This is a genomic window from Candidatus Tisiphia endosymbiont of Nedyus quadrimaculatus (assembly GCF_964059235.1).
Classification (GTDB): Bacteria; Pseudomonadota; Alphaproteobacteria; order Rickettsiales; family Rickettsiaceae; genus Tisiphia.
Genome location: NZ_OZ060452.1, coordinates 1,557,128 through 1,614,798, shown reverse-complemented (window position 1 = coordinate 1,614,798; position 57,671 = coordinate 1,557,128). Strand labels below are relative to the sequence as shown.

Here is a 57,671-nt window from a genome sequence, read left to right as displayed (position 1 = left end):
AGCCGATGTCATATCACAAATTTCGCGTATTACTTTGCCACCCGGTCCTATGACGTCTCTAATTTTATCTTTATCAATTTTAAAACTTTGAATACAAGGTGCATACTGGCTAATATGGTTATTGGTTTTATTAATAGTCTTATCCATTTCTTGTAAAATGTGAACAAGACCAAGCTTTGCTTGAACTAAAGCATGTTTCATTATTTCAAACGTTACTCCAGATATTTTTATATCCATTTGTAGTGCGGTTATGCCGTGTTTGCCACCAGCTACTTTAAAATCCATATCTCCAAGATTATCTTCATCCCCCATAATATCGGATAACACTACAAACTTATCACCTTCTTTTATCAAACCCATAGCAATACCTGCTATAGGAGTTGTGATGGCTACTCCAGCATCCATCAGAGCCATTGAACTACCACAAATAGTAGCCATAGATGACGAGCCATTACAGGAGGTAATTTCTGACACTACTCTAATAGAATAAGGGAATTGTTCTTTAGTTGGCAATATGCGGTTAATGGCTCTCCACGCTAGTTTACTATGCCCTATTTCTCTACGACCAGGAGCTCTTACTGGAGTTGCTTCGCCCACTGAATAAGGAGGGAAAATATAGTTAAGCATAAAACGTTCTTTATATTCCCCGTCTAAACTATCAACAATTTGTTCATCTTGACCAGTACCTAGTGTTGTAACTACTAAACTTTGTGTTTCTCCTCTAGTAAACAAGCTTGAACCATGTGTTTTTGGCAACAAAGCCACTTCACAAGCTATGTTTCTTATATCTTCCGGTTTTCTACCATCGATACGGATATTATTCTTTAATACGTTTTTCCGTAATATTTCTGATTCTACTTCTTTAAGAGCGAACTCAATCTGAGCATTAGTAAGATTATTATTAGCAATATCTTCGGCAAAATGTCGCTTAATTATATCAGAAACATGTTTTACCGCTAAGACCCTTTCTTGTTTTAATTTGATAGAAAAAGCATGCTGAATATCTTCTGATGCGATACTTCTAATTTGTTCCTTTAAGCTAGTAGGGAATAAATCGGTAAGCTGTAATTTAGGTTTCCCAGCACTTTTTACTAAGTCATTAATCAATTCAATTACAGGCTGTAATGCCTTGTGACCGAACTCAATAGCTTCCAACATTTTTTCTTCGGACAATAGATCAGCTTCAGATTCAACCATCATAACTGACGTCTTAGTTCCTGCCACTACTAAGTCTAGCTTACTAGTTTTTAATTGGCTAAATGAAGGGTTTAATATGAATTGATCATTTATCAAACCAACTCTGCTAGCTGCTACTATATCTTGATAGGGTGCACTAGACAAAGCCAATGCAGCCGATGCTCCGATAATTGCTAATATATCTGTATTACATTCAGGATCATATGAAAGAACAGTACAGATTACTTGCGTTTCATTAAGAAAGGCTGGGTGGAATAATGGTCTAATCGGCCTGTCGATCAAGCGTGAGACTAATACTTCTTTTTCTGACCCTTTACCTTCTCTTTTAAAAAATCCTCCTGGTATTTTACCAGCAGCAAATGCCATTTCTTTGTAGTGTACAGTAAGAGGAAAGAATCCTATCCCTTCTTTTGCTTCTTTGCTACTCACGGCAGTACATAATAAGACACTTCCTCCCATTTTTACCATAACTGCTCCATCAGCTTGACGAGCAATTTTACCAGTAGTTAATTCTAGTAGTTTCCCACCTAATTCTATCGTTTTAGTTATTTCTTCCAACATTCTTATTCCTTATTTAATGAACAAAAAACCCGGCTAAAATTTTAATTTTTTGACCGGGCTTTATTTTACTTTCTTATTCCTAGTTTATTAATCAACGACAAATATCTGCTTAGACTTTGCTTCTTGATATAATCCAACAATCGACGCCTACGACCAACTAACATCAATAATCCTCTTCTCGAAGAAAAATCTTTGTGATTAGTTTTAAAATGCCCTGTTAAGTTATTGATTCTTTCGGTTAGAATTGCACATTGCACTTCACTAGAACCAGTATCGTTTTCTTTAGTAGCATATTCTGTAATTAATTGCTGCTTACGCTGTGCTGTAATCGACATCATTAATCTCCATGTTTATTTTTATTAGGTTAAATACTCGAAAAGAATTAAAGCAATTTTCACTCAAGCTACCAATTGCTAAAAGAGAGCCATGATATTGAATCCAAATTAATTCAATATTTTCAGGATAATCAAAATAGCATTTCTGACCATGAATGATTTTCTTAGCTTGGTCAGTAGTAGCATCAAGCACCAGGATGTCGTCCAGTACTACTTCAATCTTTATAGCTTTTTCTGCAAGAAACTGTTTCATTTCTTGCTTTTGTATATCAAGTTCTGTTAATTTAATAGCATTGCATGCTGTAAATATTCCAACTTTAGTACGCTGTAATTCTACCACAAATCCTAAACTTTGCAAGGATAAAGCAATATCTTCTGCTAGCGTCCTTACATAAGTCCCTTTAGAGCATTCAACCTTATAAGTAGCTTGATTATTTCGGTGATTGAAATTAAGACATTCTAAATTATATATTTCAATATTTCGAGGAGTTAATTCTACTGCCAAATCTTCTCGTGCTAATTTATAAGATCTAATACCGTTAACTTTTATAGCAGAAAAGGCAGGAGGACGTTGTTTTATTGTACCTATGAATTTTTTACATATATTCTGGCAATCAATTGAATTGGGAATATCATCAGTAACCTTTATTATTTTACCTGAAGCATCTGCTGTATCAGTTTGCCTACCAAACTGCACCGTAAAAATGTAAGTTTTCTTTGTATCTACTAGAACTCGTATTAATTTTGTTGCTTCACCAATTGCCAAAGGTAATACACCTTCAGCTTCAACATCCAAAGTCCCACAATGACCAACTTTAGCACCTAAAAGGCTTTTCTTAATGATAGAAACAAGCTTTGCTGAGCTTATACCTTTAGGTTTATAAATATTAAGCCAGCAATTATTAAGGTGAAACGTCATTTGTCCGGTTATTTACGAATACTGTTAGCATAAGAGTAATTTAAATCTTAGCATAACCCTATCCTATGAAAAAAACACTATTTTTCTTACAAAATACGCTTTAAACATTACAGATAATATTATACTCAAATTTTGGATTAAGAGGAGATAAAAAGTTGAGAGGAAGGAGTTTTACTAGACAAATTGATATTTAAGAAATTATAATAATTGCATTATTGTAAAAAACCCGTTGCAAACGGTTTAACATTGTGTTATATTACTCCTTCGTTACATACCATGAGGTAAATAATATGGCAAAACAAAATACAATAGAAACTGAAGCCACTAGTTTATTGGTGAATAGAGAGTTTTCTCAATACACCCTTATCAAGAATATAGCAAAATTTTTAGCATACCAATTAAATGAGGGATTGGGCAAAAATTTTTTAACAGAAGCCCAGCTAGAAGATCCCCAAAGTATATGGCCTAGTCGTATTAATACGACAAACTTGTTAAAACAAGAACAAGATTATATAAACTATAAAATAAAATTTATTCATTATTTTAATGTGGCAAAAGGTATATGTTATGGCTTATCATCTATGTGGCTCTTTGGTAAAGGAATATCTAAAGACATAAACAACGAAACATTAACTCATGATGATACCAATAAAATATGGATTAATGATGATAAATATATTTATAATATAAACGAATTATTAAAAAAGCCATACACAACACTAGATGATCAACAAAAATTAAATATTGATGTATTTATTCAAAATTTACTTGCTAGTCATCACACTATTGAAAAGAGAGAAAACAACAACTATTCATGGGATTTTAGTCAATTGGAAGATATAAGTACAATAAAGACTCAAACCCTTCGTTCCGATAGTAAAGCACCACATTTACAAAATATGGCTTTACTTGAGTATTATACTACAGGGGAAGGGGTACAAAAGAAAATACATGAAATAAAAAAAATATTTTCATATAATTATAAACATCTTATAAAAGAAGCTTTTAGACAAAAGATTGAAGAGTTAATACAACCTCAAAAACTAATTTCTCTTAACACTTTTAGTGATCAACATGCAACTGCTTTATATTTAGATGCAAATAAAATATTACATTTTTTTGATCCAAATTCAGGTGAAATATCTTATCAAAGCTTTGATTCATTTGTAGATAACTTTTGGAAGCAATTATGTGTATTTACTACAGCAAAGCTAAACATAGAAATATTTAGCTTAAATCCTAATGAAGAAGATTGGAAATATTATAAAGATAAACAACAATTTCATTTTACTTCCGAACAGTTATCCAAAATAATTTGTGAAGAATGCAACAATGATTATTTTGTCAACCAGTTCTTAAAGAACAACATTAGCACTAGTAATATTGAGAAATTAATAAATGATCCTATACTGAATGACAAAGTAAAAAATGTTTTATTACAATTAAAAACAGAAATGCAGGAGAACAATGATGAGAGTATAAACTCTATTATCAAAAATACTAGTGAGTATATGAATATTGCTCATGATATAAATATTGTTCGTGATATAAATATTGATATAGCATTAAATCTAAAATTCTTAAAATTTGAGCAAGGTCAAGAGGTTATTCATGCTTTAGATTTAAAAGGCTATGAAGAAGAAAAAGTATTAAGCAACGTTATTGGTGATACTCCTGATATAATCTGAAAATCCAAATTTCGGATTAAGAGAAAATAAGAAGTTAAGAGGAAGAAAATTTATTTTAATGAATCCTTAAGCGGCACAAAATTTGATCAACTAGAAATCAAGAGAGTGAGGGAAAAGACTTGGGAGAATTGAGTTATGAGATATCTTCTAATACCATTTCCCAAAACTAAATTAGCACTAGGAGTACAAGTGTCGAGCACCGGAGCGTACACTAGTACGTGAGGAACGAAGATCGCGAAGTACGACGACGTGATGATTAGTTTTCGGAATTGGTATAACAGGGCATTTAAACATTGCAGCTTATCTAGCCATATTATATAATAGCTATACTCTTCTGCTTTGAAGAATTGTTTTTTGAAAATATCATGGATTCGCATGCGTAACTATACTATTATGTACGTTCCGCTTGCTCACCATTCATTTTCAAATCCAATTCTCCAAATCATTTGAGTATATATTAGAAATTGTTTCGGTATTTATGAACAAATGGATCTATTATTTTGGTACTAACGGCGGGGAAGGCAATGCCCAAATGAAAGACATACTTGGTAGTAAAGGAGCTGGTCTTGCTGAGATGTCTAACTTAAATTTACCTATTCCCGATGGTTTTACTATTACTACAGAACTTTGTAATTATTTTTATAAAAATAATTACAATTTGCCTGAAAATTTTAATAAGGACTTAGCGGTAGCTGTTAAAAATTTAGAAAATACTACTGGTAAGATTTTTGGGGATCATAAAAATCCACTACTACTATCCGTCCGTTCAGGCTCAAGAGCTTCTATGCCCGGCATGATGGATACTATACTTAATCTTGGGTATAATGATCAAGTTTGCGATGTGCTATCCAGTACTGGAAATGAAATTTTTGCTCTTGACAGCTACCGAAGATTCTTAGAAATGTACGGATCAACAGCATTATCCGTTTCAAACGGATTATTTAAGAATGCATTTGAAATGCATAAGAGCAAATGTAATATTTATCAAGAGAACGAAATTACTGGGGATTTCCTAAGAATAATAGTTGAAGAATTTAAAAAGATACTCTTTAATCATTGTGGTAAATCGTTTTTTGATCCATATACACAACTAGAAGAATCAATAAAAGCCGTATTAAAATCTTGGACAAGTGATAGGGCAATAACTTATAGAAAGCTACATAATATACCCAATGATTGGGGCACAGCAATTAATGTACAGTCAATGGTTTTTGGTAATCAAAACAATAATTCTGCAACAGGCGTAGTATTCTCACGTTGCCCTGCAACTGGTGAAAATAAACTTTTTGGCGAATATCTAGTAAACGCCCAAGGTGAAGATGTAGTGTCAGGGACAAGAACTCCAAGCCCTATTATGTCAAACGATCATAATCTTGATTGCTCAATGCAAACAGTTATGCCACAAATATTTGATCAATTACAGGGAATTTGTAAGAAGTTAGAACTACATTACTTGGATATACAAGATATAGAATTTACCGTGGAAAATGGTAAATTCTATATCTTGCAAACACGTACTGCTAAAAGAACAGCTTTAGCCAGTATTAAAATTGCCACGGATATGGTACAAGAAGGACTGATTACTAAACAACAAGCAATAATGCGTGTAGATCCGGAATCGCTAACTCAGCTTTTGCATACGGCTATTGATTATAGCAATACTCTAAGCCCCATTGCTAAGGGACTACCAGCATCTCCTGGGGCTGCTACTGGTATAGTAGTTTTTTCTCCATATGATGCCGAAAAAATGTCGCATCACCATAAAGTAATTTTGGTACGCCATGATACTAGTCCTGAAGATATAAATGGCATGTATGTTTCAGCCGGTATTCTTACAGCTAGAGGTGGAATGACATCACATGCGGCTGTAGTCGCTAGAGGATTAGGAAAACCATGTGTTTGCGGGGCAAGTGATGTGGTAATAGATGAAAAAAAACAGCTCTTTAAAATAGGGGAAACTATCATTAATTATGGTGACTTAATAACTATAGATGGTGGAACAGGAAAAATTTTTTTAGGGGAAGTACCACTTATTCAGCCTAGTTTTACTAAGGAATTTCAAACAATTCTAGATTGGGCAGATGAATTTGCTACTTTAAAAGTTAGAGCCAATGCTGAAACTATTTTAGATGCTGGTGTTTCCATGAAATTTGGGGCATGTGGAATTGGACTATGTAGAACAGAACATATGTTTTTTGACCCTGATAAAATTCCATTAGTACGAGAAATGATAATTGCTCCTGATATAGAACGGAGAAAACTTGCGATAAATAAATTATTGCCCTTGCAAATTCGAGATTTTAAGGCATTATTTCGAATTATGCATGGTAAAGCCGTAAATATAAGACTGCTTGACCCTCCTTTACATGAATTTTTGCCAACAACAGAGATTGATAAAAGAAACTTAGCAGATGTTATGAATCTACCTTTAGCTGTTGTGGAACAACGTTTGCACGCATTATATGAAGTGAACCCCATGCTTGGACATAGAGGATGTCGCCTAGGTATTTCTTATCCTGAGATTTATCAAATGCAAATAATGGCAATTTTTACTGCTATCAGAGAATTACAAATTGAAGAAAATATAAATATTGTTCTAGAGTTAATGATTCCTTTAATCAGTGACGTTAATGAGCTAAAAGCTTTAAAGATACATATACAAGATGTGATCATTGACATGGAGAATACTAACCAATGTAAGTTTGATTTTATTCTTGGTACTATGATCGAGTTACCAAGAGCTGCTTTAAAAGCTGGAGAAATTGCCAAGCAGGTAGATTACTTTAGCTTTGGTACCAACGATTTAACACAAACAACTTACGGCATTTCTAGAGATGATGTAGCGTCATTTTTTCCAGACTATTTGGAAAAAAAAAATCTTTGCATTTGATCCTTTTAGTAAATTGGATGAGGAAGGGGTTGGTGAGTTAATAGAAATTGCTATAAAACGTGGGCTAAAAAACAACCCTACATTAAAACTTGGCGTATGCGGAGAACATGCGGGCAATCCTGATTCTATAGAGTTTTTTCATAAAATTGGTTTACATTATATATCCTGTTCACCATACCGTATTCCTATCGCAAGGATTGCTGCAGCTCAAGCGGAAATAAAGGCGGAGCTAGCTAACCTCAAGCACTGATGTAAGACATCGGTTTAATAGCCTAAGGTGTCATCCCTGCCCCTTCGGATGTCACCCCTGCGTAGGCAGGGGTCTAAAGAAATTTAACAAACCCTCTTGGTCTATTTTTCTAGATCCCAGCTTTCGCTGGGATGACATAATGGCGGTGACATCACCCCTAATGGCGATAATTACTTGAACCTACTATTAATTTATTACATCAATACTCGAGGTTAGCTAGGATATATATATGACGTCCTATAAACCTAGAAATGTGGGTAAAAATATCCCGGTAAATCTATATTAATTATTATTTCTTTACCAAATATTTTCTCTGGTAAGATTATTCTTTTGGCATGTAATAACATTTCCTTGGATAAAGCTATTGCTTCTTGAGTACCATATTTTGTGTCACCTATTATGGGACAACCCAGCATTTTCGCATGAAATCGAAGTTGATGCATCCTGCCAGTAAGAGGAGTGAACTCAACCAGCATCAAACCATTAATAGACCTCTTGCATAATTCTACTTCTTCTGGTAATTTGTGCGTCGCTCCGGTACTCGAATCCTCACGTACGCTTAAGTACGCTGCGGTTCTGCGTTCCGTGGCTCCTGCAAATTCCCTAGCAGAAGCGAATTCTGCAAGAGGTCTATTTAAGTTTTTCAGTAATTTATAGCGAGTTATGGCTAACTTGCCATGTTCTTCATCATTTTGTACAGTCTCATACGCCCCTCCCCTATTCTTCCCTATCATACCACTAATTTCTCCTTCATGTTGCGGAAGGTTACCTAAAACTACGGCAATATAGGTTTTCTGAATATTCTTTTCCTTAAAGGCTTTCACTAATTTTATACTACTCGCATAATTTTTAGCGATTAGTAATATACCTGAAGTATCTTTATCTAACCTATGTACTAGTTTAAAATCTGCCCCTTGGCTATTTAAATATTGTAATGCATCATCTATAGATAGGCTTATTTTACTACCACCTTGGGTTGCAAGACCTGCTGGCTTATTAATTGCTATAAGCCACTCATCCTGATAAACTAAGTAATCCTTCATTAACTTACCGGCTAGTATAACTGCCGAACTCGAAAAAACCCTATCAGTAGCTTTTTGAGGTTCTAAATTTAAACTATCCTCTATAAAAATTTGATCCCCAGCATTTACTCGCAAATTTGCCGCTACCTTACAAGAATTAACCATTATCTGTTTAAACCTTAAGGCACGCTCAACCATCCCTTGGGTAAGGCTAGGATATAATTTCTTCAAGTAACGATCCAACCTACAAGGTAGTTCTATATCTACATTTAATATTGCCACTAGCTACTCTTTAACAAAAAATACCCCCATAATATACATGATAATAGTATAATAGCAAAAATCTGATGCACTAAGGCCATTAATATAGGTACTGAATATAAAATGGTAATTATGCCAGCTAACATTTGTAATATCAGTACACCAACAATATAATAAGCAACTTTGTTTAATTTAGGATGCTTGGTTTTTATTAGACTCAACACCAACAAACCAACACTAGTACAAACAATATATGCTCCAATTCTATGGATAAACTGAACAAAAACAGCATCACTTAAACTATCTCTACTCAGTAGTTTAAAAGCTATTTCTTGAGGTATAAAACTATTCCCCATTAACGGAAAGCTATTATATACAAGCCCTGCATCAAGACCTGCAACTAGACCACCTAAAAAAATCTGTATATAAACTATAATAATAGTTAATATACAAAAGAATTTTGCTAAATTTAAACTTATTGTCCGTTCAACTAGTAAAATATCAAAACTATTTTTCATCAGCTGATAGAACAGTAAATTATAGATAATAACTGCAATAACCAAATGACAAGCTAAACGGAAATGACTGACATATGGCTGCAAAATTAGACCACTTTTCACCATATACCAACCCATAAATCCTTGGACTGCAAATAATAACAATATCGCCAAATATACAGGCAGTAACCTTGTATCAATCCGTCCACGTATAAAAAAATACAGTAATGGTACTAGATACAACAAACCTGCTACTCTGCCAGCAAAACGGTGAATAAATTCAAGCCAAAAAATAAATTTAAACTCTGAGATAGTCATATTAGTATTTTTTTGCTTATATTCGACATATTGTTGATATTTAGCAAATTCATCCTGCCAGTCAGCATTACCCAGCGGGGGAACGACACCTGAGACCGGTTTCCATTCAACAATTGATAAACCAGCATCAGTAAGCCTAGTGAGACCTCCTAAAAAAATCATAAATATTACCATGCAGCAGCATACAGCCAACCAACGCTTTACTAATATGTGTGACATTAGACCCGCTACCTTTAATATCTATAATATAGCATAATATAACAGATTTTTATCGTCCACTAATACTCTTTTTCATTATGGGGAGGCATTGTTGCGTGGATTAAAAACACCAACGTAAGTAATGGACTTACGTTGGTGTTTTTACCTACTATTCCCCTCGTGACAACAAAAAACGATTTGTTTTCTTTGTGAGTAAAGGTATCGGCACGCTGATGCTCATCATCAGTTAGAATGTTATATAAATTCTCTTCTTGATAAATATAATTATTTAAATCAATACTCCATATATGTATTTCTTGAAGATTAGCATTTATTGACTTCATAACCCGCCTAGTTTTTGGAGATAACAAAATTTTGATTATATTATTTTTTATATGAAATTAGTATATATTTTGTATGTTACGTTGGAGTAGCCGTAAAAATGACTGCTGTTTTAGTGCAAAAAACAATATAATACAAAGAATCCTAAGAGCCAAAAATTGTATACGTGACATTATGTTTATATGATACTGCACATAATAATTAATCATTAAAATATTTAGATTGTAAGTAACCTCAGTTCGATATAAGAATTAATAATTCTTATATCGAACTGAGGTTACATTAGCATAAATATTGAGAAAAATATGGAAAATTTTAAGTTAGCCTTAGCTAAGAATAACGGTAGCTTTTTTGAGTATGATATTATCTGCAACAATGAGTTAGCAAGATTAAGGCCATTAAAAACAGAGGATATGGCGGCTTTTGCTCGATTCATTTCTGATTACGCGGTTTGGAAATATTTTGCTATCAAAATGCACCAATTACAAGATATGAACGACTACATTGATGACGCTGTACAACAAAGAAAGCTGGGCTTGCGATATCATTTTGCTATTGAAGATCAAAAAACAGGTGAGATTGTTGGATCAACAGCTTTTGGGAATTATTCTCCAAAAGACAGCAGGATAGAAATAGGTTGGAGTTGGGTAGAAACATCGTTCCAAGGCAGTGGTATTAATAAAAATGCAAAGTTTCTTTTGTTAAATTTTGCATTTAATTACTTGAATATGGAAAGAGTGGAATTTAAAACAGATGTGCTCAATGTAAGGGCTAGCGGTGCACTTATTAAAATTGGTGCAACGGAAGAAGGCGTATTACGAAGTCACACTCTCATGCCAGATGAGAGACGCCGAGATACAGTATACTATAGTATACTTAAAGATGAGTGGGAGACAAAAATATGGTCAAAAAACTTTTCTGATCACTCTAGTGACGTTCAAATGTTAATGGAATCTTGTAATTCAGTAGACTTCTTTCGAAACTAGACAATGATGTAGAATGGTGTTATAAATATCTGATTTGAAGTAATAATGAAATTCGATCAGATTAAAGAGTTAGAGGATGAAAAATTTCGTCGATTAACAGGAGTAAAGAAGGGAACATTCTCAAAGATGGTGGATATTTTGAGGCAAGCTGATGGTCTTAGAATACCTTAGAGAATACCGTACTTATTTCCATATAGGTCAGAACTATGGGATTAGGGTGTGTCATCAATTGAGCCAAATTACCATGGAAGCCATATAAACAGCTCCCAAAAAGTTCTGAGATGTTTTGTCATATCGTGTTGCAATAGCTCTATATTGCTTCAATTTTGCAAAAAAGTTCTCAATCAAATGCCTAGCTTTATAGAGGTCCTTATCATACTTAGCTGGATTCACACGATTCTTCTTTGGGGGAATCACAGCTATACATCCCTTATCTTTCAGCTTATCTCGCATACGTGCATCGGCATCATAAGCCTTATCAGCAAGTACAGCATCCGCTTTCGTCAATTCATTCATCAAAACATCAGATCCTTGCAAATCATGAGCTTGACCCGGGGTAAGATGGAATCCCGTTGGATTCCCTAGAGCGTCACATGTGGCATGGATTTTAGTACTCAGCCCCCCTTTACCTCGTCCAATTGCTTGGTCATCATCTAACTCTTTTTTTTAGCACCAGCACTATGTTGATGACTCCTAACAATGGTTGAATCAATCATGGCATACTCGTTATCAGCATCTTCAGCCAGCATCTCAAAAACCTTTTTGTAAATTGTAATCAGCTATTGACCCCCTATTGTAATAAACTATTGCCCCCCCTAACCACATAAAAAAATTAGTTAATTTACGTCAGTTCGGGATAAGATATAGATGAAATAGTAATAGATAAAAGGATTGTCAAAAAGGAGTGCCTGCAGTATTTATATTTTTAAACAAAAAAACAAACTACAGGCATGAAAAAAGATATCACAGAATTATATAGTTTTATAGATGATTTTTGTAAAATTTATTTGGAGTATGAACAGAGAAAGTTATTATAGTGAAACACATTGAATTAGGTGAGTTTATATGATATAAATAAGAGAAAAAATGTCAACAAGCCCATATAGTCAAGATTTAAGAGAAAAAGTAATAAATTATATAGAAAAAGGTAATAGTCAAATATCTGCTGCTAAGATATTTGATATACACAAGAATACAATTAGTCGTTGGAAGGTAAGGAAGAAAAAAGAAGGAACAATATTAGCAAAAGCGAGATTAGGATTTAAAAGTAAAGTTGACAAGCAACAATTAGAAGATTTTGTTAAAAATAATTCAAATATTACGCTAAAATATCTTGGTAAAAGATTTGGGATTACAGGCACTCAAGTTGGAAGAATATTAAAGAAGTTAGGCTATAGTTATAAAAAAAACCCTTCAGCTATTTGGAAGCAAGTGCAGAGAAACGATCTGAATAACGTTAGCATCCGTAATGGAAGTCAATAAAAAAATAGTAACTTAACATAAATTTTCATTCCAGGAAGAATTATTTTTTACAATAGAGTGCATAAAAGCTAGTAATTTGCACATAACAGCAACAAGAGCAACTTTTGCTGGTTTATGTTTAACGTTAATTCGGGATAAGGGGCTCTGTCCAAAAAACTGTGTAAATTCGAAAAAATAGGTCATTAAATTTTGTTAAGCCTATCCTCAAATTTAATCATCAAATGAGCCATAGCTTCATTCCAGTTTGGAATGGGCATAGTCCATTTTTTGGTCATATAGTCAATTGTCAAATATAAACTTTTAAAAACAGCATTATCATTAGGAAAAACCCGCTTATTATTTGTTACTTTACGCAATTGACTATTGACAGATTCAACTGAATTAGTTGTATAAATTACCTTTCTAATTGACTCAGGATACCCTAGAAAAATCATTAGATTGTCCCAATTATTATACCATGATTTGGCAATTTGTGGATATTGTTTATTCCATTTTTCTTCAAAAGATACTAAAGCTAAATGGGCTTGTTCTTCCGTTACTGCAGTATATATCGGCTTTAAATCGCTAGACAGTTGCTTCCTATCTTTATACGACACATATTTTAAACTATTTCTAATCTGATGTACAATACACAATTGATGTTCTGTTTTTGGATAAACTGCTTCTATTGCCTCAGACATACCAGTAAGATTATCGCTACAGGCAATCAGTATATCTTTTAGCCCTCTATTTTTCATTTCGGTAAAATTACCGAGCCAAAATTTTGCCCCTTCATTTTCACTGATCCATAATCCCAATATATCTTTTTTACCAGATAAATCAATTCCTAATGCAACATATACTGCCTTATTGATTATCCTTTTATCTTGCCTGACTTTTACTACTAAACAATCAAAAAATACTATCGGATATATCTCTTCTAATGGTCGACTCTGCCAAGCTTTAACCTCATCCATTACATCATCAGTAATTTGGCTGATTAAGCCTTCACTTATTTCAACACTGTATAACTCCTGTAACTGAATCTTAATATCAGATATACTCATGCCTTTAGCATATAATGATAGTACTTTATCGTCAAAACCATCAAAACGTTTCTGGCGTTTTGGTAGTATTGCGGGTTCAAAGGTATTATGCCTATCCCTTGGTACTTCTATTTCTACAGCTCCATGTTCGGAGATCAGTTTTTTGCTAGTTATACCATTACGAGCATTATCATTATCTGCACAACTGTATTTATCATAGCCTAGATGATTATTCATTTCTGACTGCAGTGCCTTCTCTATTAAACGTTTGGTCAATTCTTTTAATAAACCTCCTTCTTTCAGTATTGTACTTACATCTGTATCATTATCTATTAATAAATCTACTGCTTGCTTTATTGATTCATTAGTTTTTTTATTCATGTAATTTCCTTTTTTGTTATACTTTTATATATAACCTATTTCGAAATTTACACAGTTTTTTGGACAGAGCCAAATAACTCCTTTTTGGAGTAATGACCATTTACTTTCTCTAGTTTCTCAAAATAACAAATACTATAATAAAAAAGTAATCCTAGAGGTAACATAATCATCAAAATACCATAATACTCAAAAGCTTTTGTTACATATACCATACCCAAAGATGTTGTCACATATACCAATATTTTTGATATTGCATGGAGGAAACTTGAGTAAGTAAATCGTTTAAAAATAGGAAAATGTTTATACAGTACTGAAGCTGCTGGGTCTAAGCATACACTGGTACTAATAAAAAGTAATTGTAATAAAAATAGTTCTTGTGGGGTACTAACATTTGATAAAAAATAAAGACATATTGGGATAGATATCAAAAATATAATTACTCTAACTTTTAAAATTTTAAGAGGGTGTACTTTCATAGTTAATAGAATTAAAGATACAACAACTACCCAATTAAATAACGCTACAAAAAAATTATTTTGTATTACCTGCTCTCCTGTATAACCAAATTTAGCTTTAAATATATTGCCGCAATATATGTAAATTAAGAAAAATAGGGCTGGCCACATAGATAAAATACATAAATACGACAAAGAAGTTTTATAACTAACTTTTTCTTTATAAGCAGGGCTATGTTCTAATATTTTTGGATCTTGAACCATTACTTTTATAGCATTTTGAATTCTCCGTTTGGCATCTGCAAAATCCGGTGCTTCCCTAAGACGTGTTCTTGCAGATGCCCCTACTAACGCAATTATTGCACCAATCCAAAAAGCAATACGCCAATCCAAAAAAAATGCTGTACAAAACCAAGCAAAACCTAGAGCAAATAAACCTCCAGTAAGAGTACACACTGAAACTATTCCTACAGCTACATATTGCATCGGTGGTTTTACCATTTCAGTAACATATAGTTCTGCCCCTGTTACTTCTCCAAGTGAAGAAAGACCTTGAACTATACGACAAATTACCATAATACAAGAAGCCGTAATACCGATTTGGTTATAAGTTGGCAGAGTAGCCATTACAATACAGGAAAAGGACATCATAGTTGTTGTGATCACTATTGTTTTTTTACGACCTAAATTATCTCCTATATAACCAAAAATCATTGCACCAAAAGGTCGTAAAACGTAAAGAGAGCAAAACGATAAAGCTGTAAGAAGAGAGGCAGTGAAAGGATCAGTTTTTGGAAAAAACAACTCATTGATTATTACACCCATGTGAACGAAAAGCATCAGATCAAAATATTCCAAAAAAGTCCCAATCGATAATAACCCTACTGCTTCTTTTTGTTCTTTCGTTAGGCTTCTTTGTTCCTGCTGATATCCTATCATTATATTAACCTTATATTTAGTGTTTATAAATATTGATGATTTGGTTGAACGATAGCAAGAAAAAATAACACAGAAAATTGAAATAATAAATCTTGGTTGTAACAATATCACATTTCTATAAATAAATTAGAATGGGGAAAAAGAAATATTTGGTAAAAATATAGGCTTAAGATCAAAGAGATGTTGACTTCAAAACTGCATCGCATCCTAATAAATTATTAAAAATAATCTTTGCAGAGAAAATAGTTAAAAAATAATAATATTTATAATTAAAAAATACTTGACTATTATTTTAGAATTGATTCTAATTAAAATTATAGCAACGTAAATCAACCTAATAGCATGGCAAAATATAAAATGGCTGATGATTTTGATGATGGGGATAAGGGAATAAAAGAAGAGGTGGCAGGTTCATCTCAACTTGAGAATATTATTAATAATATCAAATCCCAGCTGCATACTACTAACGCGGCTGAATTAGCAAGACTTAATAGTGCTATAAGCAGTTTGTTAGCTAGTGATCTTCCAGCAAAAATACTAAAAAGTTTAGAAGCTTTACAAGCTGCTGTTGCCAAAGAAGAGCAGCGTGCTGAACAAAATATTACTTACAGGCAAGAAGCGGAAGATAGAGACGCCAAAACTAAGTTGCAAGAACAAATAGAGTTTTTAGAAATGGAAGCTGAAAGGCTAGAAGCTAAACAGTCAGCACAATTTCACCAAGAAAGCATAAAATTAAAAGAACAACATACAGAGTTTAACAAAAATGCTGATACACATTTAACCGCAAGGAAAAACTGGACAAATCAGTTGCACGATGTGGTTAAAGATCTTAAAGATGGCAAAGATGTAGAAAGTGAACTGCAACAACTGGTAAAGAGCGAAGATCAGATTAAAAAACAAAATACAGAATATAAAAATTTACTTGAACATCGTGATAAAACACATGAACATTACGATGGAGTAATGAAGCACAATGAAAAATTAAAAGCAGAGAAGGTAAGGTTAGAAAAAGAAGCTGAAAAAGAAAAACAAAAATCGAAAGAAATCCATTCACCAAGTGTGTTTGAAGAAGTAACGCAAAAAATAAAAGATCAGGATAAGAAAATTACGAATTTTGCCCCTGTTGTGGAACAAGCTCAAAAGCAGAAAGATGAGGTGGATGCTAAGATTCAGAAGATAGAGAACCACAAAGATGTTGAGAAGGTACTAGACGATATTGATAAGTTATCTAAGCAATTTCAACAAACAGATCCTGATAAATATAAGAAGTTAAATAAATTTACTACTTTGCTTAAAAATCAAGAAGATGCTATTGTTAATGATGGAGTGGTTAATGATACATTACTTCGTAGTGAATTTACCGATAAAACTAAAAATGCAGAAAATTTAGAACCTGAAATAGCAGGAACTAACCTACCATCTTCTCCCTCTAAGCTAACTGAAATAGCAAATGATAAAACACCACAAGATTCTAAAACTATTGACCAAGAACAAGATAAAACGCCACCAACCAATCTTAATAAAACTCTTAAAGACGAATCACGTAAGCTTGGGAATAAAATGATACACAAATTAGGATATGATGACCAAGTGACAGTAATGAATCAACTATCAGAAAAACACTTAGATCAGCATATTATTAAGGGATTATCTGAGGCAAATTCTGTTCCTCCAAAACCTGTGCCAACTCCTAATCCCAAATTTACTACTCTACACAAGGATAACAAACAAAGGTAATCATTAAATAATAGGTAAATTATGGCAAAATCAACAGACTTATCAAAAAATTATATAGACTCAAAAAAGACTGTATTACGTACTAGTAATAATTTATATGAATATGCTTCTGAACAATTTGATAAGGTAGAGGGTGTAAAAGAACATCTTGGTTTAGTACCTCAAGTGATTAGTGGATATAAGGCCGTTGCTACATGTTGGTCTGAATCCTTACTTTTTGGAAAAGCAGAATCTGCTGCTGGACTTGCTTATCTTTATCGCGAAGGTTTAGGAGTAGAAAAGAGTGAATATAAGGACAAACTTTACGTATCTATTGGAGCTAAGTTAGGTGATCCTTCTTGCAAAGAATTACTGCCTCAACGAGATCATAAAGATGTTGATTCGGAAGCTAAAAAATGGCTTGAGGCTATTAAAGTCATTACCACAAAATATCCTAATAAGGATGCAGAAATTTCTGTGTCTGCTTCAGTTTGGGCTGATAAACAATTAGAATCGTATTGTCAACAATTTCACTCACATCAGGGAGCATCTTCTTCCCATCTTAATGATTCGTACGAAACTTGTCCTGATATGTCTGACTCGGAAGAAGAAGGTACAGCACTAGCTGGAACTGTTAGACTCCATGCCTGTTGTGAAATTATGTAGTATCAAAGTCTATAATAAATCACCCCTAGGCTCTGTCCAAAAAACTGTGTAAATTTCGAAATAGGTTATATATAAAAGTATAACAAAAAAGGAAATTACATGAATAAAAAAACTAATGAATCAATAAAGCAAGCAGTAGATTTATTAATAGATAATGATACAGATGTAAGTACAATACTGAAAGAAGGAGGTTTATTAAAAGAATTGACCAAACGTTTAATAGAGAAGGCACTGCAGTCAGAAATGAATAATCATCTAGGCTATGATAAATACAGTTGTGCAGATAATGATAATGCTCGTAATGGTATAACTAGCAAAAAACTGATCTCCGAACATGGAGCTGTAGAAATAGAAGTACCAAGGGATAGGCATAATACCTTTGAACCCGCAATACTACCAAAACGCCAGAAACGTTTTGATGGTTTTGACGATAAAGTACTATCATTATATGCTAAAGGCATGAGTATATCTGATATTAAGATTCAGTTACAGGAGTTATACAGTGTTGAAATAAGTGAAGGCTTAATCAGCCAAATTACTGATGATGTAATGGATGAGGTTAAAGCTTGGCAGAGTCGACCATTAGAAGAGATATATCCGATAGTATTTTTTGATTGTTTAGTAGTAAAAGTCAGGCAAGATAAAAGGATAATCAATAAGGCAGTATATGTTGCATTAGGAATTGATTTATCTGGTAAAAAAGATATATTGGGATTATGGATCAGTGAAAATGAAGGGGCAAAATTTTGGCTCGGTAATTTTACCGAAATGAAAAATAGAGGGCTAAAAGATATACTGATTGCCTGTAGCGATAATCTTACTGGTATGTCTGAGGCAATAGAAGCAGTTTATCCAAAAACAGAACATCAATTGTGTATTGTACATCAGATTAGAAATAGTTTAAAATATGTGTCGTATAAAGATAGGAAGCAACTGTCTAGCGATTTAAAGCCGATATATACTGCAGTAACGGAAGAACAAGCCCATTTAGCTTTAGTATCTTTTGAAGAAAAATGGAATAAACAATATCCACAAATTGCCAAATCATGGTATAATAATTGGGACAATCTAATGATTTTTCTAGGGTATCCTGAGTCAATTAGAAAGGTAATTTATACAACTAATTCAGTTGAATCTGTCAATAGTCAATTGCGTAAAGTAACAAATAATAAGCGGGTTTTTCCTAATGATAATGCTGTTTTTAAAAGTTTATATTTGACAATTGACTATATGACCAAAAAATGGACTATGCCCATTCCAAACTGGAATGAAGCTATGGCTCATTTGATGGTTAAATTTGAGGATAGGCTTAACAAAATTTAATGACCTATTTTTTCGAATTTACACAGTTTTTTGGACAGAGCCCACCCCTATGTCAATTGGGCTCTAGTGCCATAATAGTTTTCGCATTCCACGCAATCCTTGGAGTTATCCACTCATTCTTACGGCTTCTAGAGCCTTGACATAAAATCTCGGACTTGTTTTTGGAATGCCCATTTATTATCTCCAATCACTTTCGCTTATATCGTACCTCTTAAATCCTATTTACTTACTTCTTCTTTTATATAGATAAAATACAGATAAATCTATATACACCACCAACTATCAAGCATATGCACATTTTCTTGTAACACATACATACGCTATTCTAGCTAATTTGTTTGCTATTGCCACAGCAGCCTTATTAAAGCTCATCCTTCCCAACAATTTTTTTGCCCATAGCACTAAATGATCAGTGGGGTCCTTTTGTATTTTTGCTCTGATTGCAATAGACCTTGCTCCTTGTATCAGCATAGTTCTAACATATCTATCTCCTTTCTTAGTGATAGATCCAAGACTTGTTTTACCACCTGTGCTATTTTGCTTAGGCACTAATCCCAAACTTGCAGCAAAACTTCGACAATCATCATAATTTTCATAAGCTGCTATGCTTAGTATATTAGCATTAATTTCTCCAATACCTGGTATTGTTTTTAATAAAGTAGCTGTTTCAGATTCTTTATTTATTGCTATTAGCTGTTTATCTATTGCTGATTCTTGTATTAATAACGTAGCAATTTCTTCAGCTATTACCTTCATTTCCTTATACATTCTCTCTGAAATCACACCAGCATTTTTGGCATCTTCTACTATATTTAATGCCTCACGGGCAAATTTAGATTTACTCATTTTTATGTAATAACCAAATTCAAGTAAATCACTCATTAAACCATTACTATATTGTACTCTTTGTCTAATAATATGTTGCCGACGTTTATGTAACCAACTAATCTCTTGTTGTGATATATTTTTTATACGAACCGATTTTAACTCCGGATCTTTTCCTGCTCTTGCTATTGCCAAAGCATCATTTGTATCATTTTTTTGCCGAGTTTTTGCAAAAGCTTTTACATCACATGGTTTAAGTAATTTTACTGTAAAACCTGATTCCATAAACTTATTGCTCCAATAATGACAACTGCCACATGCTTCCATTACCAATAAACTATTCTTGGGAATGTTTGTTAAAATGTAGTCTTCAAATTCTTCTCTGTGTAATTTTTTAGCTAATATTTTTTCACCATCTTTATTTAATGCAACAATATGAAAAATTGTTTTTGCTAAATCAATGCCTAGTATGTTAATATCTTTCATGGTATGGACTCCTTTTTAATTATTAAATAGTATAATTATGTGACCGAATTATATTCGTGATCACGGTAGTAAGTAAAGTTTCTTTTACTTACTCGTCCATACCATCATTCTTAGCAACGGCGGGAATCTAAAAAAATAGCCTAGAAGACTATTAAACATTATTAGATCCCAGCTTTCGCTGGGATGACATCGTTTTGACATTAGTACTACACTGTAGCGCTAAATAGCGTAGTTAATAATGGGAAATGGTATGACAGGTGTTTCTGATCTACGCTGGACAATATATTCAAATGATTTGAAGAATTGGATTTGAAAATGAATGGTGAGCATGCTAGGCGTACATATAGTATAGTTACGCATGCGAATCCATGATATTTTTAAAAAACAATTGTTCCAAGCAGAAGAGTATACTAAATTAGGACTCTACCTTTTCTATAGCGATGGTTGAATCTGGCATCTTAGTAATTTTTTCAATCTTTAAGCGGGCGGCTTGTAGTTTCTTTTCACAGTGATCTTTTAGTAAGACCCCTCTTTCAAAACTATTAATTGATGAATCTAAACTTTCCTCTCCCGTATCAATTTTTTTTACAATTTCTTTTAGTTCAGCTAAGGCGGCTTCAAAGCTCATATTTTCAATAGATTTTAAGTCTAGCATAATAATTTACCTCTTTACGCGAATTTGGGATAAGAATTTGCCAATCCTGACCTTCAACTGGTCAGTTAGCGTATACAATTCGCCTTTCAAGTGTTGGCGTTGTGGTACGATGGGACTTCGCGTAGGAACAACGGTTTGACTAAGCTCCGCTTACTCGCCACTCGTACGCCTAGCCAACTCTTGAAATTCATCGGGTATATATATTAGTTCCTAATATACTTTCTATCTAGCTCGTTATATAATCTATAAATTGCCATTTCTCGATCTTTAATCTTTTTACTAGCAATTTTTAGCAATCTTTCTGATGACTTTTCAGTTAACTGAATTGATGAATGTAGTTGTTCAGCAAGCTTCTTCAGTGATTCCTGAATTTCCATAAAAGATTTTTCTAATTGAGCTTTAATAGATATAGAAGAACTCTCAAGCTCATTAAGCTTTACATACACCCGTTCTACCAGTTGATTAATTTTATCTTGCAGTAAATTTAATTGCTGTTTGCGTCCCTCTATTAGGTATTTACTAGTCTCATTTATTTTGGCTTGTATTCTGATTTTAGGAGTAATTTCTAAATTCCAAGCTAGTCCAAGTTTGCTCATCACGTATATTATCCATTTATGGACATCAAAATGATACCATTTAGCACCATTACGATAATCTGATGGGAATGCATGGTGGAAATTATGCCAATTTTCACCTAACAAGAATAATGCCATCCACCAAATATCTCCTGCAGTACCTTTATAATATTGTTTACTACCAACGAAATGGCATAGAGAATTGACGCAAAAAGTTGCCTGTTGTTGCAATGCTCTTCCCATACCAATAAACAGGAAACCAGCATAGGCAGAATTGATAGTACCACCTATTAAGTAACCTATTAATGCTGGAAATACAATATTCATAAACGCAGCAATTTGCCAATAATATTTTAATTGCCATCTTAGCAATTTACTTTTACCAAGTTTAACCATAGTAATCCGGTCAATTGACTTGTAGCTTCCATCAATTATCATCCATCCAATATGTGACCATAGGAATCCCAAGATTTTATTGTCAAACTTTAGTGGAGTATGAGGATCTTGATCTTTGTCAGTATGAGTATGGTGTTTGTGATGATTTGAAGCCCAAGACAAGGCTGGCCCTTGTAAAGTGGCGGCTGACATTATAACAAGAATAAACTCCACCGCTGTATTTGTTTTAAAGGCATGATGTGACCAAAGCCTATGCAAACCAACACCAACAGTAATATTAGAACCATAATAACCGGCTAACAGTAAACCTATTTCGAATATACCTATCTTGTGGCTAATGTGATATTTTATAACCAAAAATGCAAGTAAAATTGGGTATATGATAAGCACAAAAAAAGTAAGCCACGAAATTCTTTTTAGCATATATCTAATCTTTAAATAAATTAAATGTCCTTAACTCCATAGTTACAATATAACATATTGCAACATATTGCAATATTACATTTTACGTTTCCATAATTTGTTAAACATCCGTTGTCCGAAATAGAAACTAATAATACCGGCAAAAATAGCCTGATCGTCTATATTCCATAAAACATCAAGATATTCTACAAGGATCGCCGTACTCTGTATGGTTCTATATTGCACATATTTGACATAGGCATACATAATAAAAAAACTATAGGCAAGGACAGGGCGAACTGAGCCATTCAACGCGTCAACCCAATTAATACCTGATTTATATGTTGAATATAAATTATTATTTTCAGCAATGTCTTTTGAAGCATCAAGCTCTGTCAGTAGCTTTGTATGTCCTAGTTTATTGATTTCAATTTGTCGATCTAAAAGATTAAGATCATGTTTTTTATCATTTTGATCCTTTAGAATTCTTAAAATCTCCGGAATAATTGAGCTAATAAAGCCCGTTATTGAAGCAAGTAGTGTAATCATAAAATGCTCATTAAGTTTTATTATAATGTAATTATAGTAAAGTTTTTCTCTGCACTAATACTCGTCATCCACTTTTTTTAAAGATTTTATTATTAATTCTTTGAATCACATATATACGTCAAATAAGTCACAATGGATAAAAATTTATAATTTGTTTGTCAACTGTTTAAAACCTTCTTGACTCTATAATTATAGTACAATATCCTAAAAATTCCATATAATCCCAAATTATCCCAATTATAACCAAAAATTAGTTATAACTTAATTATGGGATAATATTTAAGTAATTTTGCTGTCATCCCAGCGTAGGCTTTGCCCGTGTGGATCAAAAAGCCAACGTAAGTAATGGTACTTACAGGACCAAAAACGATGTCATTCCCGCGTAGGCGGGAATCTAAAAAATAGCCTGCAAAGGCTATTAGATATTATGGATTCCCGCCTACGCGGGAATGACATACTAGTGATCCGCACGGGCAAAGCCCTTTCGCAGGGGTGACATTGAAGCTGCAGGGGTTGCTTAAACTGATACCTCATGTGGTAATTATTGAAAGGTAAAGGGTAAATGAATATTTTTTTATCAAAATATATAAACAATCTTGATAAGAAAGGTCGGGTTTCGATACCTGCTAGCTATAGAGTAGCTTTGTCTAGTCAGTCGTTTAATGGGATTATTGCCTATCCGTCTTTTAGAAATAAGTGCATAGAATGCTGTAGTTTGAAGAGGCTTGAGGAGCTAAGTCAAATAATCCAAACCTTAGATCCCTATTCTGAGGTGCGTGATGCTTTCGAAACGATCATTCTTGCTGAAGCTATCCAGCTTAGCTTTGATAGTGAGGGGAGGGTGATTCTACCTAAATCTTTAATAGATCACGCTGATATATCAGATCAAGCTTGCTTTGTAGGGAAGGGATTGATCTTTGAAATTTGGCAGCCACAAAATTTTGAAACGTATCTTTCTTCAGCTCGGCAAATTGCTCAAAGTAACCGTTTAACACTGAAAAACATTAAGGATGTAGTTGTATGATACAAGAGTTCGCATCATCTCATACGCCGGTTATGTTGAATGAAGTTAAAGAAGTCTTATGTCCTAAAGATGGAGGAAGTTATTTAGATTGCACTTTTGGTTTTGGTGGTTATAGCAGGATGATATTAGATTCTTGTAATTGTCAGTTAGTAGCAATTGATTGTGATCCAAATGTTAGAACTTACGCTAATCAATTGCTAAACGATTATCCTAGCAGAGTGAGCTTTATTCAGACAGGTTTCGCTGAAAGTTTTTCAAAATTAGGTTCGTTGAAATTTGATGGGATAGTTATGGATTTAGGGGTTTCTTCTATGCAACTTGATTCTGGGGAGAGAGGGTTTTCCTTTACCCATGATGGTCCACTTGATATGAGGATGAGCAGTACGGGATATAGTGCTGCAGATTTTATAAATGAGGCTGATGAACAAGAAATAGCAGATGTGATTTATAAATATGGCGATGAATCTTATTCTCGAAGAATCGCTAAAAAGATTATAGAACATAGGTTATTAGAGCCTATTACTAATACAGCAAAATTTGCCCATATTGTTCGTAGTAGTATAGGTTTTAGAAAAGGTAAAATTGATTCCGCTACTAAGACTTTTCAAGCAATTCGTATTCATATCAATGATGAACTAGGTCAATTAGCAAGATTTTTAGATAATTGCAAGAATATTTTAGCACCAAATGGTCGGCTAGTAATTGTTTCATTTCATTCATTAGAAGACCGAATTGTTAAGAATTTTTTAAAAGCAAATTCTGCTAAGGTAGTCGCTAGGTCTAAATACAGTGTAAAAATTTCGCCTGAAGACAGTTCTAAAAAATGGCTTAAAATTCTTACAAAAAAACCATTATGTCCATCGCCTAAAGAAGTTGCACTTAATCCAAGAGCAAGGTCTGCAAAGTTGAGGGCTGGACAGAAAATAGGTAATATATATGGTAGTTAGAGTATTTAGTTATATAGTTGTAGCTACTATAATTCTTTCTATTTATGGCTTATTTAGAGTCAAAGATAAGGTCATTAGTTTGCATTATCAGCTTGGGGAAGTTTCAAAGCAACTAACTGATGAGCAAGACATGATTCACGTGTTAAAAGTCGAACAATCATACCTTACTTCTCCAGCTAGACTAAGAAAATTATCATCACTTTATTTACAATTAGATACTATTAAGGTTAAGCAAATGATTAGTGACCCTTTAGCACCTGATGAGAGTAAAAAATATGCAAAGGCTAATGAAGTAAGTGGTTCGTATTTTAGTAAAACCAACACTAAATGGCGTTATAAAACAATTGCTAATAATAAATATATAAAAACTGTTTCAACTAAAAAAACAGAGTGTATTCGATGAAAGGGATTCTTTTTTTCTATGCATATATAGCTAACTCAATTATCATTTATCCATTTGTTCTAATGGAAAAGATGTCATTCCCGCGTAGGCGGGAATCTAAAGCAATAAACAGGGAAGGTGCTTTAGATATTTTAGATCCCTGCCTTCGCAGGGATGACATAAAGGAAAACAGGGATGACATCTTACAATTGCTTCGTTGGTTCATGCACTCCTCGCTAATAGACGTCAATTTGCTCTATACAGTTCATTCTTCAAATAGCTCGAATGTATAGATGAATAATAATATATTTTTATTGGTATTTCTAAAAAATACTCTAACTAAGATGAAGAAAAATTTTGGTAATATTATTTTGTGGGATGTAGGTGCTAACAATACCAAAATCAGATTATTAATAGTCAGCTGTTGTTTTGCTATGTTTTTTTGTGGTTTATCATATCGCTTAATAATTGTTGCGACCAATGGCTATGTTAAGCCAGAATATCAAGTAAAAAATAGTGACTTTAGGAAAGAGATAGTAGATCGTAATGGTAACTTATTAGCAGTAAATTTGCCTTCCTCTTCATTGTTTGCCAATCCACAGAAAATAATTAATCCTTCACAATGTTTAGAAAGATTATCCAAGATCTTGCCTGAAATTGATAAAATGAAGTTACTTGCAGAGCTACAAAGTAACAAAAGTTTCGTATGGATCAAAAGGGATTTATTGCCAAAAGAGCAAGAGGCGATATCAAATTTGGGGATGCCAGGTTTTAGTTTTGAACAAGAACAAAAAAGAATCTATACTTTTTCCAATTTATTGTCACATATTATAGGATATGTGGGTAGGGATTTGGTTGGTCTTGCTGGATTAGAAAGAACCTATGATAAGTTTCTAACTAATTCTGACTTTATACAGCCGGATCAACTTAAAAAACCTCTTGAACTATCTATAGACGTAAGATTACAAAATATCCTAAGTGAAGAAATAGATAGGACATTAAAGGAGTTTAGTGCAATAGGAGCGGTGGGAATAATTGTTAACCCTAATAATGGTGAGATTTTAGCTATTGTTAGTAAGCCGGATTTTAACCCACATTATCCGAGTAGAGCAAAACCAGAAGAACTGTTTAATATGGCAAGTCTTGGTATCTATGAGATGGGGTCTGTATTTAAAACTTTGACTATGGCCGTAGCTTTTGATACTGGTGCTATAGCAATAAACGATGCTTATGATATTAGCTATATGAAGGTAGGGGGATTTAATATAAAAGATTATCATCCAAGGCAAGGATGGCACAGTGTTCCAGAAATTTTCTTGCATTCATCAAATATTGGTGTTAGCCAAATTATGCTTGAAGTTGGGAAGAATGATTTTAAAAACTATTTAAAGAAATTAGGTTTACTAGATCAGCTTAAAATTGAGTTGCCAGAGAGAGGTACTCCTTTGTTTCCATCTGACAAGAGGTGGAGTGATCTTACTACTGCTGTCATGGCCTATGGTTATGGCATTTCGATTAGCCCTTTACACTTTATTCAAGCAGTATTGCCAATAGTAAATGGAGGGATATTATATGATCTGACTCTAATCAAAAGGCACGATGAGCGTCTTGTTGGCACGCGTGTTTTTAGTGAGAAAACCTCTAAACAAATGAGTGAGTTATTTCGTTTGGTGGTAAAAGAAGGGACAGGACGTAGAGCCGATGTTAAAGGATATCTTGTCGGTGGTAAAACTGGTACTGCTGAAAAATTAACTTCAGATGGGCATGGTAAGAAAAAATATCTTAAGAATAGCAGAATGTCATCATTTTTAGGTTTATTACCAGCCATTGATCCCCAATATATTATTTTTATAATGTTTGATGAACCAAAAGGAACAAAAGAAACCTTTGGCTTTGCTACCGCTGGCTGGACTGCAGCTCCTACTGTTGGAAGAGTCCTTGAGCGAATGGTATCACTATATGGAATAGAGCCAGTTGAAAAAGGGGAGGGATTGTGATCTTTCTCCTACAGTACTATCAACTATCCAAACCATATTCCAACTGATAATATTTTTTCTTTACTAAATGTCTCTTGTCAGTATATACTTTATATATTAAGTTATATTGAGGAATTATGAAAAATATTATCTTTTTAATTTTAACAATAATGCTATCATCTTGTGGTAGTACATCAAGTATACGTAACGCACAACCATCAGAGAGTCGGGTGGATTTTAGTAATTATGATTACATAATTATTAATGATTTTGAGGATGGTACTAGCAAATCTTCTGATGATCCACATGTTATATCAGAAGGTAAGAGATTTGCCGATATGATAGCAAGTTCAATTAAATCTAAAAAATTATTCGACAAAGTTCAACGGAATGTTGACTCTACAGATAGGGCTATACTTATTGATGGGAAAATAACTAAGTATTCTGAGGGTAATGCTGTTATGCGTACACTAATTGGTTTTGGTGCTGGTAGCTCTCGCTTTGACGCAAAAATTAATATAAAAGATAACGAGACAAAAAAATTGTTAGGTAGCATAGATGCTAATAAAATGAGTTGGGCACTAGGAGGGGTAATCGCTGGTTCTCAAGATGTTAAATCACATATGAATTCTGTTGCTTCTCAAATCGCCTGTGAGTGTGAGACTGCTAAGAAAAAGAAGAAATAGGACAAAAAAGGGTAGTCTAGAATTCATCCTAGGCTACTTGACCTTTTGTACTTCTTGTGTTTCCTTAGTTTCCTTCAAATTCAAAAGTTATTTTAACAATTTGTGTAGTTAGTTGAAGATATGCGTATTTAGCCAATCATCTCCTACCTTGGTTTCAACAATAAGTGGAATAGCTAATTTAGGTGCGTTCTCCATAGTGGTTTTGATTAGGTGAGTGGCTACTTCTATTTCATCAATAGGAGACTCAAAAAGTAACTCGTCATGGATTTGTAGAATTAGTTTGGTTCTTAATTGCAATTTCCGTATCTTACGGTCAAGATCAATCATTGCCACTTTTATGATGTCTGCACTAGTTCCTTGAATTGGAGCGTTGATTGCTGCCCTTTCGGCAAATTGCTGTAGGGAGTGTTTCTTATCATGGATTAAGGGAATAAAACATTTCCGTCCGAATAGGTTTAGGACATAGCCATGTTCCTTGGCATAGTTTTTTATATATTCCATATATTTTTGAATTTCTGGGTATTCTTCAAAATATTTTTTTATGTATTCTGCTGCTTGTGAAGAGCTAATATTTAACTGTTTTGCCAGTCCAAAGCTACTGATACCATAAATAATACCAAAATTTATAGCTTTTGCTTTACGCCTATGTTCTGGTGTTAAATCTTTTTCGGTAATTTTAAATATATTACAAGCTGTTTTACTATGTATATCCTCACCATTAACAAAAGCTTGCTTTAAGGATGGTATATCTGCCATGCTACTTAAGATTCGGAGTTCAATTTGCGAATAGTCAGCTGAAATTAATTTATGCCCATATTCTGCAATAAAAGCTGTTCTGATTTTGTTGCCTTCTTTCGAGCGAATTGGCACATTCTGTAAGTTCGGATCTTGAGAACTAAGCCTACCAGTGCTAGTTGAAGTTTGTAAAAATGTGGTATGTACCCTATTAGTTATTGGATTTACTTGCAGAGGTAAGCTATCCGTATAAGTATTTTTTAATTTAGTTAAATGACGCCATTTTAATAATAAATCGGCAATAGCAAAACCACTCTCGCTAATTTTTTCAAGTATTTCTGCACTAGTAGAATAAGACTTAGCTTTTGATGACAATTTACCAAAGGGTAGTTGCATTTTCTCAAACAAAATTTCTCCCAGTTGCTTTGGCGAGGCAATGTTAAACTTTGTACCAGTAATGGTAAAAATTTCCTGCTCTAATTTAGTAATTTCATTACCAAATTCACTTGATAGCTGTTTAAGATACTGTGAATCGATTTTAATCCCAGCTTTCTCCATTTTATCTATTATATAACATAAAGGTACATCAATTTCTCTGTATAGTGCTAAGGCATGATTATCCTTTAACTCTAACAATAGTTTTTGATACTCAGTACTAAAGCCAGTAATTATTTCTGCCACGGCTTCTAAATTACCCTTTTCCACCGAATCAAACGGGTCTTTTTGAGGTTTGCCAGCAGATATTAGATATTGCATTAGTTCTAGGTCTTCAATCGATGCTATTTCACTATCTACAAAGAATTTTAATAATGATTTTAGTTTATAAGTGATTTTCTTAATAGACTTATTTTTTAGTAATTTGAGAATATCAGGCATAAACCATTGATGCAGATAATTTTGGCGAAAATCATCAGAAAGTAAATCAGACATATTGCTAGGGGTTCTAGCTATAAACTTAATGTTGTAGCACTTATCATCAATCGATAAAATTATAGAAGGATTTTGTCCTAGATGATCTGATAGATAAATACTGACGACCCCATGCTCTTCAGCTTTAATCATCACAGAATCAAGCTGTTGTTTAGAAGATATCTCCTGAACTATGATTTGCTTAATAGGCAAAGATTCATTGGTAATTTGTATTTGGAATAAATTTTCCACTCGTTTGTTTAGAGATTTAAAACCATATTCTGCTAGGAAGTCAGATATTTGCCCAATATCAGGTGGTCTATATTGCAATAAACTAAAATCCAAGTCTATATCAACATTATAATCTAAACCAACTAGTTGCCAGGAAATTAATGCTAGATCCTTTGAGGAGGTAATGATTTCCCTTTGACGATCGTTACTGATTTGATCGAGAGAATTTAAAAGTTCTGCTAACGAACCAAACTGTTTTATAAGTGTTGCAGCAGTTTTAGGACCAATGCTTGAAACACCTGGTATATTATCTGACTTATCACCGATCAAAGCCATTACTTCCCTGACCTTACTTGGTCCTACACCAAATTTCTCTATCACGTTATCTTCAGATATGTATTTTGCTTTTATTGGGTCATACATTTTAGTATGCAAATTAATTAATTGCATTAAATCTTTATCAGAAGAGATAATAATAGTATTTTCTTGTAATGCAGTTGCTTTATTGGCTAGAGTGGCAATTATATCATCTGCCTCACAACCAGCTTTCTCAATTATTGGAAAATTTAGGCTACTTGCTGCTAGACGAATAAGTGGCAATTGATCATTCAAATCCTTTGGTGTAGGCGGTCTATTTGCTTTATATTGCTCATAAATTTGGTGACGAAAATTTTTACCACCAGAATCAAAAATAATGACAGCATGTTCTGGCTTAAAATCGTTCAATAGCTTTAACAACATGGAGGTAAAACCATACAATGCTCCAACAGCTGAGCCATTAGGAGAAGTTAATGGTGGCTGAACATGGTATGCTCTAAAGACAAATCCATAACCATCAATTATTAATAAAGTATTTTTGTTAGTCATGTTGTTATAAGGTCTCATTAAATGTTCTGATTCGATCATATTAACATGATTTGTTACATCCACTAAGTTATTTTCTGCTAAATAATTTTCTAAAATCAATATTAAATTGAGAATTCTACAGAGCTATAGCTAACCCGAAAAAGTTTTGGGTATATGTTAATCTTAGCTTAGCTAGAAGCGATGTCATCCCTGCGAGGGTTTATGTCATTCCTGCTTCGGTGCGGAAAAAAAATGATCCAAATAGGTTGTGTTAAGTTATTTTAGACCCCTGCCTACGCAGGGGTGACATCGTAAGATCGTATTTGGATTCTGCTCTGAAGCGGGAATGACATCAAAGCTATCACCATTACTATGCCTTAAACCTTTTCGTGTTAGCTATACTGCAACAGTTTCTTCTTCCATTAATATTTGAGTTTTGGTTTTTGATCTTTTAGATAAATACCAAAAGCCGGTGATTCCGATAAGGCAACAAATTGGAATTATAGAAATTGCCATAATAAAATCAAAGCGACTATAAATAGGTACAGCTGATTCACTTAGTAGGCCATCCCAGTTGTAAGATATTAAATTACTCATAATCTTATGGAAAAAATGTCCGAATGACATATTAATGCAATTGACTATCGCAATAGCAATTCCAGCAGATTTATCTGTAACAAGGTTACCTACAACAGTAAAAATTAGAACTTGATAACAACAAAAAATTCCTAATAAAAACATTAAAGAACTACTAGTAAAGAAATTTAATGAAGGACAATATAATAGAATACTAAAAATTGCTACCATTAGCAATCCAGTCATTATTATTATAAAATTAGATGATTTTGATAAATTAGCAATAAGTGCAAGTATTGGACCACCAAAACACATACCTATATAAACGAATGAGGTAACCAAGTTACTTTCCATATCATTCATTTGATAAACTTGTTTGAAGAATGGAATAGCCCATACGTCAGCAAAACCTTCTAATGCTCCTACCATTAGACCACCACAAACTCCAATAAATAAAATAGTAGGGTTTAATAAGAGTTTCAATATTGAAGGCTCGGAATCGCTAGTATTAGAATTACTTCTTGTATCATCGGTTTTTACTAATAAAATCATTAGTCCAATGATAAATCCAACTAGAGCTAAACTATTAAAAGTTACGTCATAACCAAAATGTGTAAATAATAGCTTCATTGGAGTAATGCCAAATACTGCTCCAAGTAAGCCAAAGGTAAAAGAGAGTCCGAGCATTAAGGAATGATATTTAGCTGGGAAAGAGCTTCTAGTAATCTTAGCTACTGATAAAAAACCTACAGCAGAACCAGCTCCAATCATAAATCTACCAATGAGTAAGTAATTAAAATCAATGCTAGCAACAAAAGTTAGAGTACCAAGAGAGGTAACTAAGATAGATAAGAATGTGACAATCCTAAAATTAAATTTATCTAGCATTATGCCGATTGGTAATTGCATTCCTGCATAACCTAGATAATAATATCCAGCAAACGTGCCAAATGCTATGGTATCAATGGCAAATTTTTGTATAATTTCTTCTCTAAGAATTCCAGTTGAGAGTCTTAATATAAATTGAAAAGCAAAAAACAGGGTGGCAAGAGACCATAGCAAAAGTGGTTTTTTTAAGGATAAAGCTTTATTCACGGGAAAATTTAGGTTATAATTTATGTTGTATTTTAAGGTAGCAAATTATAGTATCGATAGTATTTTGTCAAACCTATTATTTTTATAAACCAGTTTGAATTATGGATCAGTTTGAGGCATATTCGTTATTATTTATTGATAGTTTAGTAGGTAATTTAGTTGTAAGTTTAGATAGTGAATTAATCGTTCATTCTATGAGGATATTTGGTGTTTATAATAATTTAATAATACTTACTGTCGCCACCATTGCTTCATTATTTGCTACTAGCATAAATTATTTCTTTGGTTTGATCTTATTGAAAATTTTTTATTATTCTAAAAATGAACAGGTTCATACTAACCACCAATTATTTTCCCAATTCTTTTTAAAATATAACATATTTATACTCTGGTTTATGATAATACCGTTATGGGGCAAATTTATTCCTTTAATTGCCGGTTTTACTAAAACAAAATTTTTAAGAGTTTTAGCTATTAGTGGTGTTGTCAAGTTATGTTATTATATTTGTATGATATAATTAAGGAATTTAATGAACCTTTATAGAGTCAACCCGTCTTCATCGTTTTTGGATATAGTAGCTGATTTTATTCTAGATAATTTTGCTAAAGAATCTATTAGCAATCTTAAAATTATATTGCCGAGTGGCTTTGCGTGTTTAAATTTACAAAATATTTTGATTAAGAAGCAAAATATTGCGATTTTACCGAATATTATCCCTTTTTCCAATATTATGGCTGAAGGTGAAGAAATATTTGGTATTACATCAGAAAATCTAGAACCTATAACGCTAGAGCCTATGACGTTTTTGCAAGAGAGAATTATATTAGCAGAAATCATCCATAATTACCCTAAGCTACAATTCAGTATAACACAATCTTTACAGTTTTGTTCAACAATAGCTGAGTTATTTTATCAGCTAGCTTGTAATAATTTATCGATAGATTCTGTAAATGAAATAGAAAAAATGAATCCATCAAAACATTGGAATGTTATTTATGAATTTCTTAAATATACCCATCAGCAATGGAAGAAACAGATAGAATTGTTAGGATTGCTAGATCGTGTAAATTATCAAATAACTATGATGGAAGCAGAGGTAGCAAGGTTGAAAAGAGCTGATACCAATTTAATAGTAGCGGGTATCATAGGTCACAATCTTATATCATGGAATTTCTTAAAGAATGTTGCTAATTCACCGTGTGGTTTTATAATTTTACCACCTATTAGTAATAGATCTCTATTAGAATATGATAAGCCTGAAGAAGATTATTTATATAGCTTAAAAAAATTACTGACAATTCTAAATAAAGATTTATTAGATTTTCAGCCTTTAGGTAATGAGCAACAACATCATTCTATTCTAGATCAGATAATTTTTGAGGATAAAGATTTAACACTTGCTAAGCAGGGTCATTTAAACTGCGGCGTTATAACAAAAAAGATGTCATTCGAGCTGAGGCAGGAATCTAAACAGATGTCATCCCTGTTTCCCTTTATGTCATTCCTGCGAAGGCAGGAATCTAAAGAAGTAGACAGGAAGGGTGCTTTAGATATTCTAGATTCCCGCCTACGCGGGAATGACATAAGGGGAAACGGGAATGACATAAGGGGAAACGGGAATGACATAAGGGGAAACAGGGATGACATTGAAGGAAGCAGGGATGACATTGAAGGAAGCAGGGATGACATTGGTCTACTAAAATATTTTGAGCTTGAGGATATTTTTCAAGAAGCAGAACAAATAAGCCTAATCTGCAAACAGTATAGTGATAAGAAGATAGCTATTATTGTTAATAATCAAACAAGCAAGAGTTTTTACTGTAATTCTTTGACCAAATATTCCTTAGAATTTCAAGATTTACTAGGTGATAGTTTAACAAAAACGCTGGTTAGTTCTCTAATAATTTCTGTTAGTGAAATATTATGTAATGATTTTGATATAAAAAAGTTATTCTTACTATTAAAGAATCCTTTTATTAATTGTAAATTAGTACCAAAATTAGAACTATTAATGAGCGGTAAGAACCGTTTTATACGGCAACCCAGTCAGATGCTGTCTTTAGTAGAAAAAACCAATGATGATGTATTAATAAAGTGGTGTAAGAAGCTAATAAACTTACTTTATACAAATAGTGGTAGTAGTTTTGTTAAAATATTAAAATCCTCGATTAAGATTGCTGAAAAACTTTATCCAAATATTTGGTATGAACAGTCGGCTGCTGAACTATCAACTTTTCTATCTAGCTTAATAAAAAATAATTGTAATCTAACATTAAATAATAAAAAATGGTTTCCAGAGCTACTTAAATCTTTAATGTTTAGTTGTAAGTATTTTGCCCATAATAATTATTCTAAAAATATAATTATTGGTAAAGCTGAAGATTTAATGTTACTTAAATTTGACCTAGTAATTTTAGCCGACTTTAATCAAGGGAGTTTAGCTTCGTCATCAGCTGTGAATCAGTGGATTAATGAGCAGACGCTAAAAAAATTACATATTGCTACTGGATATACCATACATCAATATTATTTCTATTTATTTCTGCATAATGCTCAAGTGATAATTACTAGGTCAAAAAGACAAGATGGTAAATCAGGTTTATTACCATCAAATTTATTACTAAAATTGCAATTTATTTTACAGAAAAGTTTGATTTCAGAAAATTATTTAACATATTTATCAGAAAGTGACTTAGTGGATGTACCAAATAATGTTAATATGGTTGAGTCAATTATAGCTAATCCGACTAACATTAGTTCGTCATTGCGAGGAGCTACTTTAGTAGAGACGAAGCAATCTAGGGAAGTGAATAGAAATGGATTGTTTCGTTCGGGCTTCGTGCCTCCCCGCAATGACGTCAAAAATACTAATCGGGTTAGCCATAATCATAGTGGTTATGTATATAGTCCAATTTTTCCTGAAGTGATCTCAGTTACTGATATAGAAATGTTAGTACGGAATCCTTATAGTTTCTATGCTAAGAAGATTTTGAATTTGAGAAGCAAGGATATGATAGGGCAGGAGCCTAAAATATCTGAATTTGGTAGTTTTGTTCATAAGGTCTTAGAACAATATTCTAAAAATTATGATAAGTTAGAAAATAACAAAGTTGGATTAATATTGGAGATTAGTAATAATATTTTACAGAATACTATTTTGCCGGTCTATACACAAAAAATTTGGCAAATAAAATTTATTCCTATTGCTGAGTCTTTTATTGAGTTTGATGAAAAACGCAGAAGTGATTTCCAATATATTTACTCAGAATGCAGAGGAGAAATTTTGCTAAATATTGGAGGGCAAGAATTAACAATAATTGGAGTTGCTGATAGAATTGAGGTAGATGAGCTTGGGGCAGCTGTCATTATCGATTATAAGACTGGTAGCTTACCGAGTAAAAAAGATGTAGAAGCCGGATTATCTCCGCAGCTAATCATTGAAGGCTTAATGTTACAGGAAGGTGGTTTTGCTATAAAAGTTCATAGTGTTAAACAGGTTACTTATGTAAAAATTTCTAGCTCGAAGCCAATAATCCAAACTTTGGAAATAGACTTAACGAAAGAAGATTTAGATCGTCATAAACAGGGGATGATGCGAGTACTAGAATATTATGTAACGAATAAAAACTTTCCATATGATATTGATTTACTAAAGTATGACGATTATGCACATTTGGCAAGGAGAGATTTATGAAGAAAATAGCCCGGCGTCATTGCGAGGAGCTACTTTAGTAGCGACGAAGCAATCTAATTAATGTGGATTGCCACGACCACTATGTGGTCTCGCAATGACGGGTTTTTAACTTTCAATAGTTGTGGCATAATACCCTAGGCTATTAAACCGATGTCTTACATCAATATTTGAGGTTATAATACTACTAATTGTCTATTTGTTCTTGAATTTATTAGTTTAAAGTGCTTATATAAAATCATTTTCAAAATCCACTATCCAAATCAGTGTATCATTATGTTAGAAGAAGATAGTTTTATTACTAATCTAGTAGATCAGGAATTCTCAGTTACCGAAATTTCTAGTAAAATCAAGGAGTTGCTAGAGAATAATTTTGGTTATATTAGAGTAAAGGGAGAAATCTCTGGTCTTAAGATAGCAACTTCTGGTCATGGTTACTTTAATCTTAAAGAAAATACAGCTATTCTAGCCTGTACTTGTTGGCGTCCTGTACTTACAAAAATTAAGTTTGTACCAATTGATGGTATGGAAGTGGTAGCTAGAGGTAAGCTCTCTGGGTATGCAGGAAATTCACGATATCAGCTATCGGTAGAAGTCCTCGAACCCGCAGGTCTTGGTGCTATCATGCAAATTCTCAAGGAGCGGCAAGAGAGATTAGCACAAGAAGGTATATTCAATAAACCAAAAAAGCCACTACCTTTTCTGCCTAATAAGATTGGGGTGGTTACATCAATGACTGGGGCGGTAATTAAGGACATTATACACCGTATTAATGACCGCTGTCCATCTCATATACTAATATGGCCAGTTACTGTTCAAGGCGAAAATGCTGCAAGTGAAATTGCTAGTGCTATTTCAGGATTTAATGAATTAGATAAAGATATAAAACCCGATGTTATAATTGTTGCAAGAGGAGGGGGGTCTATAGAAGATCTGTGGGCTTTCAATGAAGAGGTAGTAGTACGGAGCGTATTTAATTCAGCTATTCCTATTATTTCTGCAGTTGGACATGAAGTAGATAATACTTTAATCGATTTAGTAGCTGATAGGCGAGCTCCCACACCAACTGCTGCAGCTGAATTTGCTGTACCTGTGCTTTCTAATCTACATTATACAATCAGTTCGTATTATGATGCATTACGCAGTCGTATTAATCAGCTAGTTAAATACGAACAGCAAGCCGTTAACTCCAATACTGATATTTTTAGGAGTATAACTACTTATATAGACTATAATCAACAACTTCTTGATGAACTCAGTTTTAGATTAACAGATTCTTTGCCTAACTTACTCAGATTTAAAGTGGCAAAACTTGACTCACTTAATATAGAAATATTAAATCCTCTAAAAATAGTTAATTATCAGTCGTTAGAATTAGTGCATCAATCTAATTATATGCTAAAATCTATTAGCACTAAGTTAAAAAATTATGAGCATCAATTAAATTTAAATAATTTGCTACTTACAAGTCTAGATTATAAAACTGTACTAAAACGTGGTTTTACGGTAATTAAATCAGAAGATGGAGAATTTATAACATCAAAAGTTGTTGCAAGCAAAAAACAAGAATTTAATATTAAGTTCTTTGACGGTGATATTAATGTATGCTGCAAAAACTTGGAATAGACCTTAATTAGGAGAACTAATGCAAAATGCAAGTACTTAAAAGTATCATCCCGATTATTATTATTGTGCAAAACTTTTTTACTTTTGCTAATCCTGAGGGCAGTAGTAATCAACTATCTAATATTCAGGACAAATATTTTACTCAATGTACTGAAGAAGTGTCTGATAAAGATAATCTGCTTGTTGATTGGTATCCACTAGAACCCTACCAATTTAGTCATATAGCTCAAAATGGTCACTATTGTGTTACTGGCTTAGATATTGAATTAATCAATAGTATTAGTAGCAAAATTAGCATTGGCGTACAATATACTGATTCTGTGTGGGAGCGAGCAATATCAAATATAGGGCAGGGTGAAAGTGATATGGTGGCAGGAGCTGCTTATACTGTTGAGCGAGCAGTCTTTGCCAATTTTTCTCTTCCATATCGATTTGAAGAAATTTCCTTATTTACTTTACGTTCAGCAAAAAAACATTTGAGTTTTAGTAATATAAATGAATTTTTAGCTCAGATACGTTTACTAAATTTCCGTCTTGGTATAACTAAAAAAGCTCTTTATGGTGATGCAAGAACGACTGACTACCTAAATCAGGGGAGTAATAACGATATTATAATTAAATATGGAAGTAATCTAGAGTTATTTAATGGGCTGCTACGTAATGAAATTGATGGGTTTCTTGCTGACAGAATTTCAGGGGTAGCTCTTTCATTAAACTATATTAAAAAAGATCAAATAGAGGAAATCCCTACTGGTATTAAAACCCCTGTACATTTAATGTTCAGTAAGAAAACTGTATCTCCTAACGTAGTCGCACGGTTTAACGATTCAATTGAAGAATTTGTCAATAGCGATGAATATAAAAAAATCGTTAAAAGCTATATATATCATATTTTATTGCCAAAATCTATTGATTCAGAATGGTGTTATATTATTGGAGTTATAGGGAGTATAGCATTCGCAATTTCTGCTATCACTATATCCTCTAAAACAAATGCCACGTTGTTTGGTACTTTTGTATTAGCGATGTTACCATCTCTATTAGGATGTATTTTACTCGATATTGTAATAGTACACCAGGGTGATAATATAAATCTTCTTTTGACTCCATATTATACTTTCCGTGTTTTTATAACGGTACTTGTTGGCTTCTTTACCGTTAAACTGCTAGCTTATTACAATAAGCAGTTATATGAGGATAGTTTTATCCAAAAAATATGGAGTAATACTCTTGTTATTTGTGATTCTTTAGGGCAAGCATCCTTTATGATAATTGGCGTTGTAGCCGTAATTGTACAAAGAATTGAACCGTTAGAGTTTTGGGGGCCATGTTTTGCGTGTTTGACTTCTAGTGCTGGTATAATACTGCGGAATTTAATTTGTAAGCATGACAAGAATATGGAGTATATACCTAGAGAAGTTAATTTTGAAATATTCATATTATGGGGTGGGATCTTTAGTATATTATTAGATGCTTATGCTTATAATCCTCATTATAGTACAATAAAATACTTTATTATTACGGTAATTGCAGGTGCTTTTGTCAGTAGGTTTTTAGTTCACTACTATAATATTCCAAACTTAACTTTTCGTTCGGATAATGGGGGTATTACGAATTAATTCTTTTAGCTAAGGTAATGGTGATAGAATTGATGTCATTCCCGTGTAGGCATTGCCCGCGTGGATCACTAGTACATCATTTCCGCGTGGGTGATGTCACTACAACTGTCGAAAGTTTGAAGGTAGAGCGGGTTTTAGAGAGATTTCGTGAATAAAAAAGTATAATATCTTTAATAAATTCCTTATCAATGAGCAAGGTAAATTATATTAGTTGGTGTATCTTTTAACTAATACTTGATTATATCTACTTTTTTACTTATGAAAATCCTCTAAAACCCGCTCTACCTTCGAACTTTCGACAGTTGTGGTGATGTCACCCCTGCGAAAGCAGGGGTCTAAAGGTATTAAATAGTCTTCTATGCTATTTTCTTAGACCCCTGTCTACGCAGGGGTGACATCCGAAGGTGCAGGGACATCGCTTTTAGCTAAGCTAAGATTAACATATGGCTAAAACCTTCTCATCCCCGTTCGGGATAAGAATTTACCAATTCTTATCTCAAATTCGGTAAAATTATAGAAACAATCAGATTTGAGACGGCTCTGCATCTGATTGTTAAATTAATATTTCGCTAAAAACATGATTTTAAAAAATTAAAATCATGTTTTTAGCTTTAGAAAGGTTTAAAATGCATTCGCAAAACCGCTTTAAGAATGCATTTTTCCTTATATTAAAGCCCATTCGGGATAAGAATTAACTAATTCTTATCCCGAATTCGCGTTTCTCAGGTTAACTATAATAAAGGAGAATTAGATATGAGTAAAACAGATGATAAGGTATCAACTTTTACTAAAGCCGTTAAGCAAGTTTTTAAATCGGCTAATCATACTTTGAAAAATCTACAAGAAAATATTTATAAAAAAGAAAAAGCAATATTAGATATAAAGAACCTCAAAGATAAAGAAAAAATTGCCAAACAATCAGCAAAAATAGAAAGAAAGATAAAAAAAATAGAGGAATATAAAAAATTAGTTGAGCAAAGGCAAGCGGGTTTATTAGCAGAAATTACTAGCTATAAAGAGTTAATTGCAGTAGCAAGGCAAGAACCTAAAGAAAAAAAGACAAGAGAAGAACTGAAGTCATGGGAAAAAAAACTTAATGCATGCAACAAAGAGATAGAGGATTATAACAAATTAGTTAACTCACATGACAAACTCCAAGCAGAAAAGGAGATAAAACAGGAACAAAAGCAACAAGAACAACAGCAAAAGCAAGAAAAAAAGGAGATAAAGCAACAGCAAAAGCGAGAACTTTCCTATCAAGAAGAAAAAGAAAAATTTTTTAAAATATGTAGCGATATTTTAAAAGATCAAACTCATTTAGAGAAAATATTATCTCCTTTAGCAGAGCCACGAACAAAAGAAAAAGGTATTGCTAAAGGTCAGGCATTTAAAGCTGCCATAGAGGGTATACAATTTGCAGTAAGTCATGCTAAAACAACTGTTGGTGTTATAACTTCAGGGGGGTTTTATGCTAAGGAAATAGAGAAATTACAGAAAATATTAAATGGTGAAGAAAAATATGATCCATCTAACTCTCCTTTCTTTATAAAATTATTGCAGGATCCTGATACAAAAACATTTCTTGCTCAAAATGTCGAAATAATTAATGGACTAGTGGAAAATCTTGCTCCAATTCTTACCAAGATTGCATTAAAAGAGTTGGAGAAAATAGATGAGATACAAAAAGATTTTAACTCTAAAAAAGATGATATACAGAAATTACCGGAACTAGACAAAGAATTACAAGAGCTAAAATTGTTGACAACAAGAAAAGAATCTAAAATTAAAGAATTAGAAGAAAAAATTGATTCTTTAAAGTCTCTACAAGCCAAGTATGATAGGGCTATTTTATTACAAGAATTAAAGAAAGCTGGTTTTGATGAAAAATATATAAATAGTCAATTATTACCTATTGTCAAAAATACCGTTGTTGAGATACTTAAAAACCCTGAAAATATTATAGATATTGTGCAGCTAACTGCCGATAGAGCTTTATCTGATGACCCTCAAGTAAAAAAAGATTTACTTGGTACAATATTAGATAAAATAGATCTTAGTGTACTCATAAACAATGATATACTATCTAAATTCTTAATTAATGATGGAGAAAATATAGCAAAAGCATTGCAAATAATCATTGAATCCAATACAGAACTGCAGGGAACGCTTAGTAGCTTGGGAATTGGAAAAGAATTATTACCGGAAGTAGTACCTGTGCTTTCAGAACTTATTGGTAACGTTTTAGCAAACCATGAAGGGGTTAGTAATATATATGAAGCTTTAAAGCCAGTTATATTGGATAATACTGATGATAAAGTGCGAGAGGCTAAAACTATTTCGGAAGTAAGTCACCTAGATAAACAAGGTGGAGCTAAAAAACTTGCTATTGTAAAACAGTTACCTAATATTTTGTTACAAGATGCAACCTTAACAACACTAAAGGAGAAATTACCGGATGTTTTAGCAAAAAATAAAACAGAGATTGCCAATATTGCTGTTCAAGTTCTGCCAAAATTGCTTGAAACACTAAAGAGTAATGCTAAATCTTTAGCTCAAAGCAATACTCAAAATTTAGAGAAGGAGGATATTTATAAAGTAGTAGTATCACCTATTGTTCCAATTCTAGCTAATGTGAGTCCTGAATTTTATGGGAAGGTAATTCCTCTAGCTATTGATGTGCTACAAAATACCATGAAAGCGGTAAGTCTAGAGCAAATAAAGGAACTCTATCAAGATATACAAACAATAAATCAGGAAACTGGTGATATTGAGTTAAAAGATCAAGCTACAGAAAGACTAATTAAACAATTTGTAGGATTACTTGAAAATGCAGATGTCCAGCAAAATATAAAGGAGGATTTGCCAAATTTACTTAGAGCAAATACAGAAACTATCAAGGCTATAGTTAATAATATTAGCAATAATAATCCCCAAATTGCAAGATATGGTGTACCACAAGAATTGATAGATGCTACAGTACCATTAATTGTCGATATAGTGTCAGGGGGTCTTAGTACAGTGCCAGAGCTAGTTAGAATTAATAGTAATTTAGCTAAGTACCAAAATGAAGCTAGCAATGAAGCTACGCTAGGAATTTTGTCTAATATCATTGATGATGTAGGTAGGATTGCTCAAAATATTACTCCTCTATTAACTAAGAGTATCCCTGCTTATTTACAACAAAATAAAGATACTATTTTAACAGTTACAAAAAATGTAACTGAGCAAAAAGAGATTAAAGCTAGCCTAGATCCTGCTGGAGTTAAACCTGAGCTAGTATTAAAGATGGCTGAGTTAGCTATTGATACTGTCCCACAAATATTACCAATAGCAGCTGATTTGGTTAATGCTACTTTAAAAGATAAAGAGGGGGTAACAACTATTATTACTAAAATTCAGGACCTAGTAAATAGTCCTGAACAAGAGAAAATTGCTCAAGCTATTACAGTAGCAGATTCTATTTTAGATTTTATAAATAAACCAGAAAATGTAGATGTGAGGAAAATAATTGATAAAGATATTCCAAATTTTCTTGGCAAGAATGCTGAGCGATTTGGTTCTGTAGTTGATGAATTTCTCAATACAACAGTTGTAGGTAGGAATTTAAAAGTAAAAGGTCAGGAAATTATTGAATTAGCCAGCAAAAAGATACCAGATTTAACAAATATAGCCGAACAATTTAAGACTGGTAATTATAACATGGTTATGTTCGGGATATTCAAATTGTTATCTGACAAGAAATTAATAGGAATAGTATCAAAAACATTAGTTGAAGGGGCTAGATTCCTAATACAAAGAAGTTTTACCTCACTGAGAACCCGTAGACAAAAATGGAGCAAATCTTTAGGCGAAATTCACTTTAGTTTTTCTAATAAAAATTCTCAGCAGAGTTCTCAGCAAATAGATGAACGAAAACTTGATTTAGGCGAGTTACTTCAACAACAAGCTGATGCCACTGATATTGGTACAATCTCAAAAACTGTAGAATATTCTCTAATAAGTAGAGATTTCAGAGGTTTGGTTTTTGACAAAGAAAATCCGATACCTACTGAAAATGTTATAATTAATGGGTTTAATTTTGATAATGCGATATTTAAAGAACGCTCTTTGCAAAATAGCGAAATTAGCAATTGCTCTTTTAAAGGAGCTATTTTTAAAGATAAAATTAGTTTCGAAGGGGCAACTATTGATGCAAAATCTTTAAAAACTCTTTTGTCTGCAATTAATCAATATAATAAAAATCATGCAAATAATAAAATAACTTTAGATAATGTTAAAATTGTTGGCGATATAAGTGGGCTAACATTTAAAGATATTTCTATGAAAGGCACGGATTTGACTGAGGCACAATTTACTTCAGAAGGCTCTAAGAGCAAGGCAATTAGTAAAGCTACGTTTGATCAGGTTAGTTTTGACGAGAAGACGAAATTACCTGAATATAAAAAAGATGTTCAAAGTGAGGCTAGAAAAATAGGACAAGAAGCAACCAGTTATGTGGCAAAGAGTACTAAAAGCAAGAATAGTGAAATGGCCATTAATGATATAAAGGATAGTGTATCTAAACATGTTATGCCAAATGGCCCATCTAACAGCGATATAAAACGTTTGCCATCTCCTAAGTCTAAACAAGCAACAATTACTGGAAGCGTAATATAATACTAAATTCAGTGATATACTGCAAAAACTAGAAAATTGGTTTACCAATTCTTCAAGTTTTTGGGTATTGAGTAGCAAAATTGAAGTAGAGGCCTTCAATTTTGTTACAAACCAATTTCACCGAATTTGGGATAGGCTCTGTCCAAAAAACTGTGTAAATTTCGAAATAGGTTATATATAAAAGTATAACAAAAAAGGAAATTACATGAATAAAAAAACTAATGAATCAATAAAGCAAGCAGTAGATTTATTAATAGATAATGATACAGATGTAAGTACAATACTGAAAGAAGGAGGTTTATTAAAAGAATTGACCAAACGTTTAATAGAGAAGGCACTGCAGTCAGAAATGAATAATCATCTAGGCTATGATAAATACAGTTGTGCAGATAATGATAATGCTCGTAATGGTATAACTAGCAAAAAACTGATCTCCGAACATGGAGCTGTAGAAATAGAAGTACCAAGGGATAGGCATAATACCTTTGAACCCGCAATACTACCAAAACGCCAGAAACGTTTTGATGGTTTTGACGATAAAGTACTATCATTATATGCTAAAGGCATGAGTATATCTGATATTAAGATTCAGTTACAGGAGTTATACAGTGTTGAAATAAGTGAAGGCTTAATCAGCCAAATTACTGATGATGTAATGGATGAGGTTAAAGCTTGGCAGAGTCGACCATTAGAAGAGATATATCCGATAGTATTTTTTGATTGTTTAGTAGTAAAAGTCAGGCAAGATAAAAGGATAATCAATAAGGCAGTATATGTTGCATTAGGAATTGATTTATCTGGTAAAAAAGATATATTGGGATTATGGATCAGTGAAAATGAAGGGGCAAAATTTTGGCTCGGTAATTTTACCGAAATGAAAAATAGAGGGCTAAAAGATATACTGATTGCCTGTAGCGATAATCTTACTGGTATGTCTGAGGCAATAGAAGCAGTTTATCCAAAAACAGAACATCAATTGTGTATTGTACATCAGATTAGAAATAGTTTAAAATATGTGTCGTATAAAGATAGGAAGCAACTGTCTAGCGATTTAAAGCCGATATATACTGCAGTAACGGAAGAACAAGCCCATTTAGCTTTAGTATCTTTTGAAGAAAAATGGAATAAACAATATCCACAAATTGCCAAATCATGGTATAATAATTGGGACAATCTAATGATTTTTCTAGGGTATCCTGAGTCAATTAGAAAGGTAATTTATACAACTAATTCAGTTGAATCTGTCAATAGTCAATTGCGTAAAGTAACAAATAATAAGCGGGTTTTTCCTAATGATAATGCTGTTTTTAAAAGTTTATATTTGACAATTGACTATATGACCAAAAAATGGACTATGCCCATTCCAAACTGGAATGAAGCTATGGCTCATTTGATGGTTAAATTTGAGGATAGGCTTAACAAAATTTAATGACCTATTTTTTCGAATTTACACAGTTTTTTGGACAGAGCCAAAAAATCGGTAATTATAGTTGTCTATTTTCGGTAATTATAGTTGTCGCCACACACTCTTGCCTCTTAAGTCTTCAATAACCTAAGTAATAGAGCTTTGGCTACGCGTTATCTACTATTTTTATTCTCTCCTTAATCTCTTTGTCCTGTACTGAGGGTAAAATATGTTTCAGGTGTTATAGATTCATTTTGTAATATATTTTTATAAAAAGCTAGGCATATTTTTTAGCAAAATTTAGCTTTGCCCCTGCTTTTGAATGGTCTCCACTCCGTATCAACTAATACAGTAACTGGAATGGGGGTACTCGACTTTATTTTGGCTTTACATAATAATGATAAGGAGTTAATAGAGTATATTTATTATTTTTATAATATCTATGCAATATAATAAAAGCTTCATAAGATGATTTTGGGGCATTATAAGATCTCTTGGTCATTCTTACACACAGATGCAGCATTTCAGGGATAAAACTCTTATTTTTAAATTTATTGTAACTATCAATACTTGAATGACAAAAATAATCCGCTTTATTAGAAAGATTTTTCTTGAAAAAAGACCATTCTTTTTTAGCTAGTTCTTTAGCTTCTTTTGTTAAAAATTCCCCATAATTATTTAGATCACAATTTTCTATATCCTGGTCATCCCACCAATTCTCACTATTCATACTCCATTCTGTTAAATTTAGATTCTTTTGATAATAAAAATTGTTGCGCCATAAATATGGTTTGATAAATATATTTAAACTAGGAGAACTCATTATAATCAAGTGAGCTAATTTCTGTTTAACTTCTAAATTTTTCTCAGATAAAAATCCATTAATAACATCATTTAATTCCGGATTTAACTTTACCAAAAGAGAAGATATATTTTCAGCTTCTGATATTTCTCCCAATAATATATAGCGTGTCCAAGCACTACTAATTAGGCGTTTCTTTAACCATTCTGGTATATTATAATCTAGAGCTTCAGTAAGCATTTTAGTAGGGACATTTTCAATAAGATTGTTGCTCTGTTTTATTATATCCATAATTTTTCCTGATGGATTCTCTTGATATGAATTATTATAGATATTATATAGTACAGGTTGTACTATGTAAGTTAAATATTCTTGATAATTTTTGGCGGTATAGGAACGTAAATAATGGAATAAATTTACTTCATAAGGTGTTAAATTAGGGGTTTTTAAAACTTTTGCTGTAATATTATCCAATAGTTTGTAATTTTTTTCAGATAGGGCAAGTTTGGATAAATAATATTGAGTTAATATGTATCCTTGCGTATTTTCAGTAATTTCTTGTGCTTTTTGGATAACTTCTTGAGCTTCCTGCGATTTAATATCTGATAATTTGATCTTTTTTAAAGATAGTATCAGCCAAGGTAATGAATTATAGTTTTGCCATTTTTTATATATATTTAAAAAATTATTTTCAGTATAAAAATAATTTGTCCATTCTCAAAATGGGTGATTAGTAATAAGCTCATATTTTAATTTTATAGTATAACCATTATAATCTAATACTAAATATTTAAAATCATTATAATCTTCTGCACTTATTTCTTTGGAGATTAATTGTTCAGTGAGTTGTGTTAGTTCTTTATTTATATCTTGTTTTATTAAAAAATATTTTAATAATTTATCTATTTCAGCTTTAAAAGGTGATGTATTAATTAAAGGTTGTAATTTTTTATATAATGCAAAAAAATCATTATTATCTTTATTTTGATATTTTATTTGCCTAAAAAGAGAACGAAATATTAAATAAAGAGCTAAATCTTTATATTGAGAATCACTCTCTGATATTTTGGTAAATAATTCACTACTAGTATCATAATGCATAGCATAGAAATAAGCTGAAGCAAGTTGGTAGTTATAATCATCTAATTCTTCTTTTGTTGCATTTTCTGACAAAAGAGTAGGTAGTATTAATACGTTCTGATCACAGTTATTAAATACTTTATTTTGGTTAGATACCCATTGTTTTATTTGAGAAGCATTATATTTCTTGCTTTTGTCATTAAATAATTCTACAGCAAAGGTAAAAGAGTTGTTCAAGCAATTCTCAAAATAGAAACTAGTTTGTACCTGATTTTCTTCGTTGCTAACTAATTTATATGGCGAAAAATAGTTTTCTTCATCAACTATTTTATGACTATTTTCTTGCCATATATTTCGTGAGTCGACCTGTTCGTTCATTGGTTTAGATAAATTATCTAGGTTTTCTGTGCTAGGTGAATTATTTGATAAATAACGATATGCTAGAATTAGCCCTAGTAGATTAGTTTTATCAGGCAATATTGCTATGGAACCTCTAGCAAAATTTTTTAATATTCCTTCTTGTCTTAAAGGCAGGGTTATATTCAAGGTATCTTCTTCATAAGGGAAAGACCTTATTTCGATTGTAGTCATACAAGCTAAGCTAATATGCATGAAAAAGGTAATTAATATTAGAGTTCCTGCATAAATCAATTTAATTGGTGTGTTTTTAGATTTCATGATTGAATATTTTTTGTTATTTTATAATATGTTTCTTTATTCCATTTATCTTTATTAAATAAAAAGATATTAAAGTTTGTTGGTACAGTAAGAACATCATCTGTCATAAGGCCAATATAATTTTGACATTTTTTGCTACGCCAATTTTTATTATCAGTAAAAAATTTTTTTACTCGTCTTATATCTTGATTTTCTCTTCTACCTTGATACACCATTGGCACGGCATATTCTATTGAAAGTTTATCTATCCAATTATCAAACATACACCATGAAGATAAGGCAGTAATAGAAATTTTTCTATTGTTTTTTACTAATGTTTCAATTAGTTGAGAGTAAATTTTTCTTTGATTGTAAGTGGCATCAAAATCTAATTGTATCAATTGTCTAGGTTTAGATGCAGATAAAATAATATTGCTTAAATCAGTTAAACTTTTTGCGTTTAGTTTTCCTTTTGCTTTCATTTCTAAACGAAAAACTGGAATAATAAAACTATTAGCTGCTGTTGTAAGAGTATTTGTTCTTGGCATAATTTTTATCTTATCTAGGTCTATATAGATGGTAGCTATTAAGGATGCAATGGCTGTATTATTATCAATAAATAATAAGTCATCTGATCTATGCCAACTCCATAGTGTTAGATTAGGTGTTTTATCGTGTGTAAGAAAAGAAATTGTACAATATAAAGCCATAGTTAGTGGTACTATTAAAATAATTATCAAGTTTTTATATGATAAACTTGGTATATATCGAGCTATAAGTTCTAATGCTCTTAGCATAGCAATTATCTTTTTAAAAAAATTAAATATTTTTTATCTGTATTTTAGCTTAGTACAGGACAAAGAGATTAACAAGGTGATAATAGAAGTAAAGATGGTATTATTGTCTTAACAAATTTTGTTATAACTTCCATCCATTTTTCCATCATTTCTTCAATATTCAAAAATATTCTCTGCAAGTAATCTAAGCCATACCTGAATAAGGAGATAGACTTTCTACCATGTTTTTTAAGCTTTATAGGTTTGATAGAATTTTGCCATTGACCCACAACATAAGCAAAAGTAAATGCTATAGCAAGTAAACCAAGCAATTTACTAATTCTATCTAAATGTATTATATGGGTATTTTCAAAATTGAAGCCCCGCGTCTTAAGGCAAGCAAAAAGGCTTTCTATTTCCCATCTTTTTTTATATATATTTAGTGCTACATGCGGATTATCATTGGTAGCTATGATTACTAATACGCCTTCATCATTACGCAGTGCAGCCACAGATACTTTAGGTCCTTTATAATTCTTACCCAAATATCTTTTTCCTTTAAACAACATATATTCACCATTCTGTAACTTCTTAATTAAATGATTAGCAGTAACTAACTCATCTTCTGCTCTACCAATGGCAAGATTGGCTTTGATTCTAATATAAAATGGTATCATTTTATCGTCTAAAAACTTTAGCCATAAATCACCAATAAACTCCCGATCCCCAAGCAATGCTGACATCTTCTCTATGCCAAATACAGTAATAAACCTTTCCATTAATTGCTGACGTTCAATGTTATTAGAAGTTCCTGCTTTTGGCAACATATCCCACATAATTGGTATAGCAATGCCTTTATGGCAAATAGATAATACTAAAATATTGATGTCAAGCTTGCCAAATTTCCAATTTGTTCGATCAAGCACTAGTAACCATTGATCAGTATCAATTCCAGCCAACCTCACCAATAACTTGGCTAAGGACGTATATACTACTCGTAAATGAAGAGTTGATAGACGAAGATCAAAATTATGAAGTGCTAGGAGTCAAAGGGTCGAGGAGCGGAGCGTACATTTAGTACGTGAGCACCGAAGATCCCTGAAGACGACAACGCAATTCTTGATTTTCATCGAGTATATGATAATTCACATTTGGCAAAAAATCTCTGTAATTTCTTATAGCGTGATTCTTGCTTATCTCCTTTTATCGTTAAGGCAAGCTGGGTAAGATTTACATCTCTCACTTGCAGTAATCCTAATATTATTTGTTCTATTAATTTTATGCTTGCAAAACTATTAAAAAAGTAGTCTCCTATTAATTGTGATAACGCTGTACTCATTCTCTTGCCTCTTAAGTCTTCAATAACCTAAGTAATAGACCTTTGGCTACGCGTTATCTACTATTTTTTATTCTCTCCTTAATCTCTTTGTCCTGTACTGAGACCTGAAACATATTTTACCCTATTTGATGTAACTGATAAATTGCTTTTATATGTCTGACAATACTAAGATTTACCAATTTAAAGTACATCTTAAAGATATAAGTACATCGATCTACTTTTAGATACCTGCTTTCGCAGGGATGACACCCTAGGCTATTAAACCGATGTCTTACATCAAACTGAGGTTAAATTAGTTAAAGCAGAATCTTAAAAAGCAACATTATTGAGATACACAACTAGAATGCAAGATAATATTGAGAAAACGTTTAATATAATAATCATTAACCTAGCTATAGCATTTAGCTTAGTGCAAGTTAGTTTTCTTATTAATCTAGAAAAGAGGAGTTTAAGCAAACAACAATTATACCAAGAGTTAAGCAAGCAATCCAATGAAGCACAAGATAATTTTGTAGAACAATTAGATGCACAGGTTAGTCGGCAATTAACAAATTTGAAGAATTAGCCTTCAGATTTTGACAATAAAATTACTAAAAATTATTCTGTTTGTAATATTTTTATAGTTTCTTTACCGTACTTTTTTTGGCGGTTGTTAGTGTCAATTCCCAAATTAAGTTTATAAGATAGCTTTTTGCATAATATAATTAAGTCTTTTTGCAAATCCGCCAGTATCATTGACTGGCTCACCTTCTAAAATACAGGCTTGGTCATACATTAATCTAACCAATTCTTCATTAGCATAGTCCTTATTATTTGAGATTACATCAGCGTTAATTTTCTCAATAATTTTATGCTTAGGGTTTAGCTCAAATATTTTAGCAGAGGCTGCTATTAATTGTTTTTGTTCAATTAAGAACCTTTCCATACGAATATCCATAGCTCCGTCTCCAACGGCGAGACAAGCTGGACTTGAAGTAAGTTTTTTAGAAATCCTTACATCTTTTACTAAATCACCTAATATTTCTTTAAAATATTCCGTTAATTTTATATATTCATCATTTTCGTCTTTTACATCTTCTATTTTCTGCTCAGATTTCTCTAAATCAATATCACTTCTAGTAACTGATTTAATGGCATAACCCTTGTAGCTACTATTGACATTAACCCAAAAATCATCAACTGTATCAGTAAAAAGAAGTACATCTATGTTTTTACTTAAAAATCCTTCTATTTGAGGACTAGAAAGTAATTTTGCTGGATCATCACCACTAAGATAATATATAGTGTCTTGCCCTTCTTTAAAGTTGCTAATATAGTCATCAAGGCTAATCATCTTATTTAAAAGGCTACTGCTAAATATACATGTTTCAAGTAATTTGTCATGATCACTAGTTGCTTCACACAGTCCTTCTTTTAAAGCAGCTCCAAAATTGGACCAAAATTTGCTGTATTCCTCTATAGATTCGTCTTTTTTCTTTTTAAGTTCACTCAAGACTCTTTTAGTTATAGCTGCTTTAATCTTTTCTAAAGTACTATTATGCTGCAAAGATTCACGACTAATATTTAGAGGTAAATCTTCTGAATCTACTACTCCTCTTAAAAATCTTAGGTAAGAAGGTATTAAATCTATATTTTCATCAGAAATAAAAACTCTTTTGATGTATAATTTTACTCTTCTTTTACGGTCAGGGTGGAATAAATCAAAAGTCTTGGTTGACGGAATAAATAACAAATTAGTAAATTCAACTGTACCCTCATTTTTATTATGAATAGTTAACCAAGGATCATCAAGCGAATAAGACAGCGTTTTATAAAATTCTTTATATTGCTCAAAAGTCAAATCAGATTTAGGTCTTGTCCACAATGCTGAAGCTGAATTAAGTTGTATTTCATTAGCAGTTGACTCATCAATAAAATATATAGGTATGGCTATATGATCAGAATAACTTTTAACTATATGCTTCAATTTAAAATGATCAATATAACTATCTTCATCTTGCTTGACGTGAATAACCACCTCAGTTCCCCTTGTAAAATCATGGTCTAGATCATCTACAGTATATTCTCCAAGACCATCTGACTGCCAAACATAAGCTTTTGTTTCTCCTGCTTTTCTTGAGGTAACGGTGATGCTATCGGCAATCATAAAAGCTGAATAAAACCCAACCCCGAACTGTCCTATTAACATACTGTCTTTTTTAGCATCTCCAGACAGATTGTTTAAGAAATTTCCTGTACCAGACCTTGCGATAGTTCCTAGATTATCAATCAAATCTTCTCGGTTCATACCAATACCGTTATCTCTAACAATAATCTGCCTTTTATCTTTATCAATTCTGACAGTAATTTTAAAGTGAGGATCATCTGCAATAAGCTTTGCGTCACTTTGTGATAAATATCTTAATCTATCACAAGCATCAGAAGAATTAGATATTAATTCACGCATAAAAATCTCTTTATTACTATAAAGAGAATGAATCATTAAGTTTAAAATCTTACCAACTTCAGCGTCAAACTTCTTTTTTTCTTGGGTCATATAAGTCCTATAAAATACTATACTTCGATGTTATGTATATAATGCTTTAAATGTAAATTTAAATAGTCTAATTCAATATTTTTTATTGCTAAGAGTTTTAAACTATTAGTGTGACCTAATATTATCTCAAAATTATTTTTACAAATTTTCCATTTTTTGGATAAAAAATTGACAATAGCATCGTTAGCCTTACCATCCTCTGGAACTGCTTTTATAGATAATTTTAGATGATATTGATTATTAATTATGACAAACTCGCCTATCTTATTTGTCTTTGCGTTAGCTTTAACCTTAAGAGCAATAATGGCTAATTTCTTATTGGGGTTATAGTTAAAAATCTTACTCATTATATTGCATTATCAACTTATTTTAACATTCCATTCAATATGTGATTTTAATTATTAAAATCACATATTGAATGATGAAAAAAGTTAAAATGCATTCGCAGAACCGCTTCAAGAGTGCATTTTTCCTTATAACAAAGCCAGTTCGATATAAGAATTATTAATTCTTATATCGAACTGAGGTTATTTTATAGTCCCATTATATTATCTATTCTTTCCCAAGGAAAATCTTGATCTTCCCGTCCAAAATGCCCGTATGATGCTGTTTTAAGATAAATTGGATTATATAAAGATAGTTTTTTTATAATACCGCCTGGGCTTAAATCAAAATTATTCTTTATTAATTCAATTATTGCTGATTCACTCATTTTGCTAGTCCCAAACGTTTCAATACTTATAGACACTGGCTGGGCAACTCCAATAGCATAAGAAATTTGAATCTCACAACGCTGTGCAACACCTGCTGCTACAATATTTTTTGCTATATATCTTGCTGCATAAGATGCAGATCTATCGATTTTTGTTGGATCCTTACCAGAAAAACATCCGCCACCGTGGCGTGCCATTCCACCATAAGTGTCAACTATTATTTTTCTTCCTGTAAGTCCACAGTCTCCTAAAGGTCCTCCAATTACGAACCTTCCTGTTGGGTTCACAAGATATTTAGTATTTTTATCAATCCATTCATCTGGTAACACAGGCTTAATGATTTCTTCAATTACTGCTTCTACTAAATCAGCATGAGAGATATCAGGGTGATGCTGCGTAGAAAGCACAACGGTGTCTATACCAACTGGTTTATTCTCAACATATTTAAAAGTGACTTGGCTTTTAGCATCTGGTCTTAACCAAGGCAAGATGCCCTTTTTTCTGAGTTCAGCTTGTCTCATAACTAATTTATGAGCATAGATAATTGGTGCAGGCATAAATGTAGGAGTCTCATTCGTTGCGTACCCAAACACCAAACCTTGATCACCAGCACCTATTTCATGATCTTCACGATTATCTACACCTAATGCAATATCCGGAGATTGATTGCTTATTGAAGTAATCACACTACAAGAGTCTGCGTCAAAACCTATATCAGAGCTAGTATAGCCTATCTTTCTTATAATATTGCGTACTATTTGATCAATGTTAACCCAAGCATCTGTTGTGATTTCTCCAGCTATAAATACTAGTCCAGTTTTTATAAGTGTTTCGCATGCTACCCGACTCTTTTTTGGATCCTCCTTAAGAATTGCATCCAGTATAGAATCTGAAATTTGGTCAGCCATCTTATCTGGATGCCCCTCAGAGACAGACTCAGAAGTAAATAAATGATAATTCGTCATAATATTATTTCCTAAATTTAGTATTGAGCATTAAGGAGTTATAGAGTATGTATTACAAATTGTGAAGTTTAAGTATATAATACCCCAATTTGGGATAAGAATTAGTTAATTCTTATCCCAAATTGGCTTTAATATAAGGAAAAATGCATTCTTAAAGCGGCTAACGCGAATGCATTTTAAACCTTTCTAAAGCTAAAAACATGATTTTAATCTTTTAAAATCATGTTTTTAGCAAAATATTAATTTAACAATCAGATGCAGAGCCGTCTCAAATCTGATTGCCTTGTTGTTGTTTATCAACTCTTCATTTGCAAGAAGTATATATTTTTTTATGAATTTGTTTATTACTATTTTAATTATGGAAGTTTTAGCTGGGGCTGAAGTGGATTTATTCGTCCCTAGTTTTCCAGATTTACAAAATACCTTTAATCTTTCTACTTTTAAGGTAGAATTTTTATTAGGAATAAATCTCATAGCCCATTGTGTTACTTCCTTGATAGTAGGAAATTTAGGAGATAGGTTTGGCAGGAAGTTAATTATCATTATAGGTCTTATAATATTTATTGTTGGTAGTAGCTTTTGTACGTTTGCTCTCAATTATTACGTGTTACTATTTGGTAGGTTTCTGCAAGGGGTAGGTATATCTGGGGTAGCAGTATTAGGCTATGTAGTACTGGCTGATTTATATTCGGTTAAACAACAACAACAAATGGCGGGGACTTTAAATGGTGCAATTACTTTAGCCATGGCTTTTGCACCGGTAGTAGGAAGTTATGTAAATTTTTTGCTTAGTTGGCGAGGTAATTTTGCTATACTGTTAATATTCGGGCTATTTTGTTTAATAATTGGTGTATTATTTATTCCAAAAGGACAGGTAAATTATAATGTTAAAATATCCCTAAAAGAGTATGGCTTGGTCTTTAAATCGAGAAAAGCTGTTTATCATATAGTAACCATGCTTTTTATTATTCAGGGTTATTGGGTTTTTATTGGTATCGCTCCTATCTTGTACATGCGAGATCTAGGAGTGTCTATTCAACAGTTTGGTTTTTATCAAGGGGCTATAGCTGCAGTATTATCGGCTGTAAGTTTTAGCAGTGGTTATTTATTGAAGAATTTTGGACAAAAAAAATGTTTTTTCTTTAGTATTTTAGCACTTGTAGCTTTTATAATTGCCGCTATAGTTTTGGTGATATGCAAGACTAATGATCCATTAACCATAACCATAGTAACACAATTAGTGGCTATTGGCACGATATTCCCTTGTAATATTTTATGGCCTTTGGCGTTAGAGAGTATACCAAATGCTAAAGGTAGGATTACTGCTGTATTGGTATCAGGAAGATTGATTGTTACCGTATTATGTTTGCAGTTGGTTAGTTATTTTTATCAGGGTACTTTTAAGCCATTAGCAATTGTTATGTGCATCACTATAGTTATAGCATTGATTGGTTGTTATAAATTATTGCAATTAGATAGAATATTTGATGAACCTAAATGATAAAAGATAATTTTATTCTAAAAGTAGCAGTCCGATATTTTAGAGCTAAGAAGAATGAGCGATTTGTTTCTATTATTGCTGGTTTTTCTTTGATGGGTGTAACTATCGGTGTTGCTGCATTGATAGTGGTTATGTCCGTTATGAACGGTTTTCATTATGAACTGACTAAAAACATTATTGGTCTTAATGGTGACATTAGCATAACACCAGTATCACGTTTTATCGCAAATTATGATGAAATTAACAAAAAATTAATTAGTCAGAATTATATAAAACATATTTCTCCAAGCATTGTCGGTCAAGCTCTTGCACTAGGTAAAAGAATGAATAGTGGTGCTATAATTAAAGGTATAGATTTAACTGAACTCAAATATAAAAATCAGATTTTACAAAATGTTAATACTGGAGATTTTGCCGATTTTTTTGGCAAAGATGTCGTGGCAATCGGTAATGAATTGGCTCATAACCTAGGAGTTCAAGTAGGTGCAAAAATAAAATTAATTTCTCCCAATTCAATTTCTACTGCTTTTGGTAGTATGCCTAGATCTAAGGAATTCAGGGTTGTGGCTACTTTCACTAGCGGTATGTATGATTATGATTCAGCAACTATTTTAATGCCACTTATTGCTGCCCAAAATTTTCTGTCTTTCAAGGAAGTTATTAATCTAGTCGAAGTAATAACGATAGAACCGAGTAACGCGGGAATTTATGCTTGGGAGATACAAAATCTTTTAGGATCAAAATTACGAGTGACAAGTTGGCAGAAATCACATTTACAGTTTCTAAATGCTTTAGCTGTTGAAAGGATAGCAATGTTTACTATTCTCTCTTTGATTATTATGGTAGCAGCCTTTAACATCGTGTCTAGTTTATTTATGTTAGTTAAAGACAAGATTTCGGATATTGCAGTGCTTCGTACCATTGGTGCAAGTACTAGGCAGATTATGCTTATTTTTATTTGTAATGGCATGTTTATAGGTTTGTTCGGTACGATTTTAGGTATCATATTGGGTACAAGCTTTGCTTATAATATCCAGTCTATTAGAAATATCTTGGAGAAAGTAACTGGTACTAAAATTTTTGAAGCAGCGATTTATTTTTTATACACTCTACCATCAGAGGTAAGATTAGAAGATGTTATATTAGTATCAACTATCTCTATAGTTCTATGTTTTTGTGCAACAATTTATCCTTCATATAAAGCTGCTAAGTTGAATCCTGTGGATGCCTTGCGTTATGAATAAAGCCGTATTAATGTTAAAAAATATTTCTAAAAAATATAAGCAGGGAAAATCTATTATTGAAGTATTAAGTAATGTTAACTTAACTGTAATGCAAGGAGAACTAGTTGCCATAATAGGCTCTTCTGGTAGCGGAAAATCAACTTTACTGCATATAGCTGGTCTACTTGATACCCCAAATAGTGGAGAGGTGCAGATAGAATCAACAAACTATTGCCAAAATCATGCTCATATAATAAGACTGCGTAATATAGGTTTTGTCTATCAACAACATCATTTACTCAAAGATTTTACTGCCTTAGAGAATGTAGCAATGC

At 32.5% G+C, this 57,671-nt stretch carries 44 protein-coding genes and 2 pseudogenes (2 of these 46 running past the window's edge); 23 read left to right on the top strand and 23 right to left on the bottom strand.

The window, feature by feature from the left end:
• The 3 genes from pnp to truB form a co-directional block, all read right to left on the bottom strand.
• Nucleotides 1-1,758, bottom strand: partial view of a polyribonucleotide nucleotidyltransferase gene (pnp, locus tag AB3211_RS07705; protein WP_367364210.1) — the 5' portion only. Its footprint begins 486 nt before the window's first position; the window shows 1,758 of its 2,244 coding nt (coding positions 1-1,758); the start codon lies at nt 1,756-1,758; the stop codon falls past the left edge of the window.
• A 65-nt stretch (nt 1,759-1,823) separates the two neighbouring features.
• A complete protein-coding gene (rpsO, locus tag AB3211_RS07700) occupies nt 1,824-2,093 on the bottom strand; it encodes a 30S ribosomal protein S15 (RefSeq protein ID WP_341758004.1) in 270 nt (89 codons plus the stop codon).
• Nucleotides 2,071-3,012: a tRNA pseudouridine(55) synthase TruB gene (gene truB / locus AB3211_RS07695; RefSeq protein ID WP_367364209.1), complete on the bottom strand. Its 942-nt coding sequence runs from the start codon at nt 3,010-3,012 to the stop codon at nt 2,071-2,073. The genes rpsO and truB overlap by 23 nt, the downstream gene beginning before the upstream one ends.
• Nucleotides 3,013-3,302: 290 nt before the next feature.
• Here truB and AB3211_RS07690 point away from each other — a divergent pair, with 290 nt between their 5' ends.
• Together AB3211_RS07690 and ppdK are read left to right on the top strand one after the other, a co-directional pair.
• Complete coding sequence (locus tag AB3211_RS07690; RefSeq protein WP_367364208.1) at nt 3,303-4,700, top strand: YopT-type cysteine protease domain-containing protein; 1,398 nt, start codon at nt 3,303-3,305, stop codon at nt 4,698-4,700.
• A gap of 478 nt (nt 4,701-5,178) precedes the next feature.
• Nucleotides 5,179-7,840, top strand: a pseudogene (gene ppdK / locus AB3211_RS07685) (pyruvate, phosphate dikinase).
• 245 nt (nt 7,841-8,085) lie between these two features.
• Here the strand turns inward: ppdK and AB3211_RS07680 are convergent.
• From AB3211_RS07680 to AB3211_RS07670, 3 genes are read right to left on the bottom strand one after another with little or no spacing between them, the layout of a single operon-like run.
• Entirely contained in the window at nt 8,086-9,144 is a 1,059-nt protein-coding gene (locus AB3211_RS07680) for a pseudouridine synthase (RefSeq protein ID WP_367364207.1), read from the bottom strand.
• Complete coding sequence (locus AB3211_RS07675) at nt 9,144-10,157, bottom strand: COX15/CtaA family protein (protein WP_367364206.1); 1,014 nt, start codon at nt 10,155-10,157, stop codon at nt 9,144-9,146. The genes AB3211_RS07680 and AB3211_RS07675 overlap by 1 nt, the downstream gene beginning before the upstream one ends.
• Before the next feature lie 59 nt (nt 10,158-10,216).
• A complete protein-coding gene (locus AB3211_RS07670) occupies nt 10,217-10,480 on the bottom strand; it encodes a hypothetical protein (protein WP_367364205.1) in 264 nt (87 codons plus the stop codon).
• A 303-nt stretch (nt 10,481-10,783) separates the two neighbouring features.
• On the opposite strand from AB3211_RS07670, the gene AB3211_RS07665 reads away from it, so the two are divergent.
• Both AB3211_RS07665 and AB3211_RS07660 read left to right on the top strand, forming a co-directional pair.
• Nucleotides 10,784-11,464, top strand: coding sequence for a GNAT family N-acetyltransferase (locus AB3211_RS07665; RefSeq protein WP_367364204.1), 681 nt, complete (start codon nt 10,784-10,786; stop codon nt 11,462-11,464).
• Between the two features lie 45 nt (nt 11,465-11,509).
• Nucleotides 11,510-11,678: pseudogene (locus tag AB3211_RS07660) on the top strand (IS5/IS1182 family transposase); the annotation flags it as partial.
• Nucleotides 11,679-11,689: 11 nt separating this feature from the next.
• On the opposite strand, the gene AB3211_RS07655 reads toward AB3211_RS07660, so the two are convergent.
• A complete protein-coding gene (locus AB3211_RS07655) occupies nt 11,690-12,070 on the bottom strand; it encodes an IS5 family transposase (protein ID WP_367364849.1) in 381 nt (126 codons plus the stop codon).
• 480 nt (nt 12,071-12,550) lie between these two features.
• Between AB3211_RS07655 and AB3211_RS07650 the strand changes: the two genes are divergently transcribed.
• Nucleotides 12,551-12,946: an IS630 transposase-related protein gene (locus AB3211_RS07650; protein WP_367364203.1), complete on the top strand. Its 396-nt coding sequence runs from the start codon at nt 12,551-12,553 to the stop codon at nt 12,944-12,946.
• Between the two features lie 182 nt (nt 12,947-13,128).
• On the opposite strand, the gene AB3211_RS07645 is transcribed toward AB3211_RS07650, so the two are convergent.
• Nucleotides 13,129-14,352: an IS256 family transposase gene (locus AB3211_RS07645; RefSeq protein WP_367364202.1), complete on the bottom strand. Its 1,224-nt coding sequence runs from the start codon at nt 14,350-14,352 to the stop codon at nt 13,129-13,131.
• 47 nt (nt 14,353-14,399) lie between these two features.
• Complete coding sequence (locus AB3211_RS07640; RefSeq protein WP_367364201.1) at nt 14,400-15,746, bottom strand: MFS transporter; 1,347 nt, start codon at nt 15,744-15,746, stop codon at nt 14,400-14,402.
• Between the two features lie 342 nt (nt 15,747-16,088).
• Here AB3211_RS07640 and AB3211_RS07635 point away from each other — a divergent pair, with 342 nt between their 5' ends.
• The 3 genes from AB3211_RS07635 (at nt 16,089) to AB3211_RS07625 (ending at nt 19,451) form a co-directional block, all read left to right on the top strand.
• A complete protein-coding gene (locus tag AB3211_RS07635; RefSeq protein WP_367364200.1) occupies nt 16,089-17,483 on the top strand; it encodes a hypothetical protein in 1,395 nt (464 codons plus the stop codon).
• Nucleotides 17,484-17,504: 21 nt separating this feature from the next.
• Nucleotides 17,505-18,128: a hypothetical protein gene (locus AB3211_RS07630; RefSeq protein ID WP_367364199.1), complete on the top strand. Its 624-nt coding sequence runs from the start codon at nt 17,505-17,507 to the stop codon at nt 18,126-18,128.
• A gap of 99 nt (nt 18,129-18,227) precedes the next feature.
• Nucleotides 18,228-19,451: an IS256 family transposase gene (locus tag AB3211_RS07625; protein ID WP_367363661.1), complete on the top strand. Its 1,224-nt coding sequence runs from the start codon at nt 18,228-18,230 to the stop codon at nt 19,449-19,451.
• 282 nt (nt 19,452-19,733) lie between these two features.
• On the opposite strand, the gene AB3211_RS07620 is transcribed toward AB3211_RS07625, so the two are convergent.
• From AB3211_RS07620 to AB3211_RS07605, 4 genes are all read right to left on the bottom strand, one after another.
• Nucleotides 19,734-20,762, bottom strand: coding sequence for an IS110 family transposase (locus AB3211_RS07620; protein WP_367363657.1), 1,029 nt, complete (start codon nt 20,760-20,762; stop codon nt 19,734-19,736).
• 415 nt (nt 20,763-21,177) lie between these two features.
• Nucleotides 21,178-21,417, bottom strand: coding sequence for an exodeoxyribonuclease VII small subunit (locus AB3211_RS07615; protein WP_341753808.1), 240 nt, complete (start codon nt 21,415-21,417; stop codon nt 21,178-21,180).
• Between the two features lie 203 nt (nt 21,418-21,620).
• Nucleotides 21,621-22,811, bottom strand: coding sequence for a fatty acid desaturase (locus AB3211_RS07610; RefSeq protein WP_367364198.1), 1,191 nt, complete (start codon nt 22,809-22,811; stop codon nt 21,621-21,623).
• Nucleotides 22,812-22,886: 75 nt separating this feature from the next.
• The gene (locus AB3211_RS07605; RefSeq protein WP_367364197.1) at nt 22,887-23,339 is read right to left on the bottom strand and encodes a hypothetical protein; all 453 of its coding nucleotides are present in this window, start codon (nt 23,337-23,339) and stop codon (nt 22,887-22,889) included.
• 562 nt (nt 23,340-23,901) lie between these two features.
• Here AB3211_RS07605 and AB3211_RS07600 point away from each other — a divergent pair.
• The 5 genes from AB3211_RS07600 to AB3211_RS07580 all read left to right on the top strand — a co-directional run bounded on the left by AB3211_RS07600 (nt 23,902) and on the right by AB3211_RS07580 (nt 28,354).
• Nucleotides 23,902-24,363 (top strand): division/cell wall cluster transcriptional repressor MraZ, encoded by a 462-nt coding sequence (locus AB3211_RS07600; protein ID WP_367364196.1) that lies wholly within the window; start codon nt 23,902-23,904, stop codon nt 24,361-24,363.
• On the top strand, nt 24,360-25,310 hold the full coding sequence (rsmH, locus tag AB3211_RS07595; RefSeq protein WP_367364195.1) for a 16S rRNA (cytosine(1402)-N(4))-methyltransferase RsmH: 951 nt from the start codon (nt 24,360-24,362) through the stop codon (nt 25,308-25,310). The genes AB3211_RS07600 and rsmH overlap by 4 nt, the downstream gene beginning before the upstream one ends.
• Complete coding sequence (locus tag AB3211_RS07590) at nt 25,300-25,713, top strand: hypothetical protein (RefSeq protein ID WP_367364194.1); 414 nt, start codon at nt 25,300-25,302, stop codon at nt 25,711-25,713. Before rsmH ends, AB3211_RS07590 begins: the two co-directional genes overlap by 11 nt.
• 272 nt (nt 25,714-25,985) lie before the next feature.
• The gene (locus AB3211_RS07585) at nt 25,986-27,689 is read left to right on the top strand and encodes a peptidoglycan D,D-transpeptidase FtsI family protein (protein ID WP_410521593.1); all 1,704 of its coding nucleotides are present in this window, start codon (nt 25,986-25,988) and stop codon (nt 27,687-27,689) included.
• 116 nt (nt 27,690-27,805) lie between these two features.
• On the top strand, nt 27,806-28,354 hold the full coding sequence (locus AB3211_RS07580) for a DUF4410 domain-containing protein (RefSeq protein ID WP_367364193.1): 549 nt from the start codon (nt 27,806-27,808) through the stop codon (nt 28,352-28,354).
• A 108-nt stretch (nt 28,355-28,462) separates the two neighbouring features.
• Here AB3211_RS07580 and polA read toward each other — a convergent pair whose 3' ends face one another.
• Together polA and AB3211_RS07570 are read right to left on the bottom strand one after the other, a co-directional pair.
• Nucleotides 28,463-31,096: a DNA polymerase I gene (polA, locus tag AB3211_RS07575; protein ID WP_367364847.1), complete on the bottom strand. Its 2,634-nt coding sequence runs from the start codon at nt 31,094-31,096 to the stop codon at nt 28,463-28,465.
• Between the two features lie 375 nt (nt 31,097-31,471).
• Nucleotides 31,472-32,746 carry an MFS transporter gene (locus AB3211_RS07570; RefSeq protein ID WP_367364192.1) on the bottom strand — a complete coding sequence of 425 codons (1,275 nt, stop codon included), beginning with the start codon at nt 32,744-32,746 and terminating at the stop codon, nt 31,472-31,474.
• Between the two features lie 101 nt (nt 32,747-32,847).
• Here AB3211_RS07570 and AB3211_RS07565 point away from each other — a divergent pair, with 101 nt between their 5' ends.
• The 6 genes from AB3211_RS07565 to AB3211_RS07540 all read left to right on the top strand — a co-directional run bounded on the left by AB3211_RS07565 (nt 32,848) and on the right by AB3211_RS07540 (nt 45,768).
• Entirely contained in the window at nt 32,848-33,264 is a 417-nt protein-coding gene (locus AB3211_RS07565; RefSeq protein ID WP_367364191.1) for a DedA family protein, read from the top strand.
• A 12-nt stretch (nt 33,265-33,276) separates the two neighbouring features.
• Nucleotides 33,277-36,441 carry a PD-(D/E)XK nuclease family protein gene (locus AB3211_RS07560; protein ID WP_410521592.1) on the top strand — a complete coding sequence of 1,055 codons (3,165 nt, stop codon included), beginning with the start codon at nt 33,277-33,279 and terminating at the stop codon, nt 36,439-36,441.
• A gap of 273 nt (nt 36,442-36,714) precedes the next feature.
• Nucleotides 36,715-38,064: an exodeoxyribonuclease VII large subunit gene (gene xseA, locus AB3211_RS07555; protein WP_367364190.1), complete on the top strand. Its 1,350-nt coding sequence runs from the start codon at nt 36,715-36,717 to the stop codon at nt 38,062-38,064.
• Between the two features lie 26 nt (nt 38,065-38,090).
• Nucleotides 38,091-39,683: a transporter substrate-binding domain-containing protein gene (locus tag AB3211_RS07550; RefSeq protein WP_367364189.1), complete on the top strand. Its 1,593-nt coding sequence runs from the start codon at nt 38,091-38,093 to the stop codon at nt 39,681-39,683.
• A gap of 753 nt (nt 39,684-40,436) precedes the next feature.
• On the top strand, nt 40,437-44,339 hold the full coding sequence (locus tag AB3211_RS07545) for a hypothetical protein (RefSeq protein WP_367364188.1): 3,903 nt from the start codon (nt 40,437-40,439) through the stop codon (nt 44,337-44,339).
• Nucleotides 44,340-44,544: 205 nt separating this feature from the next.
• Entirely contained in the window at nt 44,545-45,768 is a 1,224-nt protein-coding gene (locus tag AB3211_RS07540; RefSeq protein ID WP_367363661.1) for an IS256 family transposase, read from the top strand.
• Nucleotides 45,769-46,120: 352 nt separating this feature from the next.
• Here the strand turns inward: AB3211_RS07540 and AB3211_RS07535 are convergent, their stop codons facing one another.
• From AB3211_RS07535 to AB3211_RS07515, 5 genes are all read right to left on the bottom strand, one after another.
• A complete protein-coding gene (locus tag AB3211_RS07535) occupies nt 46,121-47,020 on the bottom strand; it encodes a hypothetical protein (RefSeq protein ID WP_367364187.1) in 900 nt (299 codons plus the stop codon).
• 243 nt (nt 47,021-47,263) lie between these two features.
• On the bottom strand, nt 47,264-48,304 hold the full coding sequence (locus AB3211_RS07530; protein WP_367364186.1) for a hypothetical protein: 1,041 nt from the start codon (nt 48,302-48,304) through the stop codon (nt 47,264-47,266).
• A complete protein-coding gene (locus tag AB3211_RS07525; RefSeq protein ID WP_367364185.1) occupies nt 48,301-49,080 on the bottom strand; it encodes a hypothetical protein in 780 nt (259 codons plus the stop codon). The genes AB3211_RS07530 and AB3211_RS07525 overlap by 4 nt, the downstream gene beginning before the upstream one ends.
• Before the next feature lie 68 nt (nt 49,081-49,148).
• Nucleotides 49,149-50,018: an IS4 family transposase gene (locus tag AB3211_RS07520; RefSeq protein ID WP_367363847.1), complete on the bottom strand. Its 870-nt coding sequence runs from the start codon at nt 50,016-50,018 to the stop codon at nt 49,149-49,151.
• Between the two features lie 167 nt (nt 50,019-50,185).
• Nucleotides 50,186-50,398 carry a hypothetical protein gene (locus AB3211_RS07515; RefSeq protein ID WP_367363846.1) on the bottom strand — a complete coding sequence of 71 codons (213 nt, stop codon included), beginning with the start codon at nt 50,396-50,398 and terminating at the stop codon, nt 50,186-50,188.
• A gap of 343 nt (nt 50,399-50,741) precedes the next feature.
• On the opposite strand from AB3211_RS07515, the gene AB3211_RS07510 reads away from it, so the two are divergent.
• Nucleotides 50,742-50,963, top strand: coding sequence for a hypothetical protein (locus AB3211_RS07510; RefSeq protein WP_367364184.1), 222 nt, complete (start codon nt 50,742-50,744; stop codon nt 50,961-50,963).
• 111 nt (nt 50,964-51,074) lie between these two features.
• Here the strand turns inward: AB3211_RS07510 and htpG are convergent, their stop codons facing one another.
• The 3 genes from htpG to metK all read right to left on the bottom strand — a co-directional run bounded on the left by htpG (nt 51,075) and on the right by metK (nt 54,612).
• Nucleotides 51,075-52,934, bottom strand: coding sequence for a molecular chaperone HtpG (gene htpG / locus AB3211_RS07505; protein WP_367364183.1), 1,860 nt, complete (start codon nt 52,932-52,934; stop codon nt 51,075-51,077).
• Nucleotides 52,935-52,951: 17 nt separating this feature from the next.
• On the bottom strand, nt 52,952-53,281 hold the full coding sequence (locus AB3211_RS07500) for a DUF167 family protein (protein WP_367364182.1): 330 nt from the start codon (nt 53,279-53,281) through the stop codon (nt 52,952-52,954).
• Nucleotides 53,282-53,466: 185 nt separating this feature from the next.
• Nucleotides 53,467-54,612, bottom strand: a complete 1,146-nt coding sequence (gene metK, locus AB3211_RS07495; RefSeq protein ID WP_341758193.1) for a methionine adenosyltransferase — start codon at nt 54,610-54,612, stop codon at nt 53,467-53,469.
• A 331-nt stretch (nt 54,613-54,943) separates the two neighbouring features.
• Between metK and AB3211_RS07490 the strand changes: the two genes are divergently transcribed.
• The 3 genes in view from AB3211_RS07490 to AB3211_RS07480 are tightly spaced (each overlapping or abutting the next) and all read left to right on the top strand, a layout consistent with a single transcriptional unit that may run on beyond the window.
• A complete protein-coding gene (locus tag AB3211_RS07490) occupies nt 54,944-56,113 on the top strand; it encodes an MFS transporter (protein WP_367364181.1) in 1,170 nt (389 codons plus the stop codon).
• Nucleotides 56,110-57,357, top strand: a complete 1,248-nt coding sequence (locus tag AB3211_RS07485) for a lipoprotein-releasing ABC transporter permease subunit (RefSeq protein ID WP_367364180.1) — start codon at nt 56,110-56,112, stop codon at nt 57,355-57,357. The genes AB3211_RS07490 and AB3211_RS07485 overlap by 4 nt, the downstream gene beginning before the upstream one ends.
• On the top strand, nt 57,350-57,671 hold the start of the coding sequence (locus AB3211_RS07480) for an ABC transporter ATP-binding protein (protein WP_367364179.1). Its footprint extends 344 nt past the window's final position; 322 of the gene's 666 nt are visible here — the first part of the coding sequence; it begins with the start codon at nt 57,350-57,352; its stop codon lies beyond the right edge, outside the window. The genes AB3211_RS07485 and AB3211_RS07480 overlap by 8 nt, the downstream gene beginning before the upstream one ends.

What these genes read in the sequence shown, in the direction of transcription:
- AB3211_RS07630 (WP_367364199.1), top strand. Translation starts at nt 17,505, where the DNA reads ATGGCAAAATCAACAGACTTATCAAAAAATTATATAGACTCAAAAAAG.
- truB (WP_367364209.1), bottom strand. Translation starts at nt 3,012, where the DNA reads ATGACGTTTCACCTTAATAATTGCTGGCTTAATATTTATAAACCTAAA.
- AB3211_RS07550 (WP_367364189.1), top strand. Translation starts at nt 38,091, where the DNA reads ATGCAAGTACTTAAAAGTATCATCCCGATTATTATTATTGTGCAAAAC.
- AB3211_RS07585 (WP_410521593.1), top strand. Translation starts at nt 25,986, where the DNA reads ATGAATAATAATATATTTTTATTGGTATTTCTAAAAAATACTCTAACT.
- AB3211_RS07605 (WP_367364197.1), bottom strand. Translation starts at nt 23,339, where the DNA reads ATGATTACACTACTTGCTTCAATAACGGGCTTTATTAGCTCAATTATT.
- AB3211_RS07560 (WP_410521592.1), top strand. Translation starts at nt 33,277, where the DNA reads ATGAACCTTTATAGAGTCAACCCGTCTTCATCGTTTTTGGATATAGTA.
- AB3211_RS07485 (WP_367364180.1), top strand. Translation starts at nt 56,110, where the DNA reads ATGATAAAAGATAATTTTATTCTAAAAGTAGCAGTCCGATATTTTAGA.
- AB3211_RS07645 (WP_367364202.1), bottom strand. Translation starts at nt 14,352, where the DNA reads ATGAATAAAAAAACTAATGAATCAATAAAGCAAGCAGTAGATTTATTA.
- metK (WP_341758193.1), bottom strand. Translation starts at nt 54,612, where the DNA reads ATGACGAATTATCATTTATTTACTTCTGAGTCTGTCTCTGAGGGGCAT.
- AB3211_RS07650 (WP_367364203.1), top strand. Translation starts at nt 12,551, where the DNA reads ATGTCAACAAGCCCATATAGTCAAGATTTAAGAGAAAAAGTAATAAAT.
- AB3211_RS07620 (WP_367363657.1), bottom strand. Translation starts at nt 20,762, where the DNA reads ATGAAAGATATTAACATACTAGGCATTGATTTAGCAAAAACAATTTTT.
- AB3211_RS07490 (WP_367364181.1), top strand. Translation starts at nt 54,944, where the DNA reads ATGAATTTGTTTATTACTATTTTAATTATGGAAGTTTTAGCTGGGGCT.
- AB3211_RS07510 (WP_367364184.1), top strand. Translation starts at nt 50,742, where the DNA reads ATGCAAGATAATATTGAGAAAACGTTTAATATAATAATCATTAACCTA.
- AB3211_RS07500 (WP_367364182.1), bottom strand. Translation starts at nt 53,281, where the DNA reads ATGAGTAAGATTTTTAACTATAACCCCAATAAGAAATTAGCCATTATT.
- AB3211_RS07615 (WP_341753808.1), bottom strand. Translation starts at nt 21,417, where the DNA reads ATGCTAGACTTAAAATCTATTGAAAATATGAGCTTTGAAGCCGCCTTA.
- AB3211_RS07610 (WP_367364198.1), bottom strand. Translation starts at nt 22,811, where the DNA reads ATGCTAAAAAGAATTTCGTGGCTTACTTTTTTTGTGCTTATCATATAC.
- AB3211_RS07565 (WP_367364191.1), top strand. Translation starts at nt 32,848, where the DNA reads ATGGATCAGTTTGAGGCATATTCGTTATTATTTATTGATAGTTTAGTA.
- AB3211_RS07635 (WP_367364200.1), top strand. Translation starts at nt 16,089, where the DNA reads ATGGCAAAATATAAAATGGCTGATGATTTTGATGATGGGGATAAGGGA.
- AB3211_RS07600 (WP_367364196.1), top strand. Translation starts at nt 23,902, where the DNA reads ATGAATATTTTTTTATCAAAATATATAAACAATCTTGATAAGAAAGGT.
- polA (WP_367364847.1), bottom strand. Translation starts at nt 31,096, where the DNA reads ATGACTAACAAAAATACTTTATTAATAATTGATGGTTATGGATTTGTC.
- xseA (WP_367364190.1), top strand. Translation starts at nt 36,715, where the DNA reads ATGTTAGAAGAAGATAGTTTTATTACTAATCTAGTAGATCAGGAATTC.
- rpsO (WP_341758004.1), bottom strand. Translation starts at nt 2,093, where the DNA reads ATGTCGATTACAGCACAGCGTAAGCAGCAATTAATTACAGAATATGCT.
- AB3211_RS07640 (WP_367364201.1), bottom strand. Translation starts at nt 15,746, where the DNA reads ATGATAGGATATCAGCAGGAACAAAGAAGCCTAACGAAAGAACAAAAA.
- AB3211_RS07590 (WP_367364194.1), top strand. Translation starts at nt 25,300, where the DNA reads ATGGTAGTTAGAGTATTTAGTTATATAGTTGTAGCTACTATAATTCTT.
- AB3211_RS07545 (WP_367364188.1), top strand. Translation starts at nt 40,437, where the DNA reads ATGAGTAAAACAGATGATAAGGTATCAACTTTTACTAAAGCCGTTAAG.
- AB3211_RS07670 (WP_367364205.1), bottom strand. Translation starts at nt 10,480, where the DNA reads ATGAAGTCAATAAATGCTAATCTTCAAGAAATACATATATGGAGTATT.
- htpG (WP_367364183.1), bottom strand. Translation starts at nt 52,934, where the DNA reads ATGACCCAAGAAAAAAAGAAGTTTGACGCTGAAGTTGGTAAGATTTTA.
- AB3211_RS07690 (WP_367364208.1), top strand. Translation starts at nt 3,303, where the DNA reads ATGGCAAAACAAAATACAATAGAAACTGAAGCCACTAGTTTATTGGTG.
- AB3211_RS07525 (WP_367364185.1), bottom strand. Translation starts at nt 49,080, where the DNA reads ATGCTAAGAGCATTAGAACTTATAGCTCGATATATACCAAGTTTATCA.
- AB3211_RS07665 (WP_367364204.1), top strand. Translation starts at nt 10,784, where the DNA reads ATGGAAAATTTTAAGTTAGCCTTAGCTAAGAATAACGGTAGCTTTTTT.
- AB3211_RS07625 (WP_367363661.1), top strand. Translation starts at nt 18,228, where the DNA reads ATGAATAAAAAAACTAATGAATCAATAAAGCAAGCAGTAGATTTATTA.
- AB3211_RS07675 (WP_367364206.1), bottom strand. Translation starts at nt 10,157, where the DNA reads ATGTCACACATATTAGTAAAGCGTTGGTTGGCTGTATGCTGCTGCATG.
- AB3211_RS07530 (WP_367364186.1), bottom strand. Translation starts at nt 48,304, where the DNA reads ATGAAATCTAAAAACACACCAATTAAATTGATTTATGCAGGAACTCTA.
- AB3211_RS07580 (WP_367364193.1), top strand. Translation starts at nt 27,806, where the DNA reads ATGAAAAATATTATCTTTTTAATTTTAACAATAATGCTATCATCTTGT.
- AB3211_RS07515 (WP_367363846.1), bottom strand. Translation starts at nt 50,398, where the DNA reads ATGAGTACAGCGTTATCACAATTAATAGGAGACTACTTTTTTAATAGT.
- AB3211_RS07540 (WP_367363661.1), top strand. Translation starts at nt 44,545, where the DNA reads ATGAATAAAAAAACTAATGAATCAATAAAGCAAGCAGTAGATTTATTA.
- rsmH (WP_367364195.1), top strand. Translation starts at nt 24,360, where the DNA reads ATGATACAAGAGTTCGCATCATCTCATACGCCGGTTATGTTGAATGAA.